The following is a 57046-nucleotide window of genomic DNA, read 5'->3' as shown; positions in this document are numbered from 1 at the left end:
TGCCACTGCTGCACCGCCTGGTTCAGCCCATTGCTGCTGACCTGTTTATAGCCGTCGCCAAACTGCGCACTTCTGACGTTATGGACAAAGTTACCGCTAGGCGAGGCCTGGGTTTGCCATTGGAAAGTATCGATAAGCATAAAGACTCCGAGCAGTAATAACCGTCAGTCGCTGGGCCCGAATTACCCCTCACCCTACCCCTCTCCCACAAGGAGAGGGGACAGTACGTGCCACATATTGGATCATGCATTCGTCTTTCCTATCATCCTTGTTACAGGTTACTTATGTACCTGAACACGGCGCCATATCAGCTCCCTCTCCCTGTGGGAGAGGGTTGGGGTGAGGGGAAATAACGATTGAGGAGCAATTAATGGGGCCTGATGCCAGACTGCGGTTGTTACTATTGATGATTGATAAAGAGATTCAGCGGGCCGCTGAAGCATTCCAGATCAGGCCGCCCGGCTTGAGCTCTTTGCCTAAACGTTCGGTGATCGCCTGATTAACGATGCCCTGCACCAGCTTGCCCATGCCGTCACCGGCAGAGGAGCTATTAGCCGCATTCGCGGAGCCGTCATTGTTCATGACCACGGTGCTGTTGACCGTAATGCCGCCCCCCTGCTCTGCCGCCAGGCCGTACATCGGGGCTTTGTTGCCACCCACCAGGCCACCCTCCGCATAGCCGCGCATCATGGCGTAGAGATTGCCCACGCCGATCCGCTGGGTAGCTTCTTTGGTCATCACGAACTCGCCACGATGCACCACGCCCGCCTGATCGTATTTACCGCCGTCGCCGGTATAACCACCACTGGAATGTCCTGTTGCTGCAGCGGATGGGTTAATCCAACCCATTGCTTTTTGGATGACAAAAGCTACTAGCAGTTGGTTAATCACCTGGATAATCATTTTCAGGATTGAGGCAGTAAACTCTTGGAAATTGGCTTTGCCAGTGGTCACCATGCTGGTAAGCATGTCTGATAAACCGCTAAAGGTAGCTTGGCCGATATTCGCCATTGAGTCGTACACATTAGTGGCGGAGTCCAGATACTCACTCCAGCCTTTTTGTGCTCCATCAAGCCAACTACCACGAATTTTGTCCTCAGCCGCATGGTAGTCTGTGAGAGCTTTTAATTGGCCCTCATAATCCTCACCTGATGTCTTTCCTCCTTTTTGAATCCATTCTTCATTAAACTGAGTAACACTTGTCTCACGCTGGGCAATTCGATTACTTTTACCAGCGTTATAAACTAAACTCCTCTGTCGCTTACTCATGTTTTTTATATAGTCAGATGAAGATTGCTTAAGTAGTTCTTGCGTATCTGGAACAGTTGGAGCTACAACTCCAACTGTAGGAGCCGGCGCTATATTTCTATGAGGGCTTGAGTATGTCGCTCCTGATGGTTTATTTCTAAGTGTCGCCCTGGCATCATGCTCCTTTTTTAACTGGTCTATAGCTGACTTTTGTGCAACATTCCCTGCAGAGGTAGATGCTGACAAATCGTTAGTTAAATTAACAACCTGTTCCAGAAGCCAAACTTTACCTTCAGCATCTGAAATTATCTTCTTTTTATCTACGATTAGTCGAGAATCAGTACCATAGTCTGGTTTCGTTTTCGCATCAATATCCCGATAACGATGTAAATTGTTTTTTACATTAGTAACATTTAACCTGGCAGCGTCAAGCTGTTCTGAAAGGGTATCATCTCGACCGATACCTCTCAGCATATTCCAGAATGAGCTCCAGCTAGATTTAGCTATAAGAACGGCTTTATCTATATAACCAAGATTTTCGATTAATTTCTTTGTGCGATCTTCGAAGTTGCTTGTCGTCTTTTGGGCTATCAAGTCGCTAGCTTCTGCAACCTTCCCTTGTTCTTCCAACTGAAGAATATGTTCAAATTCAGCGACAGACAAATAATTATAGGCTTTATTTAATTCATAAGCACTGGTTATTGGATCGGTAAATATTTTCTTATACGCATTGATAGCTTGCTCTGCGGTCTGGCCGGTGGCTTGTTGTAGTGCCAAGACACCTTTTGTTACCCCGTCAATTTGCTCACCAGAGAATGCACCGGTTCCAACTATTTTTGCTATGGTTTCAGAGGCGGTATCCATACCGCCACCCAAATCAGCATATTTACGCGCCAAATCCTGTAATTGGTCCGAGCTCTTCCCTGCATAATTACCGGTTAGGATTAACTGCCTGTTAAATTCTTCAGACTCTTTTGCACCTTGATAATATGCGGTACCAAGCAATGCTATTGAACCCACAGTTAAAGCAACCGGAGCAGCCATCCTTCCTAATGGAGCAAGTAATTTCTGCACCTGATCATAAGTATCTACTAGCTGAGAACCTTGGTCCAAAGCCTCTTTCCAACCAAAATCTCCAGAGTTAGAGCCAGAAATGGAAGCTGTATTCGAAGCTTGTCCCTGCATCCCTTCCAGCGCTAGCCGGTATTCTTCTATTGCTGCAGTACTTCTTCTCAGGTTAATTATAAATGCATTGGTACTATCTCCTAGCTGAGACAGTTGTCTACCAATATTGCTATAACGGCTGATCTCCTGCATTCCGCTACGTAAAGTACGATTCAACATTTCGAATCGTCCCGTTGCCACAGAAATGTTGCTTTGCAAATCAACCAGATCTCTATTAGCCCGCTGCAAATCACTGGCATTAACACGCAGCGTCATAGTTGTAATATCTGCCATGCCTTACTCCTGGCTATAACAATAAAGCCAGCTCAAGGCTGGCATCATCGCAGACGATTATTTTTGGTGGATCACCTTAAGCGCTGCGGTTTCCATAATTCGGATGTCATTTAACACGCTTGCTTCATCCTCCACGGCATAAACCCGCATTAACCAGGGAAGGCAATTGTAATCTAACCCCGTAATACCTCCCATACCGGTACGCCATTGGGTTGCCATCGCTTGGAAAAGTTGGAATGCAGGCTGCATATCTGGCCAAACATCGAGAACGGTTGTTTCATAGTCATCGGCAGATAGACCAAATGCAGCCAGTTCTTCACGGGGCGTTTCCGGAGAATAGAAGGCTTCAGCAAGCGCGATTAGTTTTTTTCTCGTACCGCCATCAGCTCTTTGGTATAAGCCGTAGCGATAGCGTCAAAAGCACGTGGATAGTTGTCCAGCAAAGTGATTAGACTTTCCTGATTCAACTCATCGGGTAAAGTCCAAGTGGCGCAGATCTCACGTAAGAAGTCGGCCATCGGTAGATTGCTATAGTTGCCAGAGCTCAACTGCTCTTCGCTGGCCTCACGAAGCGCTTTCTCCAGTTTTTCCAATTCACTGCGCTTTTTGTGTTTGAAAGTAAACGTCAATACCCCATCACTGTCACCTGCGCGAGGAATACTGACATCGACTTTAAAGGTTGGATTCGGTGTCAGATTAAATTCGGTCATGATTATCTCTCTATCGTTAAATAATTCGGCAAAAAATCGAGCCCGAAAAATATCGGGCTCGTTGATGGACTGATTAAGCAGTCACTTTATAGAACGTCATATCGCAAGACTGCACCGCCAGCGCCACCTGTACGGTTTCAACCTGGTTAACCGCGGTGGTCGGTTGCGGATCAAAAGCCGGTACCGCAGACCAGTAGCGCAGCTCCTTGGCTTTTGGCACGTGCATGTAGAACGCCAGCGTCACGCCATTGCGATCGGCATCCTGCAGCAGGCTGTAGATCGGCTGAGAAGCATCGTGCGCAAAGGTAAAGGTCTGCGTTTTGGCCGCTTTAAAGGTGGCCAGGTTACGCTGACGATCGTCTTCCAGGAACTGCACCTGCACGTATTGCTGATCGCCGCCAGACTGCGCTACCTCGGTGATCTGAGGAATTTGCGTCCAGCTGGCGATCTTCTGCAAGGAGCCTTTGCCGCCACCGGCCGGGAAGAAGCTCACGTCGGTGGTATTGATGGCACCGATGGTGATGCTGGTATCCACTTGGGCAGTGATCTTGGCCACCAGGCTGTCGATCAGGCCCCAACCGGAGCGTACCATCACGATGTCACCCACTTTCAGAGTGTGGCCGGTGGCCACGGTAAATACGGCGCCGTTAGCATTGCTGACTGCGGTGGTTACTACGCCTGGTGCTGTTGGCGCGCCAGCAAATACGGTGGCGCCATTTGGTAATGCAAAACCCATGGTAATTCTCCAATTTCAGATATAAAAAAACCGCCGAATGGCGGTATGCTTGGTTTACTTGCTGGAGAGTTCCCCCCAGCGATGTTTACTACACTAGTGTGTTATTAATACCCGGCCCAATAACCGATGGTGACTGGCAGGGTATATAATTCATCCTTGGCAATCGCTGGCAGGATATTGCCACCAGCATTGACATAACAGTTAAAAGCATCGTCCGCCAGCACTAGTCCCCTGGGGAATAATGAGATAATCTCCTCCGCCAGTTGATAGCCAGTTTTCGCTCCGGTCCCTTTTTTCATCACAATATTAACCTGATAATTCCCGCTGTAGGTCTGCACCTCTTGGGAAATACCTAACGCCACCGCAGGCTCCGGAGCAATAAACGGTTCCAGATGAAGATCGTCATCCGCCGTAAACGTCACGTTAGCCAAGGTGTATTTAATATTATTCTCTTCAGCCCAGGCCGTTAACCTGGACTCAAACAAATCATTGATACGCAAGGTGCTCATAGCGCCTCCTGGTTTAACCCTATTGATAAGAGTGCATCACCTTGGGTTAAACCAGTAATAGCACTCTAGCTGATATATTTCGTAGCGAGAAGTTTATTTTAAAAAATATTTTTATCAACTGCGAAACGCAATAACCACGCTATCAATTTACTAGATAAAACTCGTAGCGAATAGATTTTTATTAAATTATTTTTCGCCATTAATTTAAAATAACAAACCCACCCCGCATTGCGGGGTGGTAATTACTTCAATTTAAAAATCCTTTATTTTTTATTATCGGTAATAGTTTATCTATCCATTTCCAAACGAATATTCTGGCTGACCAGACAACCTTCAATAAAACTTTCTGCCACCTGCATCTGTTGCCTTACCCGGCCTTCCGAACATTTCCAGCCGCGAGCAATGGCGGACTTCGATTGCCCGTAAACGTAGTAACGCAAGATCAGTTCCAGCTCCTCCGGCTGACGTAGGGCCTGGAGGTGAGCAACGGCGCGATCCACCACCAAGCCGTCCTCGTCACAGCAAGAGGCCTGCTGTTTGCTACTGCCCGGCAGCAACCCTTTAAAACCGGCGGCGATATGCGAATATCCCAGAGAAGAACTTTCCCGTGCCCACACGCCCCAACGCCCCAAAACCTGTTGAATGTCCCGCATAAGACCTCCTTATTTTTCTTGGCTCTAGTGTAACCAGGCGAGGCAAAGCCGCCCATCGATGGGTGTTGTAGGAAACCTCACAGGACAAAGCAGGGGGAAAAACGAGCAGGAAATGAAGGTATTGGTGCAGCACTATTGCGGGAGGATAGCGCCAGAGGTGGAAAAAAGCATTAAATATCAGCCTTCGGAGGAGATGCCTCCCCCGAAGCGGGCGCAGATCAAGACATAGCAAACTGCTCGAGTACCTTGCCTTCCATACGATAGCGCACCCATTCATCTTGCGGAGCCGCACCAATGCTGAGATAGAAATCAATCGCTGGCTGATTCCAGTCCAGCACGCTCCATTCCAGGCGCCCGCAACGGCGCTCGCAAGCAAGCTGAGCGATATGGCGCAGCAAGGCTTTGCCCGTTCCCGCCCCACGGAACTTGGGCGTGATATACAAATCTTCCAGGTAGATGCCGTTCTTACCCAACCATGTCGAGTAGCTCATAAAGAACACCGCATAGCCTGCTGGCTCACCATTGACACTGCAAATCAGCGCCTCTGCGCAGGCGTTGGGGCCAAACAGGCTTTCTTCGATCTCTGCCTGGTTGGTGCGTACCTCATCACGAGCCTTTTCGTACACGGCCAGTTCAATAATCATATCCAGAATGAGCTTGGCATCGGCTTTCACCGCCGGGCGAATTTCAATTGTCATAGATGTTCCCTAACTAGAGTGATTTTCCTGCTGCCAGCATAATACTTAACCAATTCAGGCACAAACGGCAATTCACCGGGCATCTGAACGAGCGCCTCCCTACGTAAGGTGGCCGTTGAGGAATGTTTAGAGAGGAATGCCTGCGGTCTCCTATACTCAGTTTTCCCCCTAACAGATCTGGAGAAACGATATGTCATTTAGCGTGGGTGATTTTGTGCAGCGTAAAACCGGTGGGCCAAAAATGACCGTTATCGAAGAGGATGGCGAGGCGCTGATATGCAGTTGGGTCGAACTGGGGATCGAGCAACAGACCGAGGTGCAGGCCAATGAAGTGAACCCCTATCACGAAGACGACGACTTCGGCGTCTGCTGATATTCCGTTTGATCCCTCAAGCCATGTCCCTGGATAAAAAGTGAAGTTGATCTAGTATTTACCTGGTACAGCAACCTATTTTGGGTAGTGGTTAAGGGGTTCACAATGAGCGAAAGTTTAAAAGACGGCACCATTCTGTTGGCCAGAATTTTGCTGATGATCCTGTTTCTGATTTTCGGTTGGATGAAGCTGACCAACTTTGGTGCCACGGTCACGGCGATGGAGGGCTACGGTACGCCAATGCCTTACCTGGCCGCAGTTGTCGCCGTGGTGGTGGAGTTCATTTTCGGTATCTTCATCGTGCTGGGGGCCTTCACCCGGCCGATAGCCATCATTTATGCGCTCTATGTGCTGGGTACCGCCTTTATCGGCCACCCGTTCTGGCGTTTTAGCGGGGCAGAAATGATCGGCAACGAAATCAATTTCTTTAAAAACATCAGTATTATCGCTGGCCTGCTGCTGCTTGCCGTCACCGGTGCTGGCCGTTACTCACTGGATTATAAGTGGTTTAACCGCTAACGCTCCCCTGTGGCGGCGTCGCAATACGCCGCCATGCTCACACCTTAACGGCTATGTTTGGCATGGCGTTCGAAGTTATCCGCCTTGGCTGCGGCAGACTTGCGCAAGGTGACGTAGCACGCCCCCTCACCACCGTCACGTGGCAGTGCCCGGCAAAACGCCTGCACCTGTTCAAACTGCTCCAGCCATTTGGCCAGGTAGCTGCGGATGATATTCGGATGGCTTTGATCTGTCCGCCCACGGCCATGCACAATCAGCAACGAACGCAGGCTGTCTTTCTCCGCCTGGATGATAAAGCGGAACAGCGCCTGGCGGCAGCTCTCGACAGGCTGGCGCAGCAGATTGAGGCTGACTTGCGGTGGATAGTGGCCGTGACGCAGCTTATCCAGCACCCCTTGCTGAATACCTTCGCCCTTATATTCCAACGGGGTATCGCAGGGAATAATGTCCAGAAAGCCGGTGCTGAGGAAGTTCTCCAACTGTAACGCCTGAGCTTCCCGGCGCGCACGTTTATCGACAGGATCCTGCGCCTTGAGGTACAGCGTGGTTTGCCCCGCGGATAACGGCTTCACATCGGTCATCGCCTGGGCAAAAAAATCGTTCTCTTCGTCGCTCATTTCACATCACTCTCGGGAGATTTCACCCACCGACGGGCTATTGCTTTTAGTGGGAATGGCTTGATTGTAAGACGCCTCGTCAGGGTTGCAAGTGAGGAATTGACGGCAACGGGTGAGGTTGTGAGCGGTTTTCGTTATACTGCAGGCCATTATTGAGTGCCGCAAAGGATCCAACCCATGAATATGCGCGAGCTGGAAATCCAGTTTCAGAATGCAATGAATGAGTTACAAGCCAGCTTCGAACAGCAGCACCGTGAATGGCAACAGAGCTACCAGGCTCTGCAACAGCAGTTGGCCGAAGCGCAACGGCGTGAAACCGCCCTGCGCATGCAGAATGAACAGCTGGTCAACAAACTGAGCACCGCCAGTTCGGTGCCGGAACAGCATGCCCTGGTCAAGCAGATCAAGATGTTGGGTGCCCATTTGGATGCGCTGGCACAAGATGCCGCCACCTTTAATCGCCATGTGCATAATAAACAACGGGCCGCAGACAATTTCAGCGGCGAGCAACACTGACAATTTCGGGCGCGTATGCTGCGCACCAAGACGGTAAAAATCATACATGACGTGGATCATCATCGCCGCCCTGATCGTAGTTTTCATTATTGGTTATCGTGTCCTGACTTCCGACACCCGCAAGGCGATAGATTCACTGGCGCATTTGCTGAAAGTAAAACCGATGCTGGTGGAGTCCATGCTGCAGGAGATGGGCAGCCGCCACAGCCAAAGCTTTATCCGCATGTTGAACAACGGCTATACCGAAGAGATGCATCAGGCCGCCTATATGCTGTTTATCTACCTGACGTTTATCAAGCAGGCGGACGATGAGCAAATTGGCCTGTGGCGGGAAACGCTGCTGCGCGCCGGGCTTTCGCCGGAACTGCATGCCGAGCACACCGAAGCGGCGCTGTTTTACTTTGCCGAACTGGATCTGGATGCGTTTGAACTGGCGCAGTTCCGCCGGGCCTACAACGAACGCTATAACCGGGAAGCGCTGGGCAACTGGTGAAGCTTTCCCCCGCTTACGGGGGAGAGTTTAAAGGAACATGCTGTAGAGATAGCGCGAGAGCGCATCGCGGGAGCTGAAACCGTGAGGAATGCCGTAACGCGTGTTGGGCGTATCACCGCTTAAATCCAGGGGAAACTCAAGATACTGCTCGCTGTTACGCATCAACGAGGTGGGCGTGGCAAAATGGAGGCTCTTCTCTTTCAACGCCGGGTGGATCACCAACGCCATTCTGCCCATTCGCGCTTCCCGATTCACATACACGTAGTGCTCGCCCTTGCGAAAACCGTAGGTCTGATCGGTGATATAATCACGCTCAAAACCGGTACTCTCTAACACTTTAGCCACTTCATCCGGCCGTAAATACATCTATTTCTCCTCTCAGTTCTGGGTAGCTTTGCGACCTTACCGTAATCAGGAGATGAAACAATTAATTTATCCGTACTCATTCTGGTTTAGGAATAATCTGCAGCTATAGGCCCCCCGCCTGTTGCCTACGCCATTCGCTGGGGCTCATCCCCTGAACCCGCAGAAACTCGCGGTTAAAGTTGGATTTGGTGCTGAAACCGGCCTCCAGCATAATCTCGGTCACCGGGCGATCGCTGCCGCTCAACCACTGGGCCGCTTGCTGAATGCGTAACTGATTCACGTATTGGGATACATTCATTCCCGCTTGCTGGTTAATCGCCTGGGAGACCTTACGTGCCGGTATGCCCACCTTGCGCGCTAACCGGGCCAGGTTCAGCGCCGGTTCCAGATAGAGATCGTCCTGACGTAGCCGTTGGTTGATCAGCTCAAAGCAGTGCTCGTCATCCTCTGTTAGCGCCTCGGTTTTCGCTGGTGGCAAGGGCTGCTCTTCTGATGCCAGCTGTTGGCGCTCACGGCCAAGCACCAATCCTACTCCCAGGACCATCATCACATTGCCAAAGGCCGCCAACGCGCCAGCATGGCTCCCGGCTAATAGCGAATAATCCAGGGTGATCGCCAACTCGGTCAGGCCGCAGACAATCAGCAGGCCGCCTAATCCGCACCATAAGCGATAGCTCAGCCAACTGTCCGCCAGCGCCACCTGCTGCAAAGCATTCTCGCCGCGCCGCAGGTACAACAAAATAGCCGCGCCGTAACCGAGATAACCCATAACGATCAGCCCATCCAGCGCCGCCAAGGCTCGCCACTGTACCAATAACACCAGCAGCGGGAACGTCAGATGCCCAACGACGCGCCAGCCCATCGGCCCACGGGCTTGTAGCATCAGCACCAGATAACACAAGGGCGGGATCAGGGCGGCCCCCAGCGGTTGCAAAATAGCAACCCAAGGTTGCTGATAGCCAAAACGGATCCCCACCAACAGGCTTTGCCAGGCGCAGATCAACAACAACAGCTGTAGCAACCAACGGTGTGGCCGTGGCCAACCAAGGCGCACGATCAACGCCAGGCACAACAGGCTGAAGAGAAAAGACAGCGGGATAAGCGGCATGTTACCTCTGTGGTTATTCGGGAACGCCCCAGTGTAGAGAGCATAATAAGCTAAAACAATCGCTTAACGACCTGGATCGCGATCGAGGTCGCGTCAGGAAAACGCGAATGCGATGGTTCGGTTTTCCCCTTGAAGGAGTCATCATGAAAAAGTTATGGATCTTGTGCCTGCTGTTTAGCAGTGTCGCCACCGCCGCCCCCTGGCAGGTTGGCAGCCGCTTGCAAACGTTTTATAACGGCGATCGCCCATTGGTTAGCCGTATCTATTACCCCACAAACGCTCAAGGCCAGCCGCAACAGGTTGGCGGCAGGCCGGTATTTGCAGGTATCCCTGCTCTGCCAGACGCCCCGCCAGCAACCGGGCATTTTCCCTTGGTGATCATCAGCCACGGCAGCGGTGGCAACAATAGCAGCCAAGCCTGGCTGGCGAAGGCGTTGGTGGAACAAGGAATGATCGTGGTTGCAGCCAATCATCCGGGCAGTACCAGCGGTGATTCCATCCCGGCAAAATCGCTCGAACTGTGGCAACAAACGCGCGATATCTCGGCGCTGATCGGCGCCATGCTGAAGGATGGTACATGGCAACCACGGATCAACGCACAGGCCATTGGCGTGGCGGGGCATTCCAAAGGTGGCTATAGCGCCATCTCTGCGATTGGTGGCCGAGTCGCGCTAAAGGATTTTATTGCCGGTTGCCAACAGCAGCCACGCTCGCCTAACTGCCTGTTTTATGCTGGTGTAAACAAGAACAGTATCTCTACCACCCAGTTTGACGCTAATTACACCGATGCCCGCATCCGCTTCGCCATCGCCATGGACCCAGGCATGGTGCCCTATCTGCAACCGGCCAGTCTGCGCCACATCAGCGCGCCGCTGCTGGTCATCGCCGCACAACACTTTATGCCGGGCAACGATCCAGAAAGCCTGGGAGCTGAGTCGCTGGCTGCCAACAGCGGGCAGCAGCCGATCAAGGCCATTGTCTTACCGGGCAGCAATCACTTTGATTTCTTACAGTTTTGTACTCCAGCCGCCCCGGAGATATTAGCTGAAGAAGGAGAAGCCTTTATCTGTGGCTCTTCGCCCACCGAGCGTGAACGCGCCCACCAGCAAACCATCGCTGCCGTGCTGGCTTTTATTCAGCCGTGGCTATCCTCGCCCGCAGGAAATCAATAAACCCCCGCACCTTCTCCGGCACATGGCGCGTGTTGGGATAAAGCGCATAAATGCTCTGTACCGGGAACTGGTGATCTGGCAGCAGGTGGCACAATTGCCCGTTAGCAATAACGGGCCGTACCAACCATTCTGGCAGCAGGGCCACACCCGCCCCCTGTAACGCGAAAGTCAGCAACGCAGTGGCGCTATCGGCCATCAGCCTGGCGTCATCTTCCACTTTGAATAACACCGCCTGACGTTCAGGGGTGAGCACTTGCCAACTCAGCGGTGAAGGGAGACGGCTGTGGGCCAGCCAGGCAGCCTGAGCCAGTTGAGGCAGTGACGCGATCGGCCGCTGTGCCAGATAGGCCGGTGCCGCCACCGGTAAGATAGCGAAATTATCGATCAGCGCTGCATGATGATTGGAGTCCGCCAGTTGGCCCAGGCGGATAGCCACGTCAAACCGCTCGGAAATCAGATCCGCATGGTAGGAAGAAGAAACGTGCTGAATGCGTAAGCGCGGATGCAACTGCGCGAAGGCGGCCAAGGCAGGAACCACCACTTGCGCACCATATTCCGGCGTGCTGGTGATGCGCAGAATGCCACTCAAGCCATGATGATCGCGGCGCACATCGTCGAGCAGGTATTCCGCATCCTGTAACAGCCGTTGGCAACGTGGATAAAAACGCTCGCCTGCATCGGTGAGTGACAGCCGCCGCGTACTGCGCACCAGCAATGAAACGCCTAGCTCGCTTTCCAACTGCTTGATGTTAAAACTGACCACCGCCTTGGTTTGCCCCAACGCCTCCGCCGCAGCGGTAAAACTGCCGGTATCGACCACCGCCGCAAACATCGCTAACCTGGCTAAATTGAGCATCTTTCACCCACCCACTGTCAAAATATTTTTGACAGTGTAATCGCCCAGCGCCGATTTATCAGCCCTTTCCCGCCCGCTACACTGCACGCCTTCAACCGGAGGCTTCATGGCTTATCGCACTAAAGTGGCAATCGTCTATCTGCTCGGATTCTTTGTCGATCTGATCAACATGTTTATCGCCAACGTCGCCTACCCAGCGATCGGCCACGCTTTGCAGGCCAGCATTAGCCAATTGGCCTGGATCAGCAATGGTTACCTGCTTGGTCTGACGCTGGTGATCCCGATCAGCGCCTGGCTAGCGCAACGTATTGGTGGGCGGCAGGTTTTTTTACTGTCGTTGGTGCTGTTTATGCTGGCAACCACGGCGGCAGGCCGCGCTGGCTCGATCGAAGAACTGATCGGCTGGCGGGTGATACAAGGTATGGGCGGAGGGTTGCTGATCCCGATTGGCCAAACGCTCACCTATCAGCTGTTTCGCAGCCATGAACGCGCCGGGCTTTCTGCCGCCATCATGCTGGTGGGGCTGCTGGCTCCGGCGCTCTCCCCGGCATTAGGTGGCCTGATTGTCGATCATCTTGACTGGCGCTGGGTGTTTTTCAGCAATCTGCCTCTGGCGGCACTGGCTCTGCTGTTGGCTATTCTGTGGCTGCGTAACGAGCCTGCGGCGAGCGAGGTTAAGCGGCTGGACGTCACCGGGCTGATTAGCGCCTGTCTGGCACTCACCTTGATCCTGCTTGGCCTGACTCGTCTGAGCGAACCCCATTTGCTGTTGCAAGGTGCAATCTTGCTGTTCGCTGGGCTGTTAGTGTTTGCTTACTACCTGCGGCACAGCCTGCACCATCCGCACCCGCTGCTAAATCTGCGGCTGGTGCGGGATCCGCAGTTGCGCATCGCCATGGTCGTCTACCAGTGTATCCCTGGTCTGTTCATCGGCGTCAGCCTGGTGGCTATGCTGTATCTGCAAAACCAACTGGGTATGTCGGCCACTCAGGTTGGCGGGCTGATGGTTCCCTGGTCACTGGCCTCTTTCGCCGCCATCACCTTGACCGGCAAGGTTTTCAACCGTTGCGGCCCACGCCCGCTGTTTATTGCCGGTTGTGTTTTGCAAGGGCTGGGGATGCTGGCCTTATCCCAGATCGGTGATGCCGGGCAGCATAGCGGGCAAATTTTCGCGTTTGCCTTGATGGGGCTGGGTGGCAGCCTGTGTAGCAGCACGGCACAAAGCTGCGCCTTTCTCACCATTGCCGACACCCAGTTGGCCGATGCCAGCGCGTTATGGAATATCAACCGCCAGTTGAGCTTTTGCTTTGGCGTTACCCTGCTCAGCCTGTTGCTCAATCTGTTGCTCGGCCATATGGAACCGCTCATGGCCTATCGTTACTGTTTTTATCTCGCCGCAGCCAGTACGCTGTTCCCGATGCTGCTGTGCCTGCGTATTACCAACCGCGCCATCGTGCGCCATCTCAACGCTGAACAGGGATCCTGATGAATCGTTATTTTACCGAAGTGATTGACGCCCATGTGGCTATCGCCGACTGGCTGGGAAAAGGGGCTGGGGAACGGCAACCGCTCTTGGCACGGTTTCACGCAGATTTTTCCATGATTGCCCTAAACGGCAGCAAGCTGGGATCCAACGAACTGGAAGGATTTTTCCTGGCACATCGGGATGCAAAGCCAGGGCTGGAGATTGCGATCGAAGAAATGAACATGGTCGCAGAATGGCCAACGGGGGCCGTAGTCAACTATCGCGAGAAGCAAACGCTGCCAGGCCAACCTGCGACCCTGCGTTATTCTACCGTGGTCTTTACCCAGACCGCCGACGGGCTACGCTGGCTGCACCTGCACGAAACGCCTATAGGGCAATAATTACAGGAAGCTGCTGGCCAGGAACAATTCCCAGGCCACCACCAGACCACATAGCGTGACGGCACTGAAGATCACTTCAAACAGGTAGCGGTTCATCATGATGACCTCACCTCAAAAGAAGACACCCGGAAAACCGGGTGTCAGAGTATTCAGCAGAGGATGCGGAACCTTTGACGGCTCCGCTAACTTCACTTATTTAGCAGCTGGAACAGCGGCTTTCTTGCTTGATTTGTGGTGTTTTTTAGCAGCCTGAGCTTTCTGAGCTGGTTTAGCTGCGGCTTTGTGGTGCTTTTTAGCAGCCTGAGCTTTCTGAGCTACTGGCGCTTTGGTAGCAGCAGCTTTGTGGTGTTTTTTAGCGGCCTGAGCTTTCTGCTCTGGTGCTTTTTTGGTGGCTTTCTTGTGTTCTTTCTTGTGGTGAGTCGCTTTAGCTGGAGCTTTCTCAGCCGCAGGAGCCGCAGTAGTAGGAGCCGCAGTTGGTGCCGGTGCAGCCGCAGTATCAGCAGCGAAAGCAACAGAAGACAGGCCCATGGTGGCAGCAACGATCAGCGCTAATACTTTTTTCATCTTTAAATCCTCAGAGAGTGTTTATCGGTAAGCCCGGTTGGGCCGTTGAAGAGATAGTAGAGGAATCAATCCGCCGCTTCCGTGAGTGATTGGTTTCGCCGAGTAACCAAATGTACAGAGCTTGTAGCCCGGCCCTCAGGCTGGGGTGATGCCCAAAAAAAGCCTCGTTATTCGCGGGGATAGCCATTAATTTTCGTGATCGCCAGCACATTTCCCAAAATGGTCTACACTTAAAGGACATGTGTCGTAACGGAGAGTCGAATGTTTAACAAGACAGATAAAGTAGAACGAGACATCGATCAGGACGTGAACCTGCTGGCCGATACGCTGGATGAAGTATTACGCGACTCCAGCAGCAAGACCAAAGAAGAACTGCATGAACTGCACAGCAAGGCAAAAGGGATATTACGCGATGCCCGTGCTCGCTTCAGCGGTTCCAGCAGCCTGACACAACACGCTCGCGACGCAGTTGGCAATGCCGATAGCTATGTACGAGACAAACCTTGGCAGGGCGTAGGCATCGGTGCTGCTGTTGGTATCGTGCTCGGCGTCTTGCTTGCTCGGCGTTAACCCATGTAGCTGGTTTTAACCATAAAAACAGATGTGCGTCTGGCCCACGGTTTTCCGTGGGCCGCTTTATTTTCCGCTCTCGATAATCACCGCCAGCCGCTCAACCGCGCGCTCTGCTTCGTTATAGCTGGTGAAGTTGCCAAAGCCCATCAATAAGCCATTATCGGCAGGTGAAGACATCTGCCAATCCGACAATGCCTGTATCGATAAGCCCTGTTGCCAAGCTCTCTTCGCCAGCTCACTGTCATTGAGCCCTGCTTGCAAATGAGCCAGCATCTGGATCCCCCCGGCCTGCGGGGCCACCGTCAAATAGGCTGCAAGCCGCTGTGTCAGGGCATGCACCAACCATGCGCGCCGCTGGCGATACAGCAACCGCATGCGCTTTAGATGGCGGTAAAAATGCCCGCCGTTGATAAAATCGGCCACTCCGGCTTGCAGTAACGGTGGGCAACCGCAGCCTCGCAGCTGGCTACAGCGCTCAAAAGCCGCCGTCTGCTCATCCGGTACCACCAGATAGGCCATGCGTAACGCCGGAAACAGGGTTTTGCTGAAGGTCCCGGCGTAGAGTACCCGCCCCTGACGATCGAGGCTTTTTAACGGCGGCAAGGGTTTGCCGTAGTAGCGACACTCGCTGTCGTAATCGTCTTCGATAATCCAGGCCGAGTGACGGGTTGCCCAATCCAGCAGCGCCATACGCCTGGCCAGGCTGAGGGTAACACCCAGCGGGCTTTGGTGAGTCGGCGTCAGCACCGCCATGCGGGCGTCTGGCCGGGTGGCAATACCGGCGTCAATATTCATCCCTTCCTCATCAACCGGCACTGGAACAATTTGCATTCCGGCGGCACTAAACAGCGGCTGGGTAACCGGATAACCTGGGTCCTCCAGCCAGACCGCCTCTCCCGGTTTCAACAGCGCGTTGATCACCAGCTCTATCAAAGCCTGATAACCCGCGCAGATAAATACCTGTTCCGGCCGACAGACGATGCCACGAGAAAGGTGCAGGTAATGGACAATTGCCTCGCGCAGTTCCGGCAGACCATTAGGGGGTGGGTGTGCCAATGAAGCCATAGTGGTGCCACGCAGCTGCCGGGCAACGATGCGCTGCCATACCGCCCGTGGGAAGGCATCCAGCGCGGGCAGGCCAAGCTGGAAGGGTTGAGTCGGCCCGGCGGGATGAGACTGAAATGCGGAAGGTGCCGGAGCCGCCAAGGTGGGTACCGCTGACAGCTCGGTGCGCTCAGGCATTTTCAGCAACTGGGAGGAAACATAGGTTCCCGCCTGGCCCCGGCTTTGCAGAAAACCTTCAGCCACCAGCGCAGCGTAAGCATTCTCAACCGTCGCACGCGCTACCCCCAGATCGCTAGCCAAGCCGCGCACCGAAGGTAAACGGCTGTTGGCCACCAGGGTTCCCTGCACGATAGCGTCTTTGATCCGCAGATAGATCTGCCGGTACAGGGGCTCAGCCTGCTGGTGATCCAGCCGTAGGGCAGCAAAAATATGACGTGTCATGGCTTAATCCCCCACACCCTAACCCTCTCCCACAGGAAGAGGGGACATACCGTGCCACAAATGAGCACCGGCGCCCAACGGCGACTCCGGACTGGCTCCCTCTCCCCCACACAAGTGTTCGTGACGAACCTCGAACCGTACATTGGGAGAGAGCTGGGGTGAGGGGAAATGGGCCGTCTAAATTGATAAGCACTACGTGTCATGGCCTGGTTAAATAATCATTTTATGGCTCTATAGCATAGACCATATCGCGGCTAAAGTAGCGCCGTACATTGGTTACGTCATTAATCCGAGGTTTGAACATGATCAAGCAACGTTTGCAGTACGCCGAACTGTCACCGGCCCCTTATAAAGCCATGGTGAGCGCATTGGGGGGATTAGAGAAAGGCCCGCTGGATAAAGCGATCATTGAGCTGATGTTTATGCGCGTTTCGCAGATCAACGGCTGCGCTTTCTGCCTGGATATGCACGGCAAAGCGCTGCGTGCAGGGGGAGCGAGCCACGCCAAGCTGGATACGCTGGCGGGCTGGCGCGTCAGCCATGAATTCAGCGAGGCAGAACGTGCCGCGTTGGAATGGGCCGAAGCGGTCACCCTGATTGCGGCAACCGGCGCACCGGACAACGCCTTTGACGCCCTGAAAGCCCATTTCAGCGATGCCGAAATCAGCGATCTGACCTTTGCCATCAGCATTATGAACGCCTTTAACCGCCTGGCAGTCAGCATGCGGCAGTAATTTTGCTGGCCGGGGCAACCCGGCCTGCTCGAACTTCATCGCAAAAAATATTTCCCCACCGTTTTTCCAGCCTCGGCGCGGCCTGCGCACCAAAAACCGAAAAACACCACATATAGTGATGTTGATAATATAAATATCAACATATAGTATTCATTCATCAGCGCAGGGGGAAACGCTTGGGTTGGTGACGCCGTCAGAAACGCCCTATCATGCTCAACTTTCTGACTTATCCGCCTTTCCTTCAACATAAAAGGTAAATGCGAATCATGAGTATTATTATTTACACTAAACCAGATTGTGTCCAGTGCAATGCCACCTACCGAGCCCTGGATAGACAAGGGATCGACTATCGCGTGATCGATCTGACCCAGGATCAGCAAGCGCTGAACCACGTTAAATCACTGGGCTATCAGCAGGTTCCGGTGATTATCGCCGGTGACGATCACTGGTCTGGTTTCCGCCCGGACAAGATCGGTGCGTTAGCCAACGCCCTAACCTCCTGAGGTGTGCCATGGATCCGCTGGTCTACTTCTCCAGCAGTTCGGAGAACACCCACAGATTCGTTGAGAAGCTGGCACTGCCCGCAATACGCATCCCGATCGCTGGCAGTAAAAAAGTGCTGATGGAGCACCCTTATATCCTGATTGTGCCCAGTTACGGCGGCGGCAGCAGCGTCGGTGCCGTACCGATCCAGGTGATCCGTTTTCTCAATGATCCGCAGAATCGCGCTTACCTGCGCGGTGTGATTGCCGCAGGTAACACCAATTTCGGCGCCGCGTATGGCATCGCCGGTGACATCATCGCCAAAAAATGCCAGGTACCGGTGCTTTATCGTTTTGAGCTTCTCGGCACCACACAAGACGTCGCTATCGTTCAACAGGGAGTCACCGCATTTTGGCAACGACAGAACTGACCAGGCCCACCAGCGCCACGCTGGATTACCATTCGCTCAACGCGATGCTCAACCTTTACGACGCCGAAGGGCGCATCCAGTTCGATAAGGATCGGCTGGCCGCCAGGCAATACTTTTTGCAGCACGTAAACCAAAACACCGTGTTCTTCCACAACCTGGCGGAGAAATTGCGCTATCTGGTGGATGAGGGATATTACGAAGCGGCGGTGCTGGAGCAGTATGAGTTTGCCTTTATCAAGCAGCTGTTCCAACAGGCCTATGCCAGGAAATTCCGCTTCGAGACCTTCCTCGGCGCCTTCAAGTATTACACCAGCTACACGCTGAAAACCTTCGATGGCCAGCGCTATCTGGAACGCTATGAAGACCGGGTGTGCATGGTGGCGCTGCGGCTGGCGGCGGGTGATACCGCGCTGGCACAGGATCTGGTGGAGGAGATCATCTCCGGGCGTTTCCAACCCGCGACGCCCACCTTCCTCAACTGCGGCAAACAGCAGCGCGGCGAGCTGGTTTCCTGCTTCCTGCTGCGTATTGAAGACAATATGGAGTCGATTGGCCGCGCGGTGAATTCGGCACTGCAACTCTCCAAACGCGGCGGCGGTGTGGCCTTTCTGCTGAGCAATATCCGCGAGGTTGGCGCCCCGATCAAGCGCATTGAGAACCAGTCTTCCGGGGTGATCCCGATAATGAAAATGCTGGAAGATGCCTTTTCTTACGCCAATCAACTGGGGGCACGCCAAGGCGCTGGGGCGGTGTATCTGCACGCCCATCACCCAGACATTCTGCGCTTCCTGGATACCAAGCGGGAAAATGCCGACGAAAAAATCCGCATCAAAACCCTGTCGCTGGGGGTGGTGATCCCAGATATCACCTTCGAATTGGCAAAAAATAACGAAGAGATGTACCTGTTCTCTCCCTACGATGTGCAACAGGTGTATGGAGTACCGCTGTCAGAGATTAGCGTTAGCGAAAAATACCGTGAGATGGTGGATGACAAGCGCATTCGCAAATCCCGCATCAACGCCCGTGAGTTTTTCCAGCTGCTGGCGGAGATCCAATTCGAATCCGGTTATCCGTACATGATGTTTGAAGATACGGTCAACCGCAGCAATCCGATCGCCGGGCGCATCAATATGAGCAACCTGTGCTCGGAGATCCTGCAGGTCAACAGCGCCAGCCGTTACCATCAGGATCTGAGCTATGCCGAGATCGGCAAAGATATCTCCTGCAACCTTGGCTCGCTGAACATTGCCAAAGTCATGGATGCCCCCGATTTCGGCAAGGCGGTGGAAACCGCGATCTACGGGCTGACGGCGGTAGCGGATATGAGCGATATCGGCTCGGTGCCGTCTATCGCCGCCGGGAATCAGGCCTCCCATGCCATCGGCCTCGGCCAGATGAACCTGCACGGCTATCTGGCGCGCGAGCGCATCTTTTACGGTTCGGACGAAGGGATCGATTTCACCAATATCTACTTCTACACTGTCACCTATCACGCCCTGCTCGCCTCCAACCGGCTGGCAATAGCGCGCGGCAGCAGTTTTGCCGGTTTCGAGAACTCCACCTACGCCAACGGGGAGTATTTCAGCAAATACATCGAGCAGGAGTGGCAGCCAAAAACCGCACGGGTGCGCGAACTGTTTGCCAACGCCAATATCACCATACCTGGGCGTGAGGAATGGTTGGCATTGCGCGCTGCCGTGATGATGCACGGGCTGTATAACCAGAACCTGCAGGCGGTGCCGCCTACCGGCTCCATCTCCTACATCAATAACTCGACCTCCAGCATCCATCCGATCGTTTCACGCATCGAGATCCGCAAGGAGGGCAAGATTGGTCGGGTCTATTACCCTGCCCCTTACATGACCAACGACAACCTGGAGTATTACCAGGACGCCTACGAAATTGGCCCGGAAAAGATTATCGATACCTACGCCGCCGCCACGCAGCATGTGGATCAGGGGCTATCGCTGACGTTGTTCTTCCGCGATACCGCCACCACCCGCGATATTAACCGCGCGCAAATCTACGCCTGGCGTAAAGGCATCAAAACCATTTATTACATCCGCCTGCGCCAGATGGCGTTGGAAGGGACCGAGGTGCAGGGCTGCGTGTCCTGCGCGCTGTGAGGAAAATTATGACGATGCAACGAGTGCAGGCCATCAACTGGAACAAGATTGATGACGACAAGGATCTGGAGGTGTGGAACCGCCTGACCAGCAACTTCTGGCTGCCGGAAAAGGTGCCGCTGTCGAACGATATTCCATCCTGGGCCACGCTGACCGCCAAGGAGCAGCAGCTCACCATCCGCGTATTTACCGGGCTGACGCTGCTGGATACCATCCAGAATACCGTTGGCGCTCCGGCGCTGATCGCCGATTCCATCACCCCGCACGAAGAGGCGGTGTATTCCAACATCAGCTTTATGGAGGCGGTACACGCCCGTTCCTACAGTTCGATATTCTCCACCCTGTGCCAAACCCGGGATGTTGACGAGGCCTACCGCTGGAGCGAGGAAAACGCCACGCTACAGAAAAAAGCCAGCATCATTCTGGCGCACTATCGCAGCGACGATCCGCTGTTGAAAAAGGTCGCCAGCGTGTTTCTGGAGTCGTTCCTGTTCTATTCCGGCTTTTATCTGCCTATGTACTGGTCGAGCCGGGCCAAGCTGACCAACACCGCCGATCTGATCCGCCTGATCATTCGCGACGAGGCGGTGCATGGCTACTATATCGGCTACAAGTTCCAGAAAGGCCTGGAGCAGGCCAGCCCGGCCCGCCGCCAGCAGGTGAAGAACTTTGCCTTCGATTTGTTGCAGGATCTGTACGACAACGAGGTGCGTTATACCGAAGAGCTCTACGACGGGGTGGGCTGGACGGAAGAGGTGAAGACCTTCCTGCACTATAACGCTAACAAGGCGCTGATGAATCTGGGCTACGAAGCGCTGTTCCCACCGGCAATGGCGCAAGTGGATCCCGCGATCCTGTCTGCGCTGTCCCCCAACGCCGATGAGAACCACGATTTCTTCTCTGGCTCCGGCTCTTCCTACGTAATGGGCAAAGCGGTGAATACCGAGGATGAGGACTGGGCGTTCTAAATGCCTGATGCCATCTAGCGTAAAAAAAGCCCCGCATCCTCGCGGGGCAAATCGGCAACACACTACTCAATAGAAATGCGATAACACCAGCAGCGACAGCGAAACGTTAATCGCCCCGCCGATGCGCGTTGCGATCTGGGCGAAGGGCATCAGCGACATCCGGTTGCCCGCCGTCAGGATCGCCACGTCACCGGTTCCGCCTTGCCCGCTCTGGCAACAGGAAACAATGGCCACGTCGATCGGATGCATACCGATCTTCTTGCCAACCAGGAAACCAGTGGCCACCAGCGTGCTTACCGTCGCCACGATCACAATCAGGTTCTGCACGGTGAAGGCATCTACCAACTCTTGCCACGGCGTGATCGCTACGCCCACGGCAAACAGGATCGGGTAGGTCACGGCGGTGCGGAAGAATTTATACACCACCTGCGATCCTTGCTGAATGCGTGGCGAAACGCCGTGTGCCAGCTTCACTGCCACTGCGGCAAACAACATTCCCACCGGGGCCGGCAAGCCGATCAGCCGGTGTAACAGCATGCCTACCATATACAGCAGGATGGCCAGCAGCGCGCCACAGGCGATAGTGGCGACATCCACGTTACCGCTCAGTTTCTCCGTTGCCGCGACCTCGCTATCGCCCTGCTTGCTCGGCATCAGGCTGCCTTCGCCGGTAAGGTGTGGATAGCGTTTTCCCAATTGGTTCAGCAGGCCAGCAATCACGATCGCCGTCAGGCTACCCAACATCACGATCGGCAGGATACGCCCCAAGGCTACGCCCTGCTCCATATGCAAAATGGCGGCATAGCCCATCGACAATGGGATCGCCCCTTCCCCCACGCCTCCGGCCATGATCGGCAGGATCAGGAAGAAGAAGATCTGGAACGGATCGAGGCCCAACGCTATACCCACCGCCATCCCGACCAGCATTCCGGCCACTTCACCGCACAACATCGGCACAAAGATACGCAGGAACCCCTGGATCAGCACCTGGCGGTTCATGCTCATAATGCTGCCGACGATAATGCAGCAGATGTAGAGATAAAGAATATTGGTCGACTTGTAGAATTTGGTCGTGGACTCAACCACCACGTCCGGCAGCAAACCATAGTGCACCAGTGCGGAGGGGATAAAGGTGGCACAGATGGCGGCAGCCCCCATTTTCCCCACCAGCGGCAGGCGCTTGCCAAACTCACCGCAGGCAAAGCCGAAGAACGCCAGCGTCGCCACCATTACCACGATATCGCTGGGTAATTTACCTGCCAGGCAGTCGAGCAGGATCAGCACTCCGGCCAGCACGAAGAATGGTAGCGGTATAATCCCTATTTTGTAATTATCCAGAATATGCCACCACTTTTCACGCAGCGGAATATCGGCAGTTTTATCTTTGGCAATGAGGTAGGAATCATCGGTTGTGCTCATAATCTGGCCTCTTATTGTTTGTTCGGCCATCATAGAGAAACGCTTGGAGTCACCGCTGTGATTTTGTTCAAAATAAAAAAGGGTTTTTAATGGGGGTTATGGTTTCTATGGTGTTAATGCCCTTTATGTAAAATAGCCCGTGGAGTTAATGGCGTTAATAATAGGCTTATTTTAAGTTTTACTGATTTTATCGCACGTTAGGTGTCCGCTACGCCGCTGCGTAATATTCCTCTACAATAAAGCCGTGCCGATGCTCACAACTTGATCTTGGGCAATATTACTTCAAGGGCGACTCATGATAGGGTAGTCACCCAAACAGACACCAGGATCCGCGGCAAACCATGCACATAAAACTCTCTTTTCATATCAAGCTGTTCCTGTGCCTGGTCGCCTTTTCCTGCGTGTTGCTGACGCTGATCGGGGTTTACACTTACTACAAACTGGATGCGCAGTTGCACCGGGATCTGGGCGCCCGTGCCCAAGTGCAGGCACGTGAGATTGCGCTGATCCCCTCCCTGATCACCGCCGTTGAAAATAACGACACGCAATATATCGCCGCACTGATGAAAAAAATCCGTGCCAGCAGCGATGCCAGCTATATTGTCATCGGCGATAGCCACACCATGCACCTTTACCATTCCGAACATGCCGACCGTTTGGGAACCCCTATGGTGGGGGGCGATAATAAAGAAGTGCTGGAAGGCAAAAGCATTATCTCGATCCGCAACGGAGGGATCGGTATTTCATTACGCAGCAAGGCACCGATTGTGGATGACAATAACCAGGTGATCGGTATTGTTTCCGTCGGTTATCTTAAATCCCATATCGACAGTTTAAATGCCCATACGCTGACCCAGATCGTGGCCTCGATCGTCTTGCTATTGATGGCGCTGTTTATTTTTTCCTGGCTATTATCGAAGAACCTGAAACGCCAGATGTTTTCATTAGAGCCAAAAGAGATCGCGCTGCTGGTGCGCCAGCAAAAAGCCCTGCTGGAAGCCATCTATGAAGGGGTGATCGCCATAGATCCGCAACTGCGCATCATCACGATTAACCATGCCGCGCGTGAGCTGCTGGATCTGCGCCAACCGGCCAATAATCTGCTGGGTCAGCACATCGGGGAGATCATCCAGTCACAGCCCGATTTCTTTGCCGCAGCGCAGCTGGGGCACGACACCCATGACGAGGTGTGCCGTTTCAACCATGTGCGAGTGATTGCCAGCCGGGTGCGGATCATGCAGGAAGAGGAGCTACAGGGGTGGGTGATCAGCTTTCGTGGCAAGAACGACATCAACACCCTCAGCAGCCAGCTTAGCCAGGTAAAACGCTATGCCGATAACCTGCGCATCATGCGCCACGAACAGCTGAACTGGACGGCTACGCTCGCTGGCTTGCTGCATATGCAACGTTATGACGAGGCCATCCGCTATGTGGAAGCCCAGTCTGAAGGCGCACAGGAGATCCTCGATTTTATTTCCCAGCGCTTCAGCTCCGCCGCGTTGTGTGGCCTGCTGTTGGGCAAATACTCCAGCGCTCGGGAAAAAGGCATCGAGCTCCGTTTCGATCCCGCTTGCCAACTGCGCCAAATCCCCGCCGCGCTGAATGAAACCGAGCTGATGTCGATTATTGGCAACCTGCTGGATAACGCGTTCGATGCTACGCTGCATTGCGCGGCACCGCACGAAGCGGTAGAACTCTATATCAATGACAGCAGCAACGAGCTGGTGATCGAAGTTGCCGATCGCGGCACCGGGATTGCACCGCAGGTTCGTGATACGCTGTTTGAACAAGGCGTGACAACCAAAGATAAGGGCGACCACGGTATTGGCTTGCACCTGGTGGCCAGCCACGTCGCTCAGGCGCATGGCAGCATCGAAGTGTCGGACAACGATCCGCACGGCGCCATTTTCTCGCTGTTTATCCCCAAAGCTTAAGCACCCGGATCCGACCTATGCAACCTGAGACACTGGACGTTCTGATCGTGGAAGACGAGCCGCAACTGGCTACGCTGCACGCCGAATTTCTTGAGAAAAATTTCAACCTGCGGGTGGTGGCCTATGCCGCTACCCTGGCGGAAGCCAGAGCAAAAGTGAATGCTCACCAGCCCCGGCTGATCCTGCTGGACAACTTTCTGCCGGACGGCCAGGGGATTGCGCTGATGGAAGAAGCGGCGGTGAAAAAGCCCGGTTGTTCGGTGATTTTTATCACCGCAGCCAGCGACATGAATACCTGTAGCCAGGCGATCCGCAACGGGGCCTTCGACTACATCATCAAACCGGTATCCTATAAGCGGCTGCGCAATTCGCTGGAACGCTTTATGCAGTTTGTACAGACCCAGCGTACCTTCAAGGTCATCGACCAGAGCAGCGTCGATGCGCTGTATAACCTACAGTCCAAGCAGTTTTCCAACGAGCCCAGCGCCAAAGGGATTGAAACCATCACCCTGGAGTTAGTGCAGGCGTTGTTCAACGATCGGCCAGAGGTAGCCCATGCGGTAGAAGACGTGGTGGCACACGCCGGCATTAGCAAAACCACCGCACGCCGCTATCTGGAATACTGCGTGACGACCCAGTTTATACGCGTCGAAATGCTCTACGGTAATATCGGTCATCCGCGCCGTTTATACCGCAAGGCTTAGGCTGACATCTGCCTGTCACATTGCAGGGCTATGCTGGCTCCTAGATATCCCCTTCGATATCGGCATCAATGTTACATTCAGCTCTTTTTACCCGGCCAAGACTTGGCCGGGTTTTTTATTCGTATGGCTTAAAAGGTATACCGCAGCCCTACGCGGATACGATACTGCTCCTTATTATAATCGTTCCAGCGATCCAGCCATTGCAGCTCCAGATAGGGCATCCAATAGGTATCAATTTTATAGCTGAACTTATTGGTGATCTCCCAATGGTGGCTCTTGCCATTTTTGCTGTTAAAATCGTTTACCCGGATAAAGTAATGTGGCTCGAAGGTATAATTTAACTCATCGCTGAGCTTAAAGTTCCAGTAGTTGGCAATTTCATGGGTATCATTACGCGCCGGGTTGCCGTTAAAATCGATGGAATCATAGTTATTATGGTTATAGCGATAACGCACGGTCAGGTTGAAAAACGGCAGGAATTTATAGTTATTGTCCAGGTAGACGGCACCGCCAGAGCCCGCACTGCTCGAGTTGACCAGCCCACCAGGAGACACCGTCCATTTATCCGTTGGCCGGAACAGGGGATACCAGCCCTCCAGCTCATTATAGCTGTGCTTGAGCTGATCAAACTTGCCAATGTTATAGGCGTTGGTGGCCATCACACCGGCTCCGCCATCAAAATTATAACCGCCGCGCAGGATGATTTCGTTTAATTCAGAGGCGGTATTATAAGCCTCACGAGTTTCCAGATAGGCACGTCCGGCCTGAGCGCTGGCTGAGGCAAACAACGCCGCCACCAGCAGTATCGTATTGGTTTTATTGCTGCTACAACCCCAGAAAGTAGACATGGTTGAGTTTCCTTGTGTCATTAATCCTGATAAAAGCATGCAGAAATCCCGCCGCCATGCCGTTAGGCATGACAGCTGTGCGTTATTGTGAGTAATACCCTGGCTTAGACTTCTTTGATTATTGCCGTATTGATTGCCGGATGAAGCTCGGCCTGTTCGTCGCGGTTTCCTTTTTTGTTGTTAATCTCGGTGATTATTTGCATAAATAGCTGCTCATTTAACTTATAGAAAAACCCCATCATGACGGCGGCTACCATCGCCAATACGCAGGGATAAATAAAGATTAACTCACGCAGACCTTTCAACACCGAGGCTGACTGCTCAATATTCGGAATATAGCCGATCTGCGTCAGCATAATGCCCGGTAACAATCCGGCTAATGCGGCGGAGATCTTGCGTGAAAAGGTATAGCCGGTATACACCGAGCCTTCCGCGCGGATGCCGGTTTTCCATTCGCCGTAATCAACGGTATCGGGCACCAGCGCCCAGTTCAGGCTGTTGACGAAGGCCGTCCCAAAGAAGGCCATGCAGGAGAACGCCACGAAAGAGAGCGAGCTGTCGCCCCAGGCGTAGTTACACAGATCGCCCAGGCACCACAGCAACAGGCCACCAAGGTAGACCCGCTTTTTGCCAAAGCGCTTCACCGCCGCTGGCACCATCAGCACGCCAATCAGAATGCAGCCCATGCTGAAAAAGCCCATATAGGACAGCAAATGGATATCGTGCAACACGTATTGGGTGTAATAGACCTGGATCGCCAGCTTGATATTAAACGCCGCCAGCGTACACAGGTTGGCAATGCACAGCACCAGCAACGGCGGGTTTTGGAAAATGGCGCGGAAGGATTTGAAGATGCCAGGTTTATGATGCGCCGGTACCACGTCAACGTAGCGCTCTTTGACTCCGCCGTGGCACCACCACATGCAAAACACGCCACAGGTCGCAAACACCACCGCGGCAACCAGATAGCCCATCTCCGGGCGTGAAGTGAACAACATCTGGATCGGGACAAAGCCCACGGTGCACAACAGCAACCCCAGCGTTGCCCCTCCCTGCCGCCAAGCGGCCAGTTGCGCGCGCTCCTGCGGATTTTTGGTGATGGCTGGCACCATCGCCCCATAGGAGCAGTTCATCAGGCTGTAAAACAGGCCGAACAGCATAAACAGTACGGTGGCCAGTACGGTTTTGGTATTCAGGCTGAACCCGCTATTGAGAAAGTTGGCCACGGCCAGTAAAGCCACCGGCAGCGAGGCATAGAAGATAAACGGCCTGAACTTGCCCTTGGGACCGATATTACGCCGGGAATCCAGCAGCACGCCGGTCAGCATATCGGTGAAGGCGGTGAAGAATTTGGCGATCAAGAAGATCACACCGCCGTAGATGGCGGGTAATCCCAGAATGTCGGTATAGAACTTCAGCAAATACAGGGTACCGATACACAGCATCAGGTTGGAACCGAAGTCCCCCATACCGTAGGCGAACTTTTCACGCAGCGGCAACCGCAGCGTAACGGGATCTTGGTAGGATAAAGAGTTGGCCATCTGACGGGTCCTTATTATTGTCTTACACCCTGCGTCTTTCTGGTTGCAGGGGCGAATAAATTCGCCCCGATTAACACCTGGCCGCTTATAACGCCGGGCTTACCACCCGCTTGCGCTCTTCCAGCTCACCGACGATCTTGAGGTAGTTCTTCTCCGTCAGGTGATAGAACAGCCCCATGGTCAATGCGGTCAGCACGGCCAGGCCACAAGGATAGAGGAAGATTAACTGCCGCAAGCCTTCCAGCGTACCAGGCCCCTGCGCCACGTTGGGAACATAGCCGATATAGGCCAGCATCACGCCAGGGAAAAAGCCCGCCAGCCCTTGGGAAACCTTGCGAAAGAAGGTAAAGCCGGTATAAACCGTGCCTTCCGAGCGCACGCCGGTTTTCCACTCTCCGTATTCCACGGTGTCCGACACCAGCGCCCAGTTGAGGCTGTTGACGAAGGCCGTGCCGAAGAACGCCAGGCAAGAGAACAACACAAACAGCGTGGAGGTATTGCCCCACATATAGTTCATGGCATCGCCCAGGATCCACAGCGACAGGCCGCCCAGATACACGTTTTTCTTGCCAAAGCGTTTCACCACCGTCGGGACCAGCAGCACCCCGAGCAGGATGCAGCCCATACTGAAGAAACCCATATAGGACAGCAGGGTGATATCGTTGAGGACGTATTGGGTATAGTAGATCTGGATCGCCAGCTTGATGTTGAACCCCGCCAGCGTGCACAGGTTGGCCACGCACAGCACAAACAGCGGTTTGTTACCGGCGATGGCCTTGAAGGACTGCAACAGACCCGGCTTGGGTGCGCCCGGTTTCGGGATCTCGACATAACGCTCTTTAACGCCGGAATAGCACCACCACATGCACAACATGCCGACGAAGGCGAAGATCGCCGCTGCTACCAGATAACCCACTTGTGGACGCCCATCAAACAGCGACAGGATCGGCACAAACGCCACGGTACACAGCAACAGACCCACCGTCGCCCCGCCCTGCCGCCAGGCAGCCAGTTGCGCACGCTCCTGCGGGTTTTTGGTCATCGCGGGCACCATCGCGCCGTAGGAGCAGTTCATCATGCTGAAGAACAGCCCGAACGCCATAAAGATCAGCGTGGCGATCACCGTTTTAACGGTGACGTCAAACGAGGCACCCACGCCGATAAAGTTGGCTACCACCAGCAACGCCACCGGCATTGAGGCATAAAAGATAAATGGCCGGAACTTGCCTTTGGGGCCAATATTGCGCCGGGAATCGAGCATCAGCCCGGTGCCCATGTCGGTAAAGGCGGTAAAGAAACGCGAGATGAGAAAGATCAGCCCGCCCCACGCGGCGGGGATCCCCAACACGTCGGTATAGAATTTCAGCAGATACAGCGTGCCGACACACAACAGCAGGTTGGAACCGACATCGCCCATGCCATAGGCGAATTTCTCGCGCAGGGGCAATATCAGCTTCACCGGATCCTGGTTAGCTTCACTCATGGTGATTCTCCTTGGAAAACACCTATTCCCAGAGATAGCCGCCCTTGCCGGTTTGGCAACGGACGGCTGACAGTTGGTGATTACAGCGTGCGTAGCGAGGCGAACAACTCCGCCCACTCGCTATCCGCCCGATAGAACACCGGCGGCTGGCCCATTGGGGCTGCTATCGTCACCTCGGCCCCTCCGCTATGCCGCTCACCGGTCCACAGGTTGATCCAGCTATCCTGCGGCAGGTAGAGCGTCCAGTCGGTGCGCCCTTCTTCATGCACCGGAGCCACCAGCAGATCGCGGCCAAACAGGTATTGGTATTTCAGGCTGTAGGTGTGGGCATCGTCTTCATAATGCAGGAACAGCGGGCGCATCACCGGTAAGCCGGACTGCGCATTGAGCGCCACCGCCTGCTTGATGTACGGCTTGAGGGAGCTGAATACCTGGCTCATGCGGGCAAACTGACGGATGGTTTCCACGTCATGATCGAACTGCCAGTTATCATCCGGACGGTTGCCTTCATGGGTACGCATCATCGGCGTGAAAGCGCAGAACTCGCACCAGCGCATCAGCAGTTCTTTGCTGCGTTTCATCTCAAACAGCGTGGTGTAACCGCCAATATCACTGTGGTGCAGACCGTGGCCGGTCATCGCCAACGACAGCGCCGCCGGGATCACCGAAGCCAGGCCGTCGTCCAGGCTCCAATCCACGTTCTGATCGCCCGCCCACATCATTACCGAATACTTCTGGCTGCCGGTGTAGCCCGCGCGCATAAAGAACAGGATCTCGCCCAGCTTGCCGCATTCTTCCAGCGCGTCGTAGTTGCACTTGGCCCATAGTGCTGGCCAGGCGTTATGCATGATTTCCGCATCGATGCCGTTATGCAAAACGGTATCGGTCGGCAGATATTCGCCAAAGTCCGCCATCCAGCCGTCGAGGCCAAATTCGATCAGGTTCTTTTTGATGACGTTCTTGTACCAGTCATAAGCTTCGGGCTTGGTGAGATCGACTACGCCAGCATAGAACTCCCCAAATTCAACCTGGTAGTCTTTGCCGTCATAATCCTTGGTCAGATAGCCTTTCTCCGCCGCCTCGGCATACAGCTCTTTCTCTATGGCTACGTAAGGGTTGATGTACCCCAGAAAATGTACCCCCTCTTTTTTCCACTGCGGGATGCGTTTATCCAGCTCCGGGTACAGCTCGCTGTCCCAGCGCCAGTTCCACATCAGGCGTTTGCCAAAAGAGGTGATCCGCCGTCCTTCCCAGTCCTGCGCCCAGATCCCGCTAACCTTGACACCGTGCTCGCGCATTACGTCCAGCTTCTGTTGGCAGACCTCGGTCCCGCCCTGAATACCCAGGATCACCCCGTCATACACCCAGTCCGGCAGTTCCGGCTGGCGGCCAAGTAACGCGGTCAGCTTTTCCAACAGGCTGATATAGCTGTCGGCGCAGTCAAAGCGCAACACCGCCTGATCCTGCCAGATCGCCAGTTCATGGAACTCTGGGGCAGAAAAATCGAAGTTCATGTAGCAGCTGTTTTCTACGTGGCAGTAATATTTCTGGCTGCTGACAAACGTCGGCTGCGGGAAGAAGGTCCAGTAGTAATCACCACCGGCGTTCTCCTGGCAGTCTGCCTGCCAGGTAACGTAGGTCTGCTTGTTACGGCCAACCCCCTGCTCACTGGTCCATAACGGGAAAGGTTTGCCGCGCAGGTCGAAATAGGAAAACTGTTCGCCGCAGCCATAAACGTGATCTTCCTGCTGGGCTGCCAGGCGCAGCCACATGCGGTTGTTCTGCTCGTCGCTGTTGCGCAGCTGCATTTCCAACCGCCCTTGTGCATCGGTAGTGATTGCCAGCGTGCACTGGGCCACATCGCCTCGGCTAAAGCGGATCAGCCAGCCTTTGCCCTGCGGGACGATCTGGGTTTCGGTCAGCGCCAGTTTTTCACTGAGCTGGTCTTTGATGCTGAAGTTGCCGCGGAACATCTCGATATCCGCCTTGCCGCGCCCAATCCACAGGCACGGAGCCGCAGCCGTGTGTTGTATCAGCACTCGCTGCTGAAAGGTCAACGTAAATCCACCTGCGTGTTGCGTAAGTTCCAAGCCTTGCTGAGAAGCCATGATCCATTCTCCAAAAGGTTAAATGCCGTATTTTTCCAAGCGTTGGTTGCCCGCTCAGGTCAGTTCAATCACGTCCAAACCAAGCAGACCGGCCACTTTGCGCAGCAACGGACGGTGCTCGCCGTAAACCAGCGAGGTGTGGTGCTCCATACCCGCCGCAATCAGGCGCTGGCGGTAAGTGTCTGCATCTACATCCAGGCGCGCGGTCCCGGCTGTGCCGGAAAACGCCAGCGGAGCCTTGATCATTTCGCCACCGGCCAGCATCAGGCGCAGCTTGCCCTCGCCCTGAGTGATGCGGCATAGCGTGATGCGCCCCGGTTTGAGAGCAAATTCAGACAGCAAAGGAAGCTTGCGGTTGGAGTGGATGGTGGCCTGCACCGGGCCATCACGATCGGCCATTTCGATCGGTGCCTGTCCGCAATGCCAGAACACCACGCTGTTATCCTGCGGATCGATATCCACCAGGTCGGTATTGAACGCCGCATTGCCGGAGGCCCACTGCGCCATCAGCGAAGAGAGCACGCCAAACATGTCGGCTTCGCAGCCACAGGGCACTTTATCTTCGTTCATCAATGCCAACGCCCCACACGCAGCGCATCCGTAGTCGGTAAAGAAATCCGGCCAGCAGCGCACGGCAATGCCGGTGTAACCTTCACGCTGCGCCTTTTCACGCAGGGCAGAATAAACCTTGAGCGTTTTGCGGGTGGCCGTTTGATCCATCTCCGCCAGGTTAGGGAAATCCTTGGCACGGCGGGCATAAGGCGCATCGGCCACGCTGTCCGGCAACGCCTTCACCTCTTCAATAAACTCCAGCACCGGCTGGCGAGTCACCTCAACGCCAAAGTGCTGCGTCAGCTGCTGCTGGTTGTAGTTGCAGGCGTCAAAACCCAGCGGGTGCTCGCCAATTACCATCACTTTGGCCTGTTTGAAGCGTTTAACAATCGCTGCGGCCTGCGCCAACTGCTGTAATTCGTTAATCACTCGACTATCGTCCGGCAGGCCGTGCAGCGTTTGCACGTTGATGGCTTCACGGCTCAGGGCATGGCAAGCCAGATTAACCCCGCAGAAAGAGTTCAGGCGCAAACGGCCACCGGTACGGGCTTCCGGGAATGACCACATCGCCGTGGGCACCGGGAAATCACGCACCACTTCGGTAGTGAGGGAGGCATCGGTAAAGGTCACTTGCAGGATCAGCAGCAGATCGAGATTGGCCTGTTTGAGTGCAGGCAGTATTTGCAGAGCCGATTCGGCATCAAACTGCAATACCGGTTCCCCCACCAACTCGATATCCATCCCGCTCAGCGTCTGCCAGGCCTGCGCCAACATCTCTTGCGCGTAGGGCACGTCGAAGGTCGTGCGCCCAAGCGCCAATACGCCTACTTTTGCTTTATTTTTCATCATATTGCTTCCAGTAATCGAATAAATCTATGCCACGGTGCTGAAGCGGTGTTCAGTCTGGCTGTAATAGTTTTCCCCTGGGCGCAGCACTACGTTGCCAAAATGGGCGTGGTGAATGCTGTCTGGGAACGCCTGGGTTTCAAGGCAGATGCCGGAAAACGCCTGATAGCGATGGCCAGCCTTGCCATTCCAGATCTTGTTGGAAAGCTTAAAGGCGTTATAAAACTGCACGCCCGGCAGCGAGGTGTGTACTTCCATCACTCGCCCGGTCTGTGGGCAGATCAAGGTCGCGGCGGGATGCAAAGCACCGTCAGCAGGCTTAAGCACATAGTTCATATCAAAATCCTGTGCCGGGCGGTGCAGCATGGCGTCCCCAAGACGACGGGCGTTGCGGAAATCAAATGCCGTCCCGGCAACGCGGCGGATTTCACCGGTGGGTAGCATGGTGGTTTCATCCACCGGGGTGATGAAGTCGGCGTCGATCTTGAGCTGCTGATCGTGGATCAGGTGCTGATGCCCGCGCAGGTTGTAATGGCTGTGATTGACCAGATTGACCAGCGTCGGCTTGTCCGTCTGTGCCTCAAAGCTCAGCGTCATCACGTTATCTTCCGTCAGGCCGATGCGGTGGCTAACCTGCAGATTGCCCGGATAACCTTCCTCACCATCGATAGAGGTACGGCTGAAAATAATGCCGTCGCCGTCTTCCTGTGCCTGCCAGACATACTTGTCAAAACCCCGACGTCCGCCGTGCAGGTGTTGTCCGGTAGGGAGTTCATTGGTGGCCAGAATATATTCCTGACCGTCGATGCTGAAACGACCACCGGCAATACGGTTGGCGCAGCGCCCGGCTATCGCGCCGAAGAACGGATGCCCGGCCTGATAAGCCGCCAAATTGTCGAACCCCATCACGACATCTTCCGCTTGCCCATGGCGATCCGGCACCCAAAGCTCGGTAATAATGCAACCGTAATCGGTCACGCACAGCCGCATTCCGTTGGCATTGGTCAGCGTGAAAAGGGAAACGGCCTGCCCTTGATGTTCGCCAAAATGCTGGCGTTGAATGGTTGTCATAATCGATGCCCTATGGTTAGCGCGGCAGCTTGCCGCGCAACGGTTGCTTAAAACTGAGCGGCTTTACCCTGGCTGCCAAACAGCCTGATTTTTTCGGCGACCTTGGCCTGCATCACATCACGGCCATGCCCGAGCGACACCGCCAAGACAAACTCGTGCGGATCTTTGTCGAGCACTTCAGCCATCCCCTGGGTGAAGGCCTGCCGCAGTTCGGTGTCCACGTTCACCTTGGCGACCCCCAGTGAGACCGCCTTACGGATCTGATCGTCGGGTACGCCGGAGCCGCCGTGCAGTACAATCGGCTTTTTGACGATCTCGCGGATCTCTTGCAGGCGCTCGAACGCCAGCTTGGGCTCCTGCTTGTACAGGCCATGAGCGGTGCCGATGGACACCGCCAGATAATCCACCGTGGTCGATTGAGCAAACTGCAGCGCTTCGTCACTGCTGGTGATCAGAGCGTCTTTTTCGTCGACCGAAATATCATCTTCGGTGCCGCCGATCTTGCCGATCTCACCTTCGACCCCAATGTTCAGCACGTGGGCAACGTCCGCCACGGCACGGGTGATCCGCACGTTTTCGTCAAATGACAGGTGAGAGCCGTCAAACATCACCGACTGAAACCCGGCTTGCACCGCCTGCATGGTCTGTTCGAAGCTGCGGCTGTGATCCAGATGGATGCACACCGGCACCGTGATATCGTGCATAAAGGCATCGATCATCGCCTTCATGGGCTCCAGACCCATCACGCTAATCACTTTCTGCCCCACCTGGATCATGATCGGGGCCTGCTCCTGTTCGGCTGCCAGCAAAATGGCGCGAATGGTTTCGGCGTTGTGTGCGCTGAACGCGCCGATGGCATAGCCGTTTTCCCATGCATGTTGGATCATGGTGTTACCAGATAAATAAGGCATTTCTTCTCCCCTCTGCGCGCTGAATAGCAACCGCAATTACGTTAAGTGTTACGCGTGATTCGCTCTGCCCGAAGCAGCCCGAACCTGTTCCAAAATGGCACTCCAATCCTGACGCCCGCGCCCGCTGGCCCGCGCCTGGCTGTAAACCTCGCGTGAGGCTGCCCCCATCGGCATAGCGACGTGCAACTGATTGGCCACATCCAGCGCTATGCCCAGATCCTTGTGCGCCAGATCGATCATGAACGCCGGGCTGAGATCGCCCTTCAGCACCTTGTTTGGCCAGGTGGTGGTGAAATGCCCCTTGCCTGCCGGTGTGCCGCTCATGACTTGCAGCGCGACATCAAACGACAGCCCTAGCGCCTCGCACAGTACCGCAGCCTCGGCAGACAGCGCGTTGAGCGCGATGCTCATGTAGTTGTTGATCAGCTTCACGCGGATCCCCATGCCTGGCCCACCGGCGTTGATCAGCTCCGAGCCCATCGCCATCAGCACGGGCGTCGCACGCTCCACCTGCTCGGCAGTGCCACCTGCCAGGATCAGCAACGTACCAGCCTGAGCATGGTCTGAAGTCCGCCCGACCGGGGCATCCATCAGGTTAAAGCTCCGTGCCTGCATTTGGGCAATCAGCCGGTCCGTTTGCAGCGGGTGGATGGTGGACATATCCATCACTAATGCCGCAGGCGATAAGGTGCAGCACACCCCCTCGGCACCAAATAACACCTCATGCACCAGTTCGCCGTTAGGCAACATGGTGATGACGAACTCCGCGTCCAGCGCCGCCTGCGCCGGGCTGGCTGCCGCCTTGGCCCCCTGAGCGACCAAAGCGCTGACCGCCACCGGGCTGATATCAAAAACGTTCAGCCGGTGCCCCTGCTTGATCAGGTTGCTGGCCATCGGCGCGCCCATTTGCCCTAACCCGATAAATGCGATCTGTGCCATGGTTCTCTCCTGTTGGTTACCCTTGTCATCTCTGTGTCATTTCACCGACCACAAATCAGACCATTTTTGTCTGTTTTTGATCGTATTTGTAATTTATGGTCAAAAAATTGACAGCCGTCACTCTTTTAACATTTGAGTGAATTAAAATGGTGGCAGCGTGATCGGCAGCCACTTTTTGCTGAAAACCGTTCGCTTACCACAGATCAACATCCAGGGATCCAGACCATGACTCGAATCGCATGCGTAGGCATTGCAGTGCAAGACCGTCTGTATTACGTAGAGAAACTGCCTGAGGGCGGGGGGAAATATGTTGCCACCGACTACCGCGAAATTGGCGGAGGCCCGGCGGCAACGGCTGCGGTGGCCGCAGCCAGGTTGGGCGCAGAGGTGGATTTCATTGGCCGGGTCGGCGACGATGCTACTGGGCAAACGCTGTTGGCCGAGCTGGACAGCTATGGCGTGAATGTCAGACATGCGCGCCGTTGCCCACAGGCGCGCTCATCGCAATCGGCTGTGCTGGTGGATGCCCAGGGTGAACGCATGATCATCAACCATCCCAGCCCAGATTTACCCGAGGATGCCGAATGGCTGCATGACATCGACTTTAGCCAGTACGACGTGGTGTTGGCGGACGTGCGTTGGCATCAAGGGGCATTGACCGCCTTCACCTTGGCCCGGCGCGCGGGTGTCACTACCCTGTTGGACGCCGATGTCACGCCGCAGGATATCCGCCCGCTGGTTGCTTTGGCCGACCATGCCGCCTTCTCCGAACCGGGTTTGCTGCGGATGACGGGAAAAACGGACATCGAGCAGGGATTGCGTGCGGCAAAAAATGACAAAAACGGACAAGTTTATGTCACTCAGGGTAAACATGGCTGTTTCTGGCTGGAAAACGCTCAGCTGAAACATCAGCCAGGCTTTCCGGTTGAGGTAGTGGATACCACGGGAGCTGGCGACGTTTTCCACGGTGCGCTGGCGATAGCTCTGGGTTCACAACCCGATATAGCTCAGGCGGTGCGTTACGCCAATGCAGTTGCCGCATTGAAGTGTACCCGTCCTGGCGGGCGCGCTGGCATTCCCAACTGTGATCAAACTGACTCTTTCCTGGCCAGTTTTGTATAATATGGTTGGCCGATGACAATATTAAGGGAGTGGAGCATGAGTCTGACTGAACTTACCGGCAACCCACGCCACGATCAGCTGATCCAGTTGATCGCCAAGCGCGGCTATATGAACATCGACGAGCTGGCGCAATTGCTGGAAGTGTCAACGCAGACGGTCAGGCGCGATATCCGCAAACTGAGCGAGCAGGGGCTGATTAGCCGCCATCATGGGGGGGCGGGTCGTGCCTCTAGCGTGGTCAACACGGCCTTTGAGCAACGGGAGCTCTCTTACACGCAAGAGAAGATAGCCATTGCGGAAGCCATTGCCGATTACATCCCCGATCGTTCCACCATTTTTATCACCATCGGCACCACCGTTGAGCATGTTGCCCGAGCGCTGATGAACCACAGTCACCTGCGCATCATTACCAACAGCCTGCGGGTGGCACATATCCTGTATAAAAACACCGAGTTCGAAGTAATGGTGCCGGGCGGTACGCTGCGGCCCAATAACGGCGGTATCATCGGCCCCAGCGCCGTAAGCTTTGTGGAAGGCTTTCGCGCCGACTACCTGATCACCAGCGTAGGGGCAATCGAAGCCAACGGCGATCTGCTGGAATTTGACGTGAATGAATCCAGCGTGGTGAAAGCGATGATGGCACATTCGCGTCATATTCTGCTGGCTGCGGACCACACCAAGTTCCATGCTTCGGCGGCAGTAGAAATCGGCAATACCCGACAGGCGACCGCGTTATTTACCGACCTACCGCCCCCTTCTGCAATGGGATCGGTGTTACAGCAGCAGCAAGTAGAACTGGTCGTTATTCCCACCAGCAGCGAAGAACCCACGCTCTGATCTACGCTGGTAAACCTGCTGATTTTCCTGCCGTTCGTCAATGCACGCAGAACGTTACTATGCGTGCATTAATTACCCATTTGACGCTGCCAATATTCCCTGCAAATAGTTGTCATTGTCGCCAATATATCCTGCCATTTCCTGTTGCTCATTACGGTTAAATAACCGCGTAAAAATCGGGTAATTATGCCCAATCATCAAACCTGATATCACTAGAAAAATCTTACGATATGAACATTGAGGGTTGTCTCAGAATGTCAGTGTGTTAGGGTATAGGGCACTCTTATTTTCTATTAGGACAATTTTAGCGTTTGATAATAAACCAAAGGAAACAGCGAATTGCATGGCAATTAAACTAGAAGTTAAAAATTTATATAAGATATTTGGTGAGCACCCGGAACGCGCATTTAAGCTGATAGACAAAGGTTTGACGAAAGACCAGCTGCTGGAAAAAACGGGGTTATCACTTGGCGTCAAGAACGCCTCTCTGGCCATTGAAGAAGGCGAGATATTTGTCATCATGGGGCTTTCCGGTTCCGGTAAATCCACCTTGGTACGCCTTCTCAATCGTCTGATAGAACCCACCCGCGGTGAGGTGCTGATTGACGGCGAGGATATATCAAAAATATCCGATACTGCGCTACGCACCGTACGGCGTAATAAGATCAGCATGGTGTTCCAGTCATTCGCCTTAATGCCACATATGAACGTATTAAATAATACCGCGTTCGGCATGGAATTAGCGGGTATTCCTTTACAGGAACGCCAGGAAAAAGCGCTGGACGCGTTGCGTCAGGTTGGGCTGGAAAATTATGCCAATGCTTATCCCGATGAACTGTCCGGTGGTATGCGCCAGCGTGTCGGCTTAGCCCGCGCCATGGCTAACGATCCGGATATATTGTTAATGGATGAAGCCTTCTCTGCGCTGGACCCATTAATTCGTGCCGAGATGCAGGATGAACTCGTCAAATTACAGGCGAAACATCAGCGCACCATCGTCTTTATTTCCCACGATCTGGATGAAGCGATGCGTATTGGCGACCGTATTGCCATTATGCAGGGCGGCGAAGTGATCCAGGTGGGGACCCCGGATGAAATATTAAATAATCCGGCCAACGATTATGTGCGCACCTTCTTCCGCGGCGTCGATATCAGCCACGTTTTCAGTGCCAAAGATATCGCCAAACGTCGCCCGGTGACCCTGATCCGTAAGACCCCCGGTTTTGGTCCGCGCTCTGCGTTGCAGATCCTGCGTGATGAAGACCGTGACTATGGCTACGTCCTCGAACGCGAGAAATTTATCGGCGTGGTATCGATAGACTCCCTCAAGCAGGCGCTGGCGGCTAAACAGACGCTGGACGACGCCTTGCTGGATGCCCCACTGCCCGTTCCGGCCGATATGCCGCTGAGCGAGCTGATCTCACTGGTAGCACAGGCCCCTTGCGCCGTGCCGGTGGTCGGGGAAGATAACAACTATATCGGTATTATTTCCAAAGGCATGCTGCTGCAGGCTTTAGATAAAGAGGGCCCTACGAATGAGTGATAATCAGGATCCATGGGCAACGGCTGCCACATCCCCTAACGACGCCCCGGCAACCCAGGCTGCCACCAGCAGCGATCCCTGGGCAACCGGCGCACCGGCAGACAGCGTGCCCCATGATGCCGCTAATCAGGCCGCATCAAGCGCTGACTGGCTTAACAGCGCCCCAGTGGAGCCCGAGCACTTTAGCCTGCTGGATCCGTTCCACAAGGCTTGGGTGCCGTTTGACAGCTGGGTCACTCACGCCATTGATTGGCTGGTGCTGCACTTCCGTCCGCTGTTCCAGGGCATTCGCGTGCCGGTGGATTTCATCCTCAGCGGTTTCCAGCAGTTTTTGCTGGGTATGCCTGCTCCAGTCGCCATTTTGCTGTTCTCGCTGATCGCCTGGCAGATATCCAGCCTCGGCATGGGGGCAGCCACGCTGCTGTCGTTAGTCGCCATCGGCGCTATCGGGGCCTGGTCACAGGCGATGGTCACGCTGGCGCTGGTGCTCACCGCCCTGTTCTTCTGCATCTTGATCGGTCTGCCATTGGGCATATGGTTGGCCCGCAGCAAACATGCCGCCAAGGTGATCCGGCCACTGCTTGACGCCATGCAGACCACGCCAGCCTTCGTCTATCTGGTGCCGATCGTCATGCTGTTCGGTATCGGTAACGTGCCGGGGGTGGTGGTAACAATCATCTTCGCCCTGCCGCCCATCGTACGTCTGACGATCCTGGGCATCAAACAGGTGCCGGAAGATCTGATCGAAGCCGCCGAATCCTTCGGCTCCAGCCCGCGCCAGTTGCTGTTTAAAGTGCAGTTGCCGCTGGCCATGCCAACCATCATGGCCGGGGTTAACCAAACGCTGATGCTGGCGCTGTCGATGGTGGTGATCGCCTCGATGATCGCCGTGGGCGGTCTGGGCCAGATGGTGCTGCGTGGCATCGGCCGCCTGGATATGGGGCTGGCCGCCGTGGGTGGCGTCGGTATCGTTATTCTGGCCATTATTCTCGATCGTCTCACCCAGTCATTGGGGCGCGATCGCCGCAGTAAAGGGCTAGGCCGCTGGTATACCCACGGCCCAATCGGGTTGATCGCTCGCCCGTTTATCAAAAAAGCCTGATCGTTCTACCCGCCGATGGCTTTCTGCCCTGGCGGGCTATCTCCAAACAACATCAATAACAGAGGAAAAACTATGCGCACTACAGGGATCTGGGCGATTGCCCTTACCACACTGCTTGGTTCACAGGTTGCTTCCGCTGCTGATTTGCCAGGAAAAGGTATTTCGGTACAACCGATACAGAGCACCATCTCCGAGGAGACCTTCCAGACGCTGCTGGTCAGCAAGGCATTGGAAAAACTCGGTTATGACGTGAAAGAGCCGCGTGAGGTGGACTACAACGTAGCCTACACTTCCATCGCCGCTGGGGATGCCACTTTTCTGGCGGTGAACTGGGATCAGTTGCACGCCGATCAGTATCAGGCCGCCGGGGGTGATAAAAAATTCTATCGTGAAGGGGCTTACGTCAGCGGTGCTGCTCAGGGCTACCTGATCGACAAAAAAACCGCCGACCAGTATCACATCACCAACGTTGAACAGCTAAAAGATCCGAAAATTGCCAAGCTGTTTGATACCAACGGTGACGGCAAGGCCGACCTGACCGGCTGTACCCCGGGCTGGGGCTGTGAAACGGTGATTAATCACCATATCGAAGCCTATGGCTTGGGCAAAACCGTGGAGCACAATCAGGGCAACTACGCCGCCATGATCTCCGATACCATCACCCGCTTCAAAGAAGGCAAACCGGTGCTGTATTACACCTGGACGCCGTACTGGGTCAGCGATGTCATGGTGCCAGGGCGTGACGTTGTCTGGTTGCAGGTGCCATTCTCTTCCCTGCCGGGCGAGCTGAAAGATGTTGATACCAAGCTGCCGAACGGGGCCAACTATGGCTTCCCGGTCAACGCCATGCATATTGCCGCCAATAAGCAGTGGGCGCAGGCCAACCCTGCCGCCGCCAAGCTGTTCGCCATCATGAAACTGCCGATTGCCGACGTCAACGCGCAGAACCTGAGGATGCATGCAGGTCAGTCCTCCGAGGCTGACATCCAAAACCATGTCAATGGCTGGATCAAGGCTCACCAGGCTACGTTTGACGGCTGGGTGAAAACCGCCGCCGAAGCAGCCGCCAAGTCATAATGTCCCATGGGCGCGGCTTATTCGCTGCGCCCTCATTCCGGCAACATCATCTCGGTAAACTGTAAAAATCGTTCGGCCGTTTTCGACAGGGGTTGGTTCCACACGCAATACACCTGACGACGTGGGCCATCAACGATCGGAATAGCCACCAGCGAGCTCAAACGCTGGGCGGTGGAAATCGGCACGATCCCCGCTGCCAGGCCACGCCGCACCAGATTCTCCAACCATTCGATATGGTCAATTTCAAAACTCACATGGCGTTTGATCCCTGCCGCCTGGAAGGCCCGGTCGGTCTGCCGCCGCGCCCCGGTTCCGCTATAGAAATCCACCAGAGGCACTTTTGACAGCGTTTGCAGATTGATGCGTTGGTGCCCCGCCAGCGCATGTTCTGCGGCCACCAACGCGACCAAGGGTTCGTCGGTCAACTGGCGATGCGACTCTGGCAGCATATCTTTATCGCCGGGCCAGATGCCAACAAATGCCACATCGGTCTTCTGCTGGCGAATATCTTCCAGCAACACCTCGCTAATGCCAACGTACAGCCGGATATTCACCGCCGGATGATGACGGTGGAATTCCCCCAGCTTTTCGGTGAGGTCTATCGCGTTGATGGTTGAAATGGTGCCAATCGTTAACGTACCGGATACCGTACCAGCGGCCGCCACCACTTCCTCTACCAGCGTTTGCTTGGCGGCCAGTAACCTCTGAGCCGGTTGAATGAAAGCCCGGCCAGCGGTGGTCAACTCTACGCGACGCGAAGTTCGCTCAAACAGCGTACAACCAAGTTCCTCTTCCAGTTTGGCAACCTGATGACTCAGGGCTGACTGCACCGTATGGCAGCGCTGGGCAGCACGGGTAAAGCTCTGCTCCTCGGCCACCGCCAGGGCATAACGGATCTGTTTCAGATTCATGCTAACTATCGCAAAATGAGATGGATAAAATGAAAATTATACATTGGTTTAACATTCTGTTCTGCCTGATACTTCGATCACAAATTTCCATTATTGAAGACCTATGAAGCAACCAACCGAACACCCGGGCCTTAGCCCTGCACTGACACTGTTAATCGCGATGGCCACCGGCCTGGCGGTTGCCAGCAACTACTACGCCCAGCCGCTGCTGGAAACCATCGCACAAAACTTTAACCTCTCAGTTAACCAAGCCGGATTTATCGTCACCGCGGCCCAGCTAGGCTATGCGGTTGGCCTGCTGTTTCTGGTGCCGTTGGGCGATATGTTTGAGCGCCGTGGGCTGATCGTCTTTATGACGCTGTTAGCCGCCGGAGGCATGCTGATCACCGCGTCCTCCAGCACCTTATCGATGATGATCCTCGGTACGGCTCTCACCGGTCTGTTCTCCGTCGTGGCCCAGCTTTTAGTGCCACTCGCCGCCACTTTGGCGCACCCGGCTAAACGCGGTAAAACCGTCGGTGTGATCATGAGCGGCCTGCTGCTCGGCATTCTGCTGGCACGTACCGTCGCCGGTGCTTTGGCGGCCCTCGGCGGCTGGCGAACCATCTACTGGGTGGCCAGCGTGTTGATGATCCTGATGGCCCTGCTGCTGTGGCGCGCCTTGCCACGCTATAAGCTGCATTCCGGCCTGAATTACCCGCAGTTGCTGAAGTCCATCTTTTCCCTGTTCTGCTTCACCCCGTTGCTGCGTACCCGCGCGATCATTGGCGCTTTGTCGTTCGCCAACTTCAGCGTGCTGTGGACCTCAATGGCTTTCCTGCTGGCTTCCCCACCTTTCAGCTATTCCGAGGGCGTGATTGGGCTATTTGGTCTGGTGGGTGCTGCTGGCGCCTTGGCTGCCTCACGCGCCGGTCATCTGGCCGATAAGGGCAAAGCTGGGCTAACCACCAGCGTCGGGCTGGTACTGCTGTTGCTGTCCTGGATCCCGATTGCGTTGGCGCCGTACTCTCTCTGGGCGCTGATTATCGGCATTCTGGTGCTGGATCTGGCGGTGCAGGGGGTGCATGTCACCAACCAAAGCGTGATTTACCGCATCATGCCGGAGGCGCGTAATCGTCTGACCGCCGGTTACATGACCAGCTATTTTATTGGGGGTGCCGTGGGGTCAGTGCTTTCCGCTGCCGCTTATCAACATGCTGGTTGGAACGGTGTAGCGGCGATTGGTGGCGTATTGTGCGTGCTGAATCTGCTGACCTGGTGGCGTGGCAAGCGCTATGACCCACAAGGGCCAGCCACCAGCTAGTTAGCAAGAAAATAATAACCCTTGAAATTTATTAGTTCGCAGGGTGTAAATATTACTTACTCTCTGGTAATATTGTCGCGGTAAATTATTGGCGACCTATACACCCTGCGCCCCGGACCTCCATGAACGACCTTACTTACGTAAGTTTTCTTTCTATCCCCTCCGCAGGATGCCGTAGTGCCCCGCTCAGTTACATAAACAAACCTTACCTATCTCAGCCTGCGGAACGGCAGAATTTGTGCCTTCAATCACAAGACCCTAGAGTCTGTGGCGTTAAGCATTTACAAACAACTTACAAATGACACGAATTGCTAAATTATTCCCCTTGCTGAAGATTTACATTATTAATCACTATCGTTACTATACCGAACGAAATTAATGAGGCACTAAATTATGGAAAGCTCGTTTACCCCCATAGAGCAAATGCTGAATTTCCGCGCAAAACGTCAGAAAGACTTCCCATACCAGGAAATCCTGCTGACCCGCCTGTGCATGCATATGCAAGGCAAGCTGTTGGAAAATCGCAATAAAATGCTGAAAGCACAGGGCATCAACGAAACCTTGTTTATGGCTCTCATTACGCTGGATGCGCAGGAAAACCACAGCATTCAGCCTTCTGAGCTAAGCTCGGCCCTAGGTTCGTCGCGCACCAATGCCACCCGCATTGCCGATGAATTAGAGAAACGCGGTTGGATTGAGCGCCGGGAAAGCGATCACGATCGCCGCTGCCTGCATCTGCATATGACCCAGGCAGGGGAAGCGTTTCTCGAACAATTGCTGCCACCGCAGCATAAATGTCTGCACTTTCTGTGGTCTACGCTGAACGACGAGGAGCAGCAGCAGCTTGAAATGCTGACGCGCAAATTGTTGACCCGTTTGGATCAGATGGAAGTTTCAGAACAGTTATCTCAATAATTCCTGTTCAGGTAATCATTTTATGCGATCCCCGTTAAACTGGAGATTCACCCCGCTGTTCGCCGTTCTGTTGCTGGCGGGGTGCGCATCTACCGATAATATTGCCCCGCAATCCAAGATGATGGATCCGCAACAGCTGCAGCTTACCCAGCCAAAAGTCAGCTCGCTTGCCATCAGCCCGCAATGGTGGCGCACGCTTAACGATCCCCAGCTTGATAGCCTGATGACCCAGACGCTGCAAAACTCGCCTTCGCTGCAACAGGCGGGCGCTCGTGTGCGTGAAGCCCAAAGCGTGGCGGGGGAAGCCAGTGCTGCCAACGGCCCTAATCTGGATCTGAATGCCAGCATCAACCGTCAGCGTCTGGCGCAAAACACCAACCTGGGCTTTGGCTATCTGCCCAACCCGGTGTATGAGTCCACCAACTCGCTGGGTTTGAATCTGGCTTATGAGTTTGACTGGTGGGGCAAATATCGCAATCAGGTCAACGCGGCAAAAGCGCAGATCGATGCCGCTCGTGCCGAGCAGGCACAGGCCGCTCTGACGCTAACCAGTTCGGTTGCCTCTGCTTATTACCAGTTACAGGCGAATTACGCGCTTGAGAATGTGCTGCAACAAGAGGTGGATAACAATCAACGCCTGGCAGACCTGCGCCAAAAACAATATAAAGCCGGGATCTACGGCGTGGAAATCCCGCAACAGACCCAGGCACAAGCCGACAGTGCCAAGCAGCAGATCATCCAGCTGCAGTCACAGATTGAACAACTGAAACACCAGTTGGCCGCCCTGGCCGGTCTTGGCCCGAATGCGATGCAGTCTCTGCATCCGGTGGCCATGCCAAGCGAAGAACAGTTAGCCCCCAAAGGCGAACTCACCGCGGATTTGCTGGGTAAACGCCCGGATATCGTGGCACAGCGCCAACTGGTGGAGTCCTATAACCAACGGGTCAGTGCGGCACGCAAAGAGTTCTACCCTAGCCTGTCGATCTCGGCCTTTGCTGGCTTGACCACCACCAACGTCGGCGGTACCAGCCCGAATCTGTTTGAAGCCGCCAGCCAGGCGTGGGGCGTGGTTCCAGCCATTTCCCTGCCTATCTTCCATGCCGGTGCGCTACGCAGCAAGCTGGGTGAAGAGTCCGCACTCTACGATCAGGCGGTGGGTTCCTATAACCAAACGCTCGTCAATGCGTTACAGGAAACGGCCGACGCCATCACCATTCAACAGAGCAGTAGCAAGCAGCTGCTGCAGGCAACCTCTGCCTCCCAATCCATGCAGGATGTGTACCGGGTCGCCAACGCCAAATACCAGGCAGGGATTATTGGGCGTGATGAACTGTTGACCAGCCAGACGCAGCTATTACAGCAGCAACAGGCACAACTGAATGCCAGCAGCAACTTGATGCAGGCGAAGATAGCATTGGTACGCGCGTTGGGGGGTGGCTACCAGGCCCCGGCGGCAGCGGAACCTAAAGCATAATTTTAGAGCGTGGAGAATACCATGAGTGCAAGCGCGGAAACTCAAACCCCGCAGCAACCGGCTGGCAAAAAACGGCAGCGTAAATTCTGGCTGCTGCTGTTGACGTTTATTTTTGTGATTATTGGGGTGGCCTATTTAGTCTATTGGTTCCTGGTGCTGCGTCATCACCAAGAAACTGACGATGCCTACGTGGCCGGTAATCAGGTGCAGATCATGGCCCAGGTTTCCGGTAGCGTGAACAGCGTTACCTTTGATAACACCGACTTTGTCCGCAAAGGCGATGTGTTGTTAACACTGGATCCCACCGACGCCGAACAGGCGTTTGAGCGGGCCAAAACCGCGCTGGCCAATAGCGTGCGCCAAACGCATCAGTTGGTGATCAACGGTAAGCAGTATCAGGCTAACATTGCGCTGCGCAAATCCGAGCTGAGCAAGGTAGAAAACGATCTCAAACGTCGTATCGTGCTGGGCAACGCCGATGCGATTGGCCGCGAAGAGCTGCAACATGCGCGTGACGCGGTAGACAATGCCAAAGCGGCACTGGAAGTCGCAGTCCAGCAATACAATGCCAATCAGGCGATGGTGCTGAAAACCCCGTTGGATAAACAACCCGCCGTGCTGCAAGCCGCCGCACAGATGCGCGACGCCTGGATGGCGCTGCAGCGTACCCGCATCGTCAGCCCAATCACCGGCTTCGTTTCACGCCGCAGCGTGCAGGTGGGGGCACAAATCTCCCCAGGGATGCCTCTGATGGCCGTAGTAGCACCGGATCATGTCTGGGTGGATGCCAACTTTAAAGAAACGCAGATCGCCAATATGCGTATCGGCCAAGAGGCTACCGTAGTGAGTGACCTGTACGGTAGCGACGTGGTGTTCAAAGGCAAGGTCGTGGGTATCGATATGGGCACCGGCAGCGCGTTCTCACTGCTGCCTGCACAGAACGCTACCGGCAACTGGATCAAAGTGGTGCAGCGTTTACCCGTGCGTATCGAACTGGACGCACAACAGGTTGCTGAGCATCCTCTGCGTATCGGCCTTTCTACGCTGGTCAAAGTCGATACCACCAATCTGGACGGCCTGGTGCTCTCCGATACGGTACGTCAAAAACCGCTGTTTGAAACCAGCGCGCTGACGCTGGATCTGGCGCCGGTGAATCAGATGATCGCCGATGTGATCCATGCAAACGCCGGTTAAGCGAGCGGGAGGCTACCTTGGCACAGAAACCGCTTGAAGGTGCCCAGCTCGCCTGGATGACGGTCGCGCTCGCCATGGCGACCTTTATGCAGGTGCTGGACTCCACCATTGCCAACGTGGCGATACCGACCATTTCGGGTAACCTCGGGTCTTCCAACTCGCAGGGGACCTGGGTGATCACCTCATTTGGGGTGGCCAACGCCATCTCCATTCCGATCACCGGCTGGTTGGCGAAACGCGTGGGTGAAGTTCGCCTGTTCCTGTGGTCCACGGCGCTGTTCGCCCTGGCCTCCTGGCTGTGCGGTATTTCCAACAGTCTGGGCATGCTGATCTTCTTCCGCGTGATCCAGGGCGTGGTGGCAGGGCCGTTGATCCCACTGTCGCAGAGTTTGTTGCTGAATAACTATCCCCCCGCCAAGCGATCGATGGCCCTGGCGCTATGGTCGATGACCGTGATCGTCGCGCCGATTTTCGGGCCTATCCTTGGCGGCTATATCAGCGATAACTATCACTGGGGCTGGATCTTCTTCATCAATATCCCGATTGGGCTGTTCGTGATCCTGGTTGCGATGTCGACGTTGAAAGGCCGGGAAACCAAAACCGAGATCAAACCGATCGATACCGTCGGGCTGGTGCTGCTGGTGGTGGGTATCGGTGCGCTACAGATTATGCTCGATCAGGGCAAGGAGCTGGACTGGTTCAACTCGACCGAGATCATTGTCCTGACCGTCGTGGCCGTGGTGGCGTTAGTGTTCCTGGTGGTGTGGGAGCTGACGGACGATCACCCAGTGGTGGATCTGTCGCTGTTCAAATCGCGCAACTTTACCATCGGCTGTCTGTGTATCAGCCTGGCTTACATGCTGTATTTCGGGGCGATCGTGCTGTTGCCACAGTTGCTACAGGAGGTATATGGCTACACCGCCACCTGGGCCGGCTTGGCGTCTGCGCCGATCGGGTTGCTGCCGGTGATCTTGTCACCGATTATCGGCCGCTTCGGTAACCGGCTGGATATGCGCCGTTTGGTCACCTTCAGCTTCATCATGTATGCCGTGTGCTTCTACTGGCGCGCCTACACGTTTGAACCGGGGATGGATTTTGGCGCCTCCGCCTGGCCGCAGTTCTTCCAGGGTTTTGCCATCGCCTGCTTCTTTATGCCGCTGACGACCATTACCCTGTCTGGGTTGCCGCCGGAGCGCATAGCGGCAGCATCGAGCCTGTCGAACTTTACCCGTACCTTGGCGGGTTCTATCGGCACCTCGATCACCACCACGCTGTGGACCAGCAGGGAGGCGATGCACCACTCGCACCTGACCGAGTTTGTGAATCCGTTCAACCCGCAGTCGCAGGAGATGTACAGCAAACTGGAGCAGCTAGGCATGAGTAAACAGCAGGCTTCGGCGTATATCGCCAACGAGATCACCGCGCAGGGGCTGATCATCTCGGCCAACGAGATATTCTGGCTATCCGCAGGGGTGTTCCTGATATTGCTGGCGCTAGTCTGGTTCGCCAAACCACCGTTCAGTTCCGGCGGCGGCGGGGGCGGAGCCCACTGATCGAGTCACGCCCATAAACTCCAATGGAAGTGGCTAAAAATCTGCTGTGATATGGGGCGGTTCAAAGATGGACCGCCTCATAGAATTTTCCCCATCGACCTAATTTTGTGGATTTTGGGTACATAAAAGACAACAATAATGCCGCAGTGCCAGAATGGATATTAGTTGAATTTATAAACTTTTCTAACAGGGAATCTCTGGGCTAAAAGCATGATAAAACAAACACTGATCGCAGCAATGAGCCTTGGTATGGTTGGTTGTGCTGGCATGAAAATACCTGCCTACACAGAAGTCAAAGCAAGTCCGTATTATGATGAATGCCGCGAGTTCGCCGCCGATGTGTATAACAATGATGGGTACAGCAAACTCGTCAATGACACAGTACTACGCATGAACGAGCAAAAAGCTCAGGCTATCGTGTCTGGATGTGTGGTCTCTATGGGAAAAAACAGTCTAGAAGAAGCCAAACTTGATATGAAACAAAAGGCCGTCACTTACGGAATCATCAGCGCGGCTTGCGACACCGCTTCGTGCCAGGCTGATACGGAACAACAGTTGAAAGCTTTTACCCTTGGCAGCTTTTATGCGACACAAAAGAAATTTCCTGAGGAAAAGAAAGTTGAGAAAGCTGATTTTTAAGAGTGAGCCAGATTATCGATCGTCAGTGCGCTTATTTTAGTCTTATCCCTTCTCATTGTTATTTTGCCCAGTCCTCCAGCATCAGGTCCGTTACCCGTTCAAACTTCCGCGTATTATTGGTCACCAGAATCACACCGGTCGCACTTGTACAAGTAAACCCTTTACAGAGAAGCCGCTAGTACGGCAGGTTTCTGTACGAATGTTGTAGAGTACAAGGATATGCCTAGATGAATACGAATGAGGGGGAGCTTTTTGAGCATAGTAGTCAGCCGGTTTTTCTACTGACTCTGATAGATCAAAGCCCTGGCTTTGCGGCCAGGGCTTTGTCATTAATCGGATTCTATATAGCGTAAAGCATTACGCCTGATTCTGACGCCACCAGTCGGCCAACAGAATACCGGTTGCTACCGAGACGTTCAGGCTTTCTACTTTGCCAGTCCCGCCGATAGACACGCTCATATCACCCTGTTGCCAAGCGCTGTCACTCAGGCCATCACGTTCCTGGCCCAATACCAGCACCATCTTGGTTGGCAGTTTAGCCTGCGCCAACGGCGTGCCTTTGTGGCTGGACGTAGTGACGATGGTGTAACCCGCTTTGCGGAACGTATCCAGCACGGAGAGGAAATCATCGGCATTGATTGCCTTGATGTGTTCCGCCCCGCCTTCAGCCGTACGCACCGCGGCACCAGACTCCAGCACCGCTGGATCCTGAAGCAATACGCCGTTAACGCCAAAGTGAGCACAAGAACGAACGATCGCCCCCAGGTTGTGTGGGTTGCCCACTTCTTCCAGTGCCAGCACGCAATCTTTGGCCGGTGCGTTCTGCAGGTAAGCCTGCGCATCCAGACCTTGACGCTTTTTAATCAGGAAGCACACGCCGCCGTGATGTTCGGTACCGGACGCTTTGGCCAGTTCCTCTTCATCCACCACATGGTAAGCCTTGCGGTTAGCCGCCATCCAACGCAGTGCCTCACGGAAACGTGGGGTTACGGATTGCACAAACCAGGCACGGACGATGGCATCTGGACGGCTGGCGAACAGGGCTTTACAGGCGTTCTCGCCGTAAACACGAGTTTCTTCCGCACGTTGGCGGCGCAGCTGCTCGGGATCGATAAAGCTTTTGCCACTGATGCCACCATGATCGAACGCCGGTTCTTCTTGCGGAGCACGGGACACGGTTTTCCACGGTGATTCATAACCACCGCTGTCTTCGGTACGCGCCGGACGGCGAGGACGATCGCTTTCACTGCTGCTGCGACGGGGATCGGCACCCCGACGGTCACCACCGCGCGCCTTATCCTGACCGGCACGGCCAGAGCGTGCATTGTCAGCCGGGCGGCCTTTGCCGTCAGGTCGTTTATTCTTGTTACGGTTGTCGCCGCTATCGTCGTCACTACGGACGAACATCACTTTAACCTTACCGTTCTTGCCACTAAATGAATCGTTCATTGTCTTCTCCACCAACGCGCAGGGCGCGAAGATTACCTGATGTTGGTGCGCTAAGCCACCAACTTGCGCTAAAAGCTGGCATCTATCAAATTCATCGAACAAATCACTTGGTCGAATGCCGCGCTTTTACCGATAATAAGCAACATTAAAAATACATATTCGCAGCTCATTGTGCTGCGTCAGCCCCAGAGGTAATCATGAATACAGTTTGTGCAGCTTGTAATGCCACCAACCGCGTGCCGGAAGAACGTCTGGCGGACGGCGCTAAATGTGGCCGCTGCGGCCATGAATTGTTCGACGGTGAAGTGATTAACGCCACCGCTGCCACGTTGGACCAGCTCCTGCAAGACGACTTGCCGATCGTGGTCGATTTCTGGGCCCCGTGGTGTGGCCCGTGCCGCAGCTTCGCGCCGATCTTTGAAGATGTGGCACAGGAGCGCGCTGGCAAGGTGCGTTTCGTGAAGGTCAACACCGAAGCCGAACCCGAGTTGAGCGCCCGCTTCCGCATTCGCAGCATCCCTACCATCATGGTGTTCCGTGAAGGCAAGATGGTCGATATGCTCAACGGCGCGATGCCGAAAGCGCCGTTCGATAACTGGCTTAACGAGCTAGTTTAACGCAAAAGCGCTTACTATGCCGCCAGTTGTTGTCGGCATAACATCGCCTGTATAGCCCGTGCGCCTCTCCCGCCGGGCTTTTTTCTGCGCTACAATGGCGGTTTTTCAGGATAGTTATGACTGACAACGCCGTACTTCGTCTGCGCCAAGACCGTTTAGACCGTGCCACCCGCCCGTTTCTGGCCAGAGGTAGCCGCGCCGTGCGCTGTCAGGGTTGTTTGCTACCGCAGCAAAACTGCCTGTGTGCCACCATCAAACCGCAGCAGGCCAACAGCCGCTTTTGCCTGATCATGTTCGGCGCAGAGCCGTTAAAGCCCAGCAATACCGGCCGCCTGATCGCCGATATCCTGCCTGATACCCTGGCGTTTACCTGGTCACGCACCGAAGTCGATCCGGGCCTGCTGGCTGCCATCAACGATCCCGCTCGTCAGCCCTACGTGGTATTCCCGGCCTCTTATGCCGATGCGGATCGCCCGGTGGTTAGCAGCCTGCCCGCAGGTGGCAAGCCGCCTTTATTCATCATGCTCGACGGTACCTGGTCGGAAGCGCGCAAAATGTTCCGTAAAAGCCCCTATCTGAATCAGTTCCCGGTCTTTTCACTGAACGTGTTGGCTTCATCAGACTATTTGCTACGTATTGCCAGCCGCCCTGAACAGCACTGTACGGCAGAAGTCGCTGCCGCCCTGCTGCAACAGGCAGGAGATGAACAGGCCGCGACCGGGCTGAGCCAACATTTCAATTACTTCCGTGAACAGTATCTGGCCGGGAAACCTCACCGCCCAGAGGCACCGGTCACAGCAAATCAGCCACAAAGCGCCTAGAATCAGACGATAATTTGCCTCTTTCAGGCAAACCGATCAGGAGCAGGAGCCGCACATGAGCCAGAGAGGGTTAGAAGCGCTATTACGTCCCAAATCGATTGCCGTGCTCGGCGCTTCGCAACAGCCCGGCCGGGCTGGCTACCTGATGATGCGCAATCTGCTGGCTGGCGGTTTTACCGGCCCTATCCTGCCTGTCACGCCGCGCTATAAGGCAGTCTGCGGCGTGATGGCCTATCCCGACGTAGCCAGCCTGCCGCTAACCCCCGATCTGGCCGTGCTGTGTACCAATGCCCAGCGTAACCTGGCACTGATCGAAGCCCTGGGTGAGCGCGGCTGCAAAACCGCCATCGTACTTTCCTCCCCCGTGGAACAATTCGCCGAGCTGAAGGCCACCGCACAACGTTACTCAATGCGCCTACTGGGGCCAAACAGCCTGGGCTTGCTGGCGCCTTGGCAAGGGATCAACGCCAGCTTTTCGCCGGTCCCCATTCAGAAAGGCAAGCTGGCGTTTATCTCCCAGTCTGCCGCCGTGGCGAACACCATTCTGGACTGGGCGCAACAACGGGAGGTTGGCTTCTCCTACTTCATCGCGTTAGGGGATAGCCTGGATATCGACGTCGACGATCTGCTCGACTTCCTGGCCCGCGACAGCAAAACCAGCGCCATTCTGCTGTATCTGGAAAACATCAACGACGCGCGGCGTTTCCTTTCCGCCTCCCGCAGTGCTTCGCGCAATAAGCCGATCCTGGTGATCAAAAGTGGCCGTAGCCAACAGGCACAGCTACTGCTCAACAGCCAGCAGGGATTGGACGCCGCCTACGATGCAGCTATCCAACGCGCCGGTTTGCTGCGTGTACAGGATACTCACGAGCTGTTTTCCGCCGTGGAAACCTTAAGCCATATGCACCCGCTGCGCGGTGAGCGGCTAATGATTATCAGCAACGGTGCAGCCCCCGCAGCCATGGCGCTGGACGAATTACTCTCCCGCAACGGTAAGCTGGCAACGTTGACGGATGAGACTCAGGAGAAGCTAAGCGCAGCCCTGCCGGAGTTTATCCGGCCAGGAAATCCTATCGATCTGCGTGATGATGCAACCCCCAAGCGCTATCTGGCAGCTCTGCAACCGCTGCTCGACAGCCACGACTATGACGCCCTGCTGTTGATCCATGCCCCTAGCGCCGCCTCTCCGGGCACTGAGACCGCCGAACGGCTGATCGAGGCCATCCGCCAGCACCCACGTGGGAAACGCATTACGCTGTTAACCAACTGGTGTGGCGAATACTCCTCTCAGGAGGCCCGCCGCCAATTTACCGAGGCAGGGATCCCAACCTATCGCACGCCAGAAGGCGCGGTCACCGCGTTTATGCATATGGTGGAATACCGCCGTAACCAGAAGCAGCTGAAGGAAACTCCGGCGCTACCGATTGGGCTTACGGCCAATACCGCTGCCGCGCACCAGTTAATCCATCAGGCATTGGCCGAAGGGGCTAGCCAGTTGGATACCCATGAAGTCCAACCAATTTTGCAGGCTTACGGCCTCAGCACCCTGCCAACCTGGATTGCCAGTGACAGCGCAGAAGCGGTGCACATTGCCGAACAGATTGGCTACCCGGTAGCACTGAAGCTGCGCTCTCCGGATATCTCACATAAATCCGAAGTTCAGGGGGTCATGCTGTATTTGCGAACCGCCACCGAGGTGCAGCGGGCGGCGGAAGCGATCCTCGATCGGGTGAAGCGTACTTATCCGCAGGCGCGCATCCACGGTCTGTTAGTGCAAAGCATGGCCAACCGTGCCGGAGCACAGGAATTGAGGATTGCCGTTGAACAGGACGCAACCTTCGGCCCGCTGATCATGCTGGGCGAAGGCGGCATTGAATGGCGTAAGGAAAACCAGGTCGCCGTTGCTCTGCCGCCGCTGAATATGGCGCTGGCGCGTTATCTGGTGTTGCAGGCGGTGAAAGGAGGCAAAATCCGTGGGCGCAGTGCGCTGCGGCCGCTTGATATCCCCGGCTTAAGCCGCCTGTTGGTGCAGGTTTCCAACCTGATCCTCGACTGCCCGGAGATCTCACGCCTCGATATTCATCCGGTATTAGCCTCCGGCAGCGAGTTTACCCTGCTGGACGTTTCCATGCAGTTAACGCCTTTCAGTGGCGATCCACAGGCGCGCCTGGCGATCCGCCCTTATCCCCATGAGCTGGAAGAAACCATTGAATTAAAAGACGGTTCTCAATGCCTGTTCCGCCCGATCCTGCCGGAGGATGAACCGGCGCTGAAGCACTTTATCGACCGTGTCACCAAGGAAGATCTCTATTACCGCTACTTTAGTGAGATCAATGAGTTTAGCCACGACGATTTGGCTAACATGACCCAAATCGACTACGATCGAGAAATGGCTTTCGTAGCGGTACGAGATGGCGAAGAGATCATCGGCGTCACGCGCGCCCTGTCAGATCCGGACAACACCGACGCCGAATTCGCCGTGCTGGTGCGTTCCGATCTGAAAGGTCTGGGTCTGGGCCGGCAGCTCTTGATGAAAATGATTAGCTATGCGCGAGCGCAAGGCCTGGCCCGCCTGACAGGCATTACCATGCCGAATAACCGCGGAATGGTCACGCTGGCACAAAAGCTGGGGTTTAAGGTCGATGTGCAAATTGACGAAGGGATTGTCAATTTAACCCTGCCGCTCCAGGATGGGGCGACGCCGTGACCGCTGTCGCAATGTAATACGAATCCACTACTTAACGCCAAAACATACGCACAATCGGGGCAACTAGTGGTATTATCGCCCGATTGTTCGAAGCATTTTATTCATGGAAGTGGCGTTCCGGCCATCCAAATATGAGAGAAGAAGCGCACTGTGATGTTGTCAAAATTTAAACGTAGCAAACATCAACAACACCTTGCACAACTGCCCAAACTCCCCCAGACGGTTGCTGATGTCCGTACCCTTTTTACGCCCGCTGATTTCCGTGCAACGCTGCTGGAATCGATCGCTAACGCAACAACCCGTATTTATCTGGTAGCGCTCTATCTGGAGCATGACGATGCAGGCCGCGACATCCTCAATGCGCTCTATCAAGCCAAGCAGCAGCGTCCTGAGCTGGAGATCTGCGTGTTGGTAGACTGGCATCGTGCTCAACGTGGGCGTATCGGTGCGGCAGCTGCCAATACCAATGCCGACTGGTACTGCGCTATGGCTGCACAGCACCCGCAGGTTTCGGTGCCGATTTACGGCGTTCCGGTCAATACTCGCGAAGCGCTGGGCGTACTGCATTTGAAGGGCTTTGTCGTTGACGATACGGTGTTCTACAGCGGTGCCAGCATTAATGATGTCTATCTGCATCAGCATGAGAAGTATCGTTACGATCGCTATCAGTTGATCACCAATAATCTGTTGGCGGTGACCCTGTGCGATTACATCAAACAGCATCTGTTAACCGCCGGTGCCGTGCAGCGTCTTGATCGTGATGACAGACCCAAAAGCCTCGAGATCAAAAACGAAATCCGCCTGTTCCGCTTTGCCCTACGCCGTGCCGCCTATCAATTTCAGGGGAATGCCAGTAATGATGAGCTGGCCGTCACCCCATTAGTCGGCCTGGGTAAACAGAGCATTCTGAACAAAACGATCCACCACCTGATGTCCTGCACCGATCAGAAACTGACGCTGTGCACGCCTTACTTCAACCTGCCAGCCTTGTTGGTGCGCAATATCATTTATCTGCTGCGCCAAGGGAAACAGGTAGAGATCATCGTGGGGGACAAGACGGCCAATGACTTCTACATTCCTGAAGATCAGCCGTTCAAGATTATCGGTGCGCTGCCTTATCTTTACGAAATCAACCTGCGCCGCTTCCTGAGCCGCCTGCAACGCTATGTTGATACCGGCCAGCTGATTGTGCGCCTGTGGAAAGACGGCGATAACAGCTATCACCTGAAAGGGATGTGGGTCGATGACGAGTGGCAGTTGATCACCGGTAACAACCTCAACCCGCGCGCCTGGCGGCTGGATCTGGAGAACGCCATTCTGTTCCACGATCCCAAGCACGAAATGCAGGAACAGCGGCATAAAGAGTTGGAAACGATCCGTACCCATACCACAGTGGTTGGCCACTATCTCGAATTGCAAAGTATTCAGGAATATCCGGTCAAGGTGCGTAAACTGATCCGTCGACTGCGTCGGATCCGTATCGATCGCTTGATTAGCCGTATACTGTAAACTCGCTATAATTAACTGCACCACAGCCCGGCAATGCCGGGCTTTTTTGTACATATTGAGACAGGATGTTTTCACTATGCGCCCACTCCGCCCATTTATCCTCCTTCCGGTACTGTTGTTCTCCAGTGGCTGTACCCATATGGCCAATGATAGTTGGACCGGCAAAGACAAGGCTCAACACTTTGTCGCTTCCGCTGCATTTGCGGCCGCTGGCGCGGCTTATGGCGATCACCAGAACTGGAATGAGGCACGTAGCCGCAGTTTTGGCCTGCTATTTTCGATTGGCCTGGGCGCAGCGAAAGAACTGTATGACAGTCGGGAAGGCGGTACGGGCTGGAGCTGGAAGGATTTTGCCTGGGATGTGGCAGGGGCTGCGACAGGGTACAGTATTTATCATCTGGCGCGTTAAGGGTCAGTTAATTTGTCAGATCGAGTAATGCCCCTCACCCTAGCCCTCTCCCCCAGGAGAGGGAACCGATCGAGCCCGCTGTTTTCTCTGCGTCATACCCCATCCTTAGGCTTACTCATCACTGCCGAAGTGGTATGGCTAATCAAAGGTTCCCTTTCCGAAGCCGCACGGGCTTATCCACGACGCCGGACGGCTCCCTCTCCCCTACGGTGCTCCCGGTCGTTGC

Annotated in this window: 56 protein-coding genes and 1 pseudogene (1 of these 57 cut by a window edge); 31 read left to right on the top strand and 26 right to left on the bottom strand. The window is 54.8% G+C overall.

The window, feature by feature from the left end; translation table 11 throughout:
• The 8 genes from IMQ33_RS17900 to IMQ33_RS17865 all read right to left on the bottom strand — a co-directional run.
• Positions 1–140, bottom strand: partial view of a phage tail protein gene (locus IMQ33_RS17900; protein WP_024486957.1) — the beginning only. It extends 202 nt beyond the left edge of the window; only the first 140 of its 342 coding nucleotides appear in the window; its start codon is at positions 138–140; the stop codon falls past the left edge of the window.
• 283 nt (positions 141–423) lie between these two features.
• Positions 424–2706, bottom strand: a complete 2283-nt coding sequence (locus IMQ33_RS17895) for a phage tail tape measure protein (RefSeq protein WP_196062092.1) — start codon at positions 2704–2706, stop codon at positions 424–426.
• A gap of 57 nt (positions 2707–2763) precedes the next feature.
• Positions 2764–3018, bottom strand: a complete 255-nt coding sequence (locus tag IMQ33_RS17890) for a DUF1799 domain-containing protein (protein WP_074423409.1) — start codon at positions 3016–3018, stop codon at positions 2764–2766.
• Positions 3019–3065: 47 nt separating this feature from the next.
• Entirely contained in the window at positions 3066–3416 is a 351-nt protein-coding gene (locus IMQ33_RS17885) for a phage tail assembly chaperone (RefSeq protein WP_029711939.1), read from the bottom strand.
• A gap of 73 nt (positions 3417–3489) precedes the next feature.
• The gene (locus IMQ33_RS17880) at positions 3490–4152 is read right to left on the bottom strand and encodes a phage tail protein (RefSeq protein ID WP_098929981.1); all 663 of its coding nucleotides are present in this window, start codon (positions 4150–4152) and stop codon (positions 3490–3492) included.
• Between the two features lie 104 nt (positions 4153–4256).
• Positions 4257–4661 carry a phage tail terminator-like protein gene (locus IMQ33_RS17875; protein WP_161712188.1) on the bottom strand — a complete coding sequence of 135 codons (405 nt, stop codon included), beginning with the start codon at positions 4659–4661 and terminating at the stop codon, positions 4257–4259.
• Between the two features lie 287 nt (positions 4662–4948).
• On the bottom strand, positions 4949–5314 hold the full coding sequence (locus tag IMQ33_RS17870; RefSeq protein WP_021807641.1) for an antiterminator Q family protein: 366 nt from the start codon (positions 5312–5314) through the stop codon (positions 4949–4951).
• A 218-nt stretch (positions 5315–5532) separates the two neighbouring features.
• Positions 5533–6012: a GNAT family N-acetyltransferase gene (locus IMQ33_RS17865; RefSeq protein WP_024530931.1), complete on the bottom strand. Its 480-nt coding sequence runs from the start codon at positions 6010–6012 to the stop codon at positions 5533–5535.
• 190 nt (positions 6013–6202) lie between these two features.
• Here IMQ33_RS17865 and IMQ33_RS17860 point away from each other — a divergent pair, with 190 nt between their 5' ends.
• A complete protein-coding gene (locus IMQ33_RS17860) occupies positions 6203–6385 on the top strand; it encodes a YodC family protein (protein ID WP_098929975.1) in 183 nt (60 codons plus the stop codon).
• A 105-nt stretch (positions 6386–6490) separates the two neighbouring features.
• On the top strand, positions 6491–6904 hold the full coding sequence (locus IMQ33_RS17855) for a DoxX family protein (RefSeq protein WP_024485123.1): 414 nt from the start codon (positions 6491–6493) through the stop codon (positions 6902–6904).
• A gap of 44 nt (positions 6905–6948) precedes the next feature.
• On the opposite strand, the gene smrA is transcribed toward IMQ33_RS17855, so the two are convergent.
• Complete coding sequence (smrA, locus tag IMQ33_RS17850; RefSeq protein ID WP_161712189.1) at positions 6949–7521, bottom strand: DNA endonuclease SmrA; 573 nt, start codon at positions 7519–7521, stop codon at positions 6949–6951.
• Between the two features lie 177 nt (positions 7522–7698).
• Here smrA and IMQ33_RS17845 point away from each other — a divergent pair, with 177 nt between their 5' ends.
• Positions 7699–8037, top strand: coding sequence for an MbeD/MobD family mobilization/exclusion protein (locus IMQ33_RS17845; protein WP_024485125.1), 339 nt, complete (start codon positions 7699–7701; stop codon positions 8035–8037).
• Between the two features lie 46 nt (positions 8038–8083).
• Positions 8084–8530, top strand: a complete 447-nt coding sequence (locus tag IMQ33_RS17840) for a DUF1198 family protein (protein WP_021807638.1) — start codon at positions 8084–8086, stop codon at positions 8528–8530.
• Between the two features lie 27 nt (positions 8531–8557).
• Here the strand turns inward: IMQ33_RS17840 and IMQ33_RS17835 are convergent, their stop codons facing one another.
• Positions 8558–8896 carry a DUF2002 family protein gene (locus IMQ33_RS17835; RefSeq protein ID WP_021807637.1) on the bottom strand — a complete coding sequence of 113 codons (339 nt, stop codon included), beginning with the start codon at positions 8894–8896 and terminating at the stop codon, positions 8558–8560.
• Between the two features lie 103 nt (positions 8897–8999).
• Positions 9000–10004: an AraC family transcriptional regulator gene (locus tag IMQ33_RS17830; RefSeq protein WP_161712190.1), complete on the bottom strand. Its 1005-nt coding sequence runs from the start codon at positions 10002–10004 to the stop codon at positions 9000–9002.
• 143 nt (positions 10005–10147) lie between these two features.
• Between IMQ33_RS17830 and IMQ33_RS17825 the strand changes: the two genes are divergently transcribed.
• Positions 10148–11176 (top strand): dienelactone hydrolase, encoded by a 1029-nt coding sequence (locus IMQ33_RS17825; protein WP_196062405.1) that lies wholly within the window; start codon positions 10148–10150, stop codon positions 11174–11176.
• On the opposite strand, the gene IMQ33_RS17820 is transcribed toward IMQ33_RS17825, so the two are convergent.
• Positions 11136–12032 carry a LysR family transcriptional regulator gene (locus IMQ33_RS17820; protein ID WP_161712192.1) on the bottom strand — a complete coding sequence of 299 codons (897 nt, stop codon included), beginning with the start codon at positions 12030–12032 and terminating at the stop codon, positions 11136–11138. The two genes, IMQ33_RS17825 and IMQ33_RS17820, sit on opposite strands and share 41 nt — an antisense overlap.
• A gap of 106 nt (positions 12033–12138) precedes the next feature.
• Here IMQ33_RS17820 and IMQ33_RS17815 point away from each other — a divergent pair, with 106 nt between their 5' ends.
• Positions 12139–13518: an MFS transporter gene (locus tag IMQ33_RS17815; RefSeq protein WP_186579917.1), complete on the top strand. Its 1380-nt coding sequence runs from the start codon at positions 12139–12141 to the stop codon at positions 13516–13518.
• A complete protein-coding gene (locus IMQ33_RS17810) occupies positions 13518–13898 on the top strand; it encodes a DUF4440 domain-containing protein (protein ID WP_161712194.1) in 381 nt (126 codons plus the stop codon). Before IMQ33_RS17815 ends, IMQ33_RS17810 begins: the two co-directional genes overlap by 1 nt.
• Before the next feature lie 192 nt (positions 13899–14090).
• Here IMQ33_RS17810 and asr read toward each other — a convergent pair whose 3' ends face one another.
• The gene (asr, locus tag IMQ33_RS17805) at positions 14091–14462 is read right to left on the bottom strand and encodes an acid resistance repetitive basic protein Asr (RefSeq protein WP_196062404.1); all 372 of its coding nucleotides are present in this window, start codon (positions 14460–14462) and stop codon (positions 14091–14093) included.
• 261 nt (positions 14463–14723) lie between these two features.
• Between asr and IMQ33_RS17800 the strand changes: the two genes are divergently transcribed.
• Positions 14724–15032 carry a YqjD family protein gene (locus IMQ33_RS17800; RefSeq protein WP_024530922.1) on the top strand — a complete coding sequence of 103 codons (309 nt, stop codon included), beginning with the start codon at positions 14724–14726 and terminating at the stop codon, positions 15030–15032.
• A 66-nt stretch (positions 15033–15098) separates the two neighbouring features.
• Here IMQ33_RS17800 and IMQ33_RS17795 read toward each other — a convergent pair whose 3' ends face one another.
• Positions 15099–16541, bottom strand: a complete 1443-nt coding sequence (locus tag IMQ33_RS17795) for a PLP-dependent aminotransferase family protein (RefSeq protein WP_186579921.1) — start codon at positions 16539–16541, stop codon at positions 15099–15101.
• 302 nt (positions 16542–16843) lie between these two features.
• Between IMQ33_RS17795 and IMQ33_RS17790 the strand changes: the two genes are divergently transcribed.
• The 5 genes from IMQ33_RS17790 (at position 16844) to nrdF (ending at position 21282) form a co-directional block, all read left to right on the top strand.
• Positions 16844–17275 carry a carboxymuconolactone decarboxylase family protein gene (locus IMQ33_RS17790; RefSeq protein WP_074029584.1) on the top strand — a complete coding sequence of 144 codons (432 nt, stop codon included), beginning with the start codon at positions 16844–16846 and terminating at the stop codon, positions 17273–17275.
• Between the two features lie 266 nt (positions 17276–17541).
• Positions 17542–17778, top strand: a complete 237-nt coding sequence (gene nrdH / locus IMQ33_RS17785) for a glutaredoxin-like protein NrdH (RefSeq protein WP_161712197.1) — start codon at positions 17542–17544, stop codon at positions 17776–17778.
• An 8-nt stretch (positions 17779–17786) separates the two neighbouring features.
• Positions 17787–18188, top strand: a complete 402-nt coding sequence (gene nrdI, locus IMQ33_RS17780) for a class Ib ribonucleoside-diphosphate reductase assembly flavoprotein NrdI (RefSeq protein WP_021178960.1) — start codon at positions 17787–17789, stop codon at positions 18186–18188.
• Entirely contained in the window at positions 18170–20314 is a 2145-nt protein-coding gene (gene nrdE / locus IMQ33_RS17775) for a class 1b ribonucleoside-diphosphate reductase subunit alpha (protein ID WP_196062403.1), read from the top strand. The genes nrdI and nrdE overlap by 19 nt, the downstream gene beginning before the upstream one ends.
• A gap of 8 nt (positions 20315–20322) precedes the next feature.
• Complete coding sequence (gene nrdF / locus IMQ33_RS17770) at positions 20323–21282, top strand: class 1b ribonucleoside-diphosphate reductase subunit beta (RefSeq protein WP_024530712.1); 960 nt, start codon at positions 20323–20325, stop codon at positions 21280–21282.
• Between the two features lie 66 nt (positions 21283–21348).
• Here nrdF and IMQ33_RS17765 read toward each other — a convergent pair whose 3' ends face one another.
• Positions 21349–22701 (bottom strand): 2-hydroxycarboxylate transporter family protein, encoded by a 1353-nt coding sequence (locus IMQ33_RS17765; RefSeq protein ID WP_196062402.1) that lies wholly within the window; start codon positions 22699–22701, stop codon positions 21349–21351.
• A gap of 341 nt (positions 22702–23042) precedes the next feature.
• Between IMQ33_RS17765 and IMQ33_RS17760 the strand changes: the two genes are divergently transcribed.
• Together IMQ33_RS17760 and IMQ33_RS17755 are read left to right on the top strand one after the other, a co-directional pair.
• Positions 23043–24635: a sensor histidine kinase gene (locus tag IMQ33_RS17760; RefSeq protein WP_065686675.1), complete on the top strand. Its 1593-nt coding sequence runs from the start codon at positions 23043–23045 to the stop codon at positions 24633–24635.
• 17 nt (positions 24636–24652) lie between these two features.
• The gene (locus tag IMQ33_RS17755) at positions 24653–25339 is read left to right on the top strand and encodes a response regulator (RefSeq protein WP_161712200.1); all 687 of its coding nucleotides are present in this window, start codon (positions 24653–24655) and stop codon (positions 25337–25339) included.
• A 128-nt stretch (positions 25340–25467) separates the two neighbouring features.
• Here IMQ33_RS17755 and ompL read toward each other — a convergent pair whose 3' ends face one another.
• The 8 genes from ompL to yihU form a co-directional block, all read right to left on the bottom strand.
• The gene (ompL, locus tag IMQ33_RS17750; protein ID WP_196062401.1) at positions 25468–26187 is read right to left on the bottom strand and encodes a porin OmpL; all 720 of its coding nucleotides are present in this window, start codon (positions 26185–26187) and stop codon (positions 25468–25470) included.
• A gap of 104 nt (positions 26188–26291) precedes the next feature.
• Entirely contained in the window at positions 26292–27728 is a 1437-nt protein-coding gene (locus tag IMQ33_RS17745) for an MFS transporter (RefSeq protein WP_024530707.1), read from the bottom strand.
• An 85-nt stretch (positions 27729–27813) separates the two neighbouring features.
• Positions 27814–29211: an MFS transporter gene (locus IMQ33_RS17740; protein ID WP_024530706.1), complete on the bottom strand. Its 1398-nt coding sequence runs from the start codon at positions 29209–29211 to the stop codon at positions 27814–27816.
• Positions 29212–29291: 80 nt separating this feature from the next.
• The gene (locus IMQ33_RS17735; protein WP_098929952.1) at positions 29292–31319 is read right to left on the bottom strand and encodes an alpha-glucosidase; all 2028 of its coding nucleotides are present in this window, start codon (positions 31317–31319) and stop codon (positions 29292–29294) included.
• Positions 31320–31373: 54 nt separating this feature from the next.
• Positions 31374–32720 carry an L-fucose/L-arabinose isomerase family protein gene (locus IMQ33_RS17730; protein WP_230326768.1) on the bottom strand — a complete coding sequence of 449 codons (1347 nt, stop codon included), beginning with the start codon at positions 32718–32720 and terminating at the stop codon, positions 31374–31376.
• A gap of 24 nt (positions 32721–32744) precedes the next feature.
• Positions 32745–33788, bottom strand: coding sequence for an aldose epimerase family protein (locus IMQ33_RS17725; RefSeq protein WP_196062400.1), 1044 nt, complete (start codon positions 33786–33788; stop codon positions 32745–32747).
• A 47-nt stretch (positions 33789–33835) separates the two neighbouring features.
• A complete protein-coding gene (locus IMQ33_RS17720) occupies positions 33836–34699 on the bottom strand; it encodes a class II fructose-bisphosphate aldolase (protein ID WP_065686682.1) in 864 nt (287 codons plus the stop codon).
• Positions 34700–34747: 48 nt separating this feature from the next.
• A complete protein-coding gene (gene yihU, locus IMQ33_RS17715; RefSeq protein WP_196062399.1) occupies positions 34748–35638 on the bottom strand; it encodes a sulfolactaldehyde 3-reductase in 891 nt (296 codons plus the stop codon).
• A 225-nt stretch (positions 35639–35863) separates the two neighbouring features.
• On the opposite strand from yihU, the gene IMQ33_RS17710 reads away from it, so the two are divergent.
• From IMQ33_RS17710 to proX, 5 genes are all read left to right on the top strand, one after another.
• On the top strand, positions 35864–36760 hold the full coding sequence (locus IMQ33_RS17710; RefSeq protein WP_098929949.1) for a sugar kinase: 897 nt from the start codon (positions 35864–35866) through the stop codon (positions 36758–36760).
• A 36-nt stretch (positions 36761–36796) separates the two neighbouring features.
• Positions 36797–37597: a DeoR/GlpR family DNA-binding transcription regulator gene (locus IMQ33_RS17705; RefSeq protein ID WP_024530699.1), complete on the top strand. Its 801-nt coding sequence runs from the start codon at positions 36797–36799 to the stop codon at positions 37595–37597.
• Positions 37598–37940: 343 nt separating this feature from the next.
• Positions 37941–39140, top strand: a complete 1200-nt coding sequence (gene proV / locus IMQ33_RS17700) for a glycine betaine/L-proline ABC transporter ATP-binding protein ProV (RefSeq protein ID WP_196062398.1) — start codon at positions 37941–37943, stop codon at positions 39138–39140.
• On the top strand, positions 39133–40242 hold the full coding sequence (gene proW, locus IMQ33_RS17695; protein ID WP_024484842.1) for a glycine betaine/L-proline ABC transporter permease ProW: 1110 nt from the start codon (positions 39133–39135) through the stop codon (positions 40240–40242). Before proV ends, proW begins: the two co-directional genes overlap by 8 nt.
• A 72-nt stretch (positions 40243–40314) precedes the next feature.
• A complete protein-coding gene (gene proX, locus IMQ33_RS17690; RefSeq protein WP_065686684.1) occupies positions 40315–41319 on the top strand; it encodes a glycine betaine/L-proline ABC transporter substrate-binding protein ProX in 1005 nt (334 codons plus the stop codon).
• 32 nt (positions 41320–41351) lie between these two features.
• On the opposite strand, the gene IMQ33_RS17685 is transcribed toward proX, so the two are convergent.
• On the bottom strand, positions 41352–42230 hold the full coding sequence (locus IMQ33_RS17685) for a LysR family transcriptional regulator (protein ID WP_065686685.1): 879 nt from the start codon (positions 42228–42230) through the stop codon (positions 41352–41354).
• 103 nt (positions 42231–42333) lie between these two features.
• On the opposite strand from IMQ33_RS17685, the gene IMQ33_RS17680 reads away from it, so the two are divergent.
• The 6 genes from IMQ33_RS17680 to IMQ33_RS17655 all read left to right on the top strand — a co-directional run bounded on the left by IMQ33_RS17680 (position 42334) and on the right by IMQ33_RS17655 (position 49308).
• A complete protein-coding gene (locus tag IMQ33_RS17680) occupies positions 42334–43533 on the top strand; it encodes an MFS transporter (RefSeq protein WP_065686686.1) in 1200 nt (399 codons plus the stop codon).
• A 393-nt stretch (positions 43534–43926) separates the two neighbouring features.
• Entirely contained in the window at positions 43927–44448 is a 522-nt protein-coding gene (gene mprA, locus IMQ33_RS17675) for a transcriptional repressor MprA (RefSeq protein WP_021178983.1), read from the top strand.
• A 22-nt stretch (positions 44449–44470) separates the two neighbouring features.
• Positions 44471–45922 carry an efflux transporter outer membrane subunit gene (locus IMQ33_RS17670; RefSeq protein ID WP_065686687.1) on the top strand — a complete coding sequence of 484 codons (1452 nt, stop codon included), beginning with the start codon at positions 44471–44473 and terminating at the stop codon, positions 45920–45922.
• 21 nt (positions 45923–45943) lie between these two features.
• Positions 45944–47116 carry a multidrug efflux MFS transporter periplasmic adaptor subunit EmrA gene (gene emrA / locus IMQ33_RS17665; RefSeq protein WP_196062397.1) on the top strand — a complete coding sequence of 391 codons (1173 nt, stop codon included), beginning with the start codon at positions 45944–45946 and terminating at the stop codon, positions 47114–47116.
• A gap of 17 nt (positions 47117–47133) precedes the next feature.
• A complete protein-coding gene (emrB, locus tag IMQ33_RS17660) occupies positions 47134–48669 on the top strand; it encodes a multidrug efflux MFS transporter permease subunit EmrB (protein WP_024530692.1) in 1536 nt (511 codons plus the stop codon).
• A gap of 210 nt (positions 48670–48879) precedes the next feature.
• Positions 48880–49308 (top strand): hypothetical protein, encoded by a 429-nt coding sequence (locus IMQ33_RS17655; RefSeq protein ID WP_065686689.1) that lies wholly within the window; start codon positions 48880–48882, stop codon positions 49306–49308.
• A 58-nt stretch (positions 49309–49366) separates the two neighbouring features.
• On the opposite strand, the pseudogene IMQ33_RS26430 reads toward IMQ33_RS17655, so the two are convergent.
• Both IMQ33_RS26430 and IMQ33_RS17650 read right to left on the bottom strand, forming a co-directional pair.
• A pseudogene (locus IMQ33_RS26430) lies at positions 49367–49450 on the bottom strand (VapC toxin family PIN domain ribonuclease); the annotation flags it as partial.
• A gap of 215 nt (positions 49451–49665) precedes the next feature.
• On the bottom strand, positions 49666–50757 hold the full coding sequence (locus tag IMQ33_RS17650; protein WP_021178989.1) for a tRNA/rRNA methyltransferase: 1092 nt from the start codon (positions 50755–50757) through the stop codon (positions 49666–49668).
• Positions 50758–50954: 197 nt separating this feature from the next.
• Here IMQ33_RS17650 and trxC point away from each other — a divergent pair, with 197 nt between their 5' ends.
• The 5 genes from trxC (at position 50955) to IMQ33_RS17625 (ending at position 56820) form a co-directional block, all read left to right on the top strand.
• Positions 50955–51374 carry a thioredoxin TrxC gene (gene trxC, locus IMQ33_RS17645; protein ID WP_021807597.1) on the top strand — a complete coding sequence of 140 codons (420 nt, stop codon included), beginning with the start codon at positions 50955–50957 and terminating at the stop codon, positions 51372–51374.
• Positions 51375–51490: 116 nt separating this feature from the next.
• Positions 51491–52195 (top strand): tRNA-uridine aminocarboxypropyltransferase, encoded by a 705-nt coding sequence (locus IMQ33_RS17640; protein WP_065686690.1) that lies wholly within the window; start codon positions 51491–51493, stop codon positions 52193–52195.
• 55 nt (positions 52196–52250) lie between these two features.
• Positions 52251–54902 carry a bifunctional acetate--CoA ligase family protein/GNAT family N-acetyltransferase gene (locus IMQ33_RS17635; protein ID WP_065686691.1) on the top strand — a complete coding sequence of 884 codons (2652 nt, stop codon included), beginning with the start codon at positions 52251–52253 and terminating at the stop codon, positions 54900–54902.
• A gap of 153 nt (positions 54903–55055) precedes the next feature.
• On the top strand, positions 55056–56411 hold the full coding sequence (pssA, locus tag IMQ33_RS17630) for a CDP-diacylglycerol--serine O-phosphatidyltransferase (protein ID WP_161712212.1): 1356 nt from the start codon (positions 55056–55058) through the stop codon (positions 56409–56411).
• 76 nt (positions 56412–56487) lie between these two features.
• On the top strand, positions 56488–56820 hold the full coding sequence (locus IMQ33_RS17625; RefSeq protein ID WP_065686693.1) for a YfiM family lipoprotein: 333 nt from the start codon (positions 56488–56490) through the stop codon (positions 56818–56820).
• The last annotated feature ends 226 nt before the right edge of the window (positions 56821–57046 follow it).

Source organism: Serratia sp. Res13-Sevr-LER1-36-b (assembly GCF_015673035.1).
Lineage (GTDB): Bacteria > Pseudomonadota > Gammaproteobacteria > Enterobacterales > Enterobacteriaceae > Chania > Chania fonticola_C.
Note: the sequence above shows the minus strand (reverse complement) of the source record. Positions and strands in the feature narration are given on the sequence as shown.

Excerpts from the sequence above, each read along its gene's own strand:
- IMQ33_RS17895 (WP_196062092.1), bottom strand. The coding sequence starts at position 2,706 with ATGGCAGATATTACAACTATGACGCTGCGTGTTAATGCCAGTGATTTG.
- IMQ33_RS17885 (WP_029711939.1), bottom strand. The coding sequence starts at position 3,416 with ATGACCGAATTTAATCTGACACCGAATCCAACCTTTAAAGTCGATGTC.
- IMQ33_RS17880 (WP_098929981.1), bottom strand. The coding sequence starts at position 4,152 with ATGGGTTTTGCATTACCAAATGGCGCCACCGTATTTGCTGGCGCGCCA.
- IMQ33_RS17875 (WP_161712188.1), bottom strand. The coding sequence starts at position 4,661 with ATGAGCACCTTGCGTATCAATGATTTGTTTGAGTCCAGGTTAACGGCC.
- IMQ33_RS17870 (WP_021807641.1), bottom strand. The coding sequence starts at position 5,314 with ATGCGGGACATTCAACAGGTTTTGGGGCGTTGGGGCGTGTGGGCACGG.
- IMQ33_RS17865 (WP_024530931.1), bottom strand. The coding sequence starts at position 6,012 with ATGACAATTGAAATTCGCCCGGCGGTGAAAGCCGATGCCAAGCTCATT.
- IMQ33_RS17860 (WP_098929975.1), top strand. The coding sequence starts at position 6,203 with ATGTCATTTAGCGTGGGTGATTTTGTGCAGCGTAAAACCGGTGGGCCA.
- IMQ33_RS17855 (WP_024485123.1), top strand. The coding sequence starts at position 6,491 with ATGAGCGAAAGTTTAAAAGACGGCACCATTCTGTTGGCCAGAATTTTG.
- smrA (WP_161712189.1), bottom strand. The coding sequence starts at position 7,521 with ATGAGCGACGAAGAGAACGATTTTTTTGCCCAGGCGATGACCGATGTG.
- IMQ33_RS17845 (WP_024485125.1), top strand. The coding sequence starts at position 7,699 with ATGAATATGCGCGAGCTGGAAATCCAGTTTCAGAATGCAATGAATGAG.
- IMQ33_RS17840 (WP_021807638.1), top strand. The coding sequence starts at position 8,084 with ATGACGTGGATCATCATCGCCGCCCTGATCGTAGTTTTCATTATTGGT.
- IMQ33_RS17835 (WP_021807637.1), bottom strand. The coding sequence starts at position 8,896 with ATGTATTTACGGCCGGATGAAGTGGCTAAAGTGTTAGAGAGTACCGGT.
- IMQ33_RS17830 (WP_161712190.1), bottom strand. The coding sequence starts at position 10,004 with ATGCCGCTTATCCCGCTGTCTTTTCTCTTCAGCCTGTTGTGCCTGGCG.
- IMQ33_RS17825 (WP_196062405.1), top strand. The coding sequence starts at position 10,148 with ATGAAAAAGTTATGGATCTTGTGCCTGCTGTTTAGCAGTGTCGCCACC.
- IMQ33_RS17820 (WP_161712192.1), bottom strand. The coding sequence starts at position 12,032 with ATGCTCAATTTAGCCAGGTTAGCGATGTTTGCGGCGGTGGTCGATACC.
- IMQ33_RS17815 (WP_186579917.1), top strand. The coding sequence starts at position 12,139 with ATGGCTTATCGCACTAAAGTGGCAATCGTCTATCTGCTCGGATTCTTT.
- IMQ33_RS17810 (WP_161712194.1), top strand. The coding sequence starts at position 13,518 with ATGAATCGTTATTTTACCGAAGTGATTGACGCCCATGTGGCTATCGCC.
- asr (WP_196062404.1), bottom strand. The coding sequence starts at position 14,462 with ATGAAAAAAGTATTAGCGCTGATCGTTGCTGCCACCATGGGCCTGTCT.
- IMQ33_RS17800 (WP_024530922.1), top strand. The coding sequence starts at position 14,724 with ATGTTTAACAAGACAGATAAAGTAGAACGAGACATCGATCAGGACGTG.
- IMQ33_RS17795 (WP_186579921.1), bottom strand. The coding sequence starts at position 16,541 with ATGACACGTCATATTTTTGCTGCCCTACGGCTGGATCACCAGCAGGCT.
- IMQ33_RS17790 (WP_074029584.1), top strand. The coding sequence starts at position 16,844 with ATGATCAAGCAACGTTTGCAGTACGCCGAACTGTCACCGGCCCCTTAT.
- nrdH (WP_161712197.1), top strand. The coding sequence starts at position 17,542 with ATGAGTATTATTATTTACACTAAACCAGATTGTGTCCAGTGCAATGCC.
- nrdI (WP_021178960.1), top strand. The coding sequence starts at position 17,787 with ATGGATCCGCTGGTCTACTTCTCCAGCAGTTCGGAGAACACCCACAGA.
- nrdF (WP_024530712.1), top strand. The coding sequence starts at position 20,323 with ATGACGATGCAACGAGTGCAGGCCATCAACTGGAACAAGATTGATGAC.
- IMQ33_RS17765 (WP_196062402.1), bottom strand. The coding sequence starts at position 22,701 with ATGAGCACAACCGATGATTCCTACCTCATTGCCAAAGATAAAACTGCC.
- IMQ33_RS17760 (WP_065686675.1), top strand. The coding sequence starts at position 23,043 with ATGCACATAAAACTCTCTTTTCATATCAAGCTGTTCCTGTGCCTGGTC.
- IMQ33_RS17755 (WP_161712200.1), top strand. The coding sequence starts at position 24,653 with ATGCAACCTGAGACACTGGACGTTCTGATCGTGGAAGACGAGCCGCAA.
- ompL (WP_196062401.1), bottom strand. The coding sequence starts at position 26,187 with ATGTCTACTTTCTGGGGTTGTAGCAGCAATAAAACCAATACGATACTG.
- IMQ33_RS17745 (WP_024530707.1), bottom strand. The coding sequence starts at position 27,728 with ATGGCCAACTCTTTATCCTACCAAGATCCCGTTACGCTGCGGTTGCCG.
- IMQ33_RS17740 (WP_024530706.1), bottom strand. The coding sequence starts at position 29,211 with ATGAGTGAAGCTAACCAGGATCCGGTGAAGCTGATATTGCCCCTGCGC.
- IMQ33_RS17735 (WP_098929952.1), bottom strand. The coding sequence starts at position 31,319 with ATGGCTTCTCAGCAAGGCTTGGAACTTACGCAACACGCAGGTGGATTT.
- IMQ33_RS17730 (WP_230326768.1), bottom strand. The coding sequence starts at position 32,720 with ATGATGAAAAATAAAGCAAAAGTAGGCGTATTGGCGCTTGGGCGCACG.
- IMQ33_RS17725 (WP_196062400.1), bottom strand. The coding sequence starts at position 33,788 with ATGACAACCATTCAACGCCAGCATTTTGGCGAACATCAAGGGCAGGCC.
- IMQ33_RS17720 (WP_065686682.1), bottom strand. The coding sequence starts at position 34,699 with ATGCCTTATTTATCTGGTAACACCATGATCCAACATGCATGGGAAAAC.
- yihU (WP_196062399.1), bottom strand. The coding sequence starts at position 35,638 with ATGGCACAGATCGCATTTATCGGGTTAGGGCAAATGGGCGCGCCGATG.
- IMQ33_RS17710 (WP_098929949.1), top strand. The coding sequence starts at position 35,864 with ATGACTCGAATCGCATGCGTAGGCATTGCAGTGCAAGACCGTCTGTAT.
- IMQ33_RS17705 (WP_024530699.1), top strand. The coding sequence starts at position 36,797 with ATGAGTCTGACTGAACTTACCGGCAACCCACGCCACGATCAGCTGATC.
- proV (WP_196062398.1), top strand. The coding sequence starts at position 37,941 with ATGGCAATTAAACTAGAAGTTAAAAATTTATATAAGATATTTGGTGAG.
- proW (WP_024484842.1), top strand. The coding sequence starts at position 39,133 with ATGAGTGATAATCAGGATCCATGGGCAACGGCTGCCACATCCCCTAAC.
- proX (WP_065686684.1), top strand. The coding sequence starts at position 40,315 with ATGCGCACTACAGGGATCTGGGCGATTGCCCTTACCACACTGCTTGGT.
- IMQ33_RS17685 (WP_065686685.1), bottom strand. The coding sequence starts at position 42,230 with ATGAATCTGAAACAGATCCGTTATGCCCTGGCGGTGGCCGAGGAGCAG.
- IMQ33_RS17680 (WP_065686686.1), top strand. The coding sequence starts at position 42,334 with ATGAAGCAACCAACCGAACACCCGGGCCTTAGCCCTGCACTGACACTG.
- mprA (WP_021178983.1), top strand. The coding sequence starts at position 43,927 with ATGGAAAGCTCGTTTACCCCCATAGAGCAAATGCTGAATTTCCGCGCA.
- IMQ33_RS17670 (WP_065686687.1), top strand. The coding sequence starts at position 44,471 with ATGCGATCCCCGTTAAACTGGAGATTCACCCCGCTGTTCGCCGTTCTG.
- emrA (WP_196062397.1), top strand. The coding sequence starts at position 45,944 with ATGAGTGCAAGCGCGGAAACTCAAACCCCGCAGCAACCGGCTGGCAAA.
- IMQ33_RS17655 (WP_065686689.1), top strand. The coding sequence starts at position 48,880 with ATGATAAAACAAACACTGATCGCAGCAATGAGCCTTGGTATGGTTGGT.
- IMQ33_RS17650 (WP_021178989.1), bottom strand. The coding sequence starts at position 50,757 with ATGAACGATTCATTTAGTGGCAAGAACGGTAAGGTTAAAGTGATGTTC.
- trxC (WP_021807597.1), top strand. The coding sequence starts at position 50,955 with ATGAATACAGTTTGTGCAGCTTGTAATGCCACCAACCGCGTGCCGGAA.
- IMQ33_RS17640 (WP_065686690.1), top strand. The coding sequence starts at position 51,491 with ATGACTGACAACGCCGTACTTCGTCTGCGCCAAGACCGTTTAGACCGT.
- IMQ33_RS17635 (WP_065686691.1), top strand. The coding sequence starts at position 52,251 with ATGAGCCAGAGAGGGTTAGAAGCGCTATTACGTCCCAAATCGATTGCC.
- pssA (WP_161712212.1), top strand. The coding sequence starts at position 55,056 with ATGTTGTCAAAATTTAAACGTAGCAAACATCAACAACACCTTGCACAA.
- IMQ33_RS17625 (WP_065686693.1), top strand. The coding sequence starts at position 56,488 with ATGCGCCCACTCCGCCCATTTATCCTCCTTCCGGTACTGTTGTTCTCC.